The organism is Tsuneonella rigui (assembly GCF_003958625.1).
GTDB classification, from domain to species: domain Bacteria; phylum Pseudomonadota; class Alphaproteobacteria; order Sphingomonadales; family Sphingomonadaceae; genus Tsuneonella; species Tsuneonella rigui.
In genome coordinates this window covers 115,344-169,276 of sequence record NZ_RSEL01000020.1, presented here as the reverse complement: position 1 = coordinate 169,276, position 53,933 = coordinate 115,344, and the positions used below count along the sequence as shown (strand labels likewise).

Annotated in this window: 61 protein-coding genes and 1 tRNA gene (2 of these 62 cut by a window edge); 34 read left to right on the top strand and 28 right to left on the bottom strand. The window is 67.7% G+C overall.

Going from position 1 to position 53,933, the window contains the following annotated elements; genetic code table 11:
* The 3 genes from ELY12_RS09195 to ELY12_RS09185 form a co-directional block, all read left to right on the top strand.
* Positions 1 to 545, top strand: partial view of a CoA pyrophosphatase gene (locus tag ELY12_RS09195; RefSeq protein ID WP_126176394.1) — the 3' portion only. The gene continues 55 nt to the left of window position 1, outside the view; 545 of the gene's 600 nt are visible here — the last part of the coding sequence; its start codon lies beyond the left edge, outside the window; it ends in the stop codon at positions 543 to 545.
* A complete protein-coding gene (locus ELY12_RS09190) occupies positions 538 to 1,716 on the top strand; it encodes a CCA tRNA nucleotidyltransferase (RefSeq protein ID WP_126176393.1) in 1,179 nt (392 codons plus the stop codon). The genes ELY12_RS09195 and ELY12_RS09190 overlap by 8 nt, the downstream gene beginning before the upstream one ends.
* A gap of 96 nt (positions 1,717 to 1,812) precedes the next feature.
* The gene (locus ELY12_RS09185) at positions 1,813 to 2,328 is read left to right on the top strand and encodes a hypothetical protein (protein WP_126176392.1); all 516 of its coding nucleotides are present in this window, start codon (positions 1,813 to 1,815) and stop codon (positions 2,326 to 2,328) included.
* Between the two features lie 81 nt (positions 2,329 to 2,409).
* Here ELY12_RS09185 and parC read toward each other — a convergent pair whose 3' ends face one another.
* Entirely contained in the window at positions 2,410 to 4,710 is a 2,301-nt protein-coding gene (parC, locus tag ELY12_RS09180) for a DNA topoisomerase IV subunit A (RefSeq protein WP_126176391.1), read from the bottom strand.
* Between the two features lie 152 nt (positions 4,711 to 4,862).
* On the opposite strand from parC, the gene ELY12_RS09175 reads away from it, so the two are divergent.
* Positions 4,863 to 5,732 carry a DUF4349 domain-containing protein gene (locus tag ELY12_RS09175; protein ID WP_164549466.1) on the top strand — a complete coding sequence of 290 codons (870 nt, stop codon included), beginning with the start codon at positions 4,863 to 4,865 and terminating at the stop codon, positions 5,730 to 5,732.
* A gap of 22 nt (positions 5,733 to 5,754) precedes the next feature.
* Here ELY12_RS09175 and ELY12_RS09170 read toward each other — a convergent pair whose 3' ends face one another.
* The 3 genes from ELY12_RS09170 to ELY12_RS09160 are packed head-to-tail and all read right to left on the bottom strand — an operon-like array spanning position 5,755 to position 8,248.
* Entirely contained in the window at positions 5,755 to 6,087 is a 333-nt protein-coding gene (locus tag ELY12_RS09170) for a 2Fe-2S iron-sulfur cluster-binding protein (protein ID WP_126176389.1), read from the bottom strand.
* Positions 6,084 to 7,154 (bottom strand): cysteine desulfurase family protein, encoded by a 1,071-nt coding sequence (locus ELY12_RS09165; RefSeq protein WP_126176388.1) that lies wholly within the window; start codon positions 7,152 to 7,154, stop codon positions 6,084 to 6,086. Before ELY12_RS09165 ends, ELY12_RS09170 begins: the two co-directional genes overlap by 4 nt.
* Entirely contained in the window at positions 7,151 to 8,248 is a 1,098-nt protein-coding gene (locus ELY12_RS09160; protein WP_126176387.1) for a cysteine desulfurase family protein, read from the bottom strand. The genes ELY12_RS09165 and ELY12_RS09160 overlap by 4 nt, the downstream gene beginning before the upstream one ends.
* A gap of 90 nt (positions 8,249 to 8,338) precedes the next feature.
* Between ELY12_RS09160 and ELY12_RS09155 the strand changes: the two genes are divergently transcribed.
* Positions 8,339 to 8,995, top strand: a complete 657-nt coding sequence (locus ELY12_RS09155) for an alpha/beta hydrolase (RefSeq protein ID WP_126176386.1) — start codon at positions 8,339 to 8,341, stop codon at positions 8,993 to 8,995.
* Positions 8,996 to 9,110: 115 nt separating this feature from the next.
* Positions 9,111 to 9,785 carry a TonB family protein gene (locus ELY12_RS09150; protein WP_126176385.1) on the top strand — a complete coding sequence of 225 codons (675 nt, stop codon included), beginning with the start codon at positions 9,111 to 9,113 and terminating at the stop codon, positions 9,783 to 9,785.
* A 3-nt stretch (positions 9,786 to 9,788) separates the two neighbouring features.
* Here the strand turns inward: ELY12_RS09150 and ELY12_RS09145 are convergent, their stop codons facing one another.
* A complete protein-coding gene (locus ELY12_RS09145) occupies positions 9,789 to 10,052 on the bottom strand; it encodes a hypothetical protein (protein WP_241229799.1) in 264 nt (87 codons plus the stop codon).
* On the opposite strand from ELY12_RS09145, the gene ELY12_RS09140 reads away from it, so the two are divergent.
* The 3 genes from ELY12_RS09140 (at position 10,051) to ELY12_RS09130 (ending at position 14,126) form a co-directional block, all read left to right on the top strand.
* Positions 10,051 to 10,521 carry a DUF3597 domain-containing protein gene (locus tag ELY12_RS09140; protein ID WP_241229798.1) on the top strand — a complete coding sequence of 157 codons (471 nt, stop codon included), beginning with the start codon at positions 10,051 to 10,053 and terminating at the stop codon, positions 10,519 to 10,521. The two genes, ELY12_RS09145 and ELY12_RS09140, sit on opposite strands and share 2 nt — an antisense overlap.
* Positions 10,522 to 10,567: 46 nt before the next feature.
* The gene (locus ELY12_RS09135; RefSeq protein WP_126176384.1) at positions 10,568 to 12,397 is read left to right on the top strand and encodes a DUF885 domain-containing protein; all 1,830 of its coding nucleotides are present in this window, start codon (positions 10,568 to 10,570) and stop codon (positions 12,395 to 12,397) included.
* A gap of 61 nt (positions 12,398 to 12,458) precedes the next feature.
* Positions 12,459 to 14,126, top strand: a complete 1,668-nt coding sequence (locus ELY12_RS09130) for an FAD-dependent oxidoreductase (RefSeq protein ID WP_126176383.1) — start codon at positions 12,459 to 12,461, stop codon at positions 14,124 to 14,126.
* Here ELY12_RS09130 and ELY12_RS09125 read toward each other — a convergent pair.
* From ELY12_RS09125 to ELY12_RS09115, 3 genes are all read right to left on the bottom strand, one after another.
* Positions 14,123 to 14,617: a DUF937 domain-containing protein gene (locus ELY12_RS09125; RefSeq protein ID WP_126176382.1), complete on the bottom strand. Its 495-nt coding sequence runs from the start codon at positions 14,615 to 14,617 to the stop codon at positions 14,123 to 14,125. The two genes, ELY12_RS09130 and ELY12_RS09125, sit on opposite strands and share 4 nt — an antisense overlap.
* A gap of 4 nt (positions 14,618 to 14,621) precedes the next feature.
* Positions 14,622 to 14,912, bottom strand: coding sequence for a hypothetical protein (locus tag ELY12_RS09120; RefSeq protein WP_126176381.1), 291 nt, complete (start codon positions 14,910 to 14,912; stop codon positions 14,622 to 14,624).
* A gap of 99 nt (positions 14,913 to 15,011) precedes the next feature.
* On the bottom strand, positions 15,012 to 16,619 hold the full coding sequence (locus ELY12_RS09115; RefSeq protein ID WP_126176380.1) for a phosphoenolpyruvate carboxykinase: 1,608 nt from the start codon (positions 16,617 to 16,619) through the stop codon (positions 15,012 to 15,014).
* 220 nt (positions 16,620 to 16,839) lie between these two features.
* On the opposite strand from ELY12_RS09115, the gene ELY12_RS09110 reads away from it, so the two are divergent.
* From ELY12_RS09110 to ELY12_RS09080, 7 genes are all read left to right on the top strand, one after another.
* Positions 16,840 to 17,592 carry a response regulator transcription factor gene (locus tag ELY12_RS09110; protein ID WP_126176379.1) on the top strand — a complete coding sequence of 251 codons (753 nt, stop codon included), beginning with the start codon at positions 16,840 to 16,842 and terminating at the stop codon, positions 17,590 to 17,592.
* On the top strand, positions 17,585 to 19,147 hold the full coding sequence (locus ELY12_RS09105; RefSeq protein WP_126176378.1) for a sensor histidine kinase: 1,563 nt from the start codon (positions 17,585 to 17,587) through the stop codon (positions 19,145 to 19,147). The genes ELY12_RS09110 and ELY12_RS09105 overlap by 8 nt, the downstream gene beginning before the upstream one ends.
* A gap of 20 nt (positions 19,148 to 19,167) precedes the next feature.
* Positions 19,168 to 19,587 (top strand): HPr kinase/phosphorylase, encoded by a 420-nt coding sequence (locus ELY12_RS09100; RefSeq protein WP_338142060.1) that lies wholly within the window; start codon positions 19,168 to 19,170, stop codon positions 19,585 to 19,587.
* An 11-nt stretch (positions 19,588 to 19,598) separates the two neighbouring features.
* Positions 19,599 to 20,519 (top strand): RNase adapter RapZ, encoded by a 921-nt coding sequence (gene rapZ, locus ELY12_RS09095; RefSeq protein ID WP_126176376.1) that lies wholly within the window; start codon positions 19,599 to 19,601, stop codon positions 20,517 to 20,519.
* A gap of 79 nt (positions 20,520 to 20,598) precedes the next feature.
* Complete coding sequence (locus ELY12_RS09090; RefSeq protein ID WP_126176375.1) at positions 20,599 to 21,027, top strand: PTS sugar transporter subunit IIA; 429 nt, start codon at positions 20,599 to 20,601, stop codon at positions 21,025 to 21,027.
* A complete protein-coding gene (locus ELY12_RS09085; protein WP_126176505.1) occupies positions 21,024 to 21,302 on the top strand; it encodes an HPr family phosphocarrier protein in 279 nt (92 codons plus the stop codon). Before ELY12_RS09090 ends, ELY12_RS09085 begins: the two co-directional genes overlap by 4 nt.
* 1 nt (position 21,303) lies before the next feature.
* On the top strand, positions 21,304 to 22,113 hold the full coding sequence (locus tag ELY12_RS09080; protein WP_126176374.1) for a TrmH family RNA methyltransferase: 810 nt from the start codon (positions 21,304 to 21,306) through the stop codon (positions 22,111 to 22,113).
* Here ELY12_RS09080 and ELY12_RS09075 read toward each other — a convergent pair.
* Positions 22,110 to 22,829: a hypothetical protein gene (locus ELY12_RS09075; RefSeq protein ID WP_126176373.1), complete on the bottom strand. Its 720-nt coding sequence runs from the start codon at positions 22,827 to 22,829 to the stop codon at positions 22,110 to 22,112. The genes ELY12_RS09080 and ELY12_RS09075 overlap by 4 nt on opposite strands.
* 37 nt (positions 22,830 to 22,866) lie before the next feature.
* Complete coding sequence (locus ELY12_RS09070) at positions 22,867 to 24,246, bottom strand: DNA recombination protein RmuC (RefSeq protein ID WP_126176372.1); 1,380 nt, start codon at positions 24,244 to 24,246, stop codon at positions 22,867 to 22,869.
* Between the two features lie 92 nt (positions 24,247 to 24,338).
* On the opposite strand from ELY12_RS09070, the gene ELY12_RS09065 reads away from it, so the two are divergent.
* Together ELY12_RS09065 and ELY12_RS09060 are read left to right on the top strand one after the other, a co-directional pair.
* Positions 24,339 to 24,779, top strand: coding sequence for a four-helix bundle copper-binding protein (locus ELY12_RS09065; protein ID WP_126176371.1), 441 nt, complete (start codon positions 24,339 to 24,341; stop codon positions 24,777 to 24,779).
* Positions 24,776 to 25,018, top strand: a complete 243-nt coding sequence (locus ELY12_RS09060) for a DUF6582 domain-containing protein (RefSeq protein ID WP_126176370.1) — start codon at positions 24,776 to 24,778, stop codon at positions 25,016 to 25,018. Before ELY12_RS09065 ends, ELY12_RS09060 begins: the two co-directional genes overlap by 4 nt.
* 7 nt (positions 25,019 to 25,025) lie before the next feature.
* Here ELY12_RS09060 and ELY12_RS09055 read toward each other — a convergent pair whose 3' ends face one another.
* Both ELY12_RS09055 and def read right to left on the bottom strand, forming a co-directional pair.
* Complete coding sequence (locus ELY12_RS09055; RefSeq protein ID WP_126176369.1) at positions 25,026 to 25,655, bottom strand: SOS response-associated peptidase; 630 nt, start codon at positions 25,653 to 25,655, stop codon at positions 25,026 to 25,028.
* 20 nt (positions 25,656 to 25,675) lie between these two features.
* The gene (def, locus tag ELY12_RS09050) at positions 25,676 to 26,242 is read right to left on the bottom strand and encodes a peptide deformylase (RefSeq protein ID WP_126176368.1); all 567 of its coding nucleotides are present in this window, start codon (positions 26,240 to 26,242) and stop codon (positions 25,676 to 25,678) included.
* A gap of 106 nt (positions 26,243 to 26,348) precedes the next feature.
* Between def and ELY12_RS09045 the strand changes: the two genes are divergently transcribed.
* Positions 26,349 to 26,732 (top strand): nuclear transport factor 2 family protein, encoded by a 384-nt coding sequence (locus tag ELY12_RS09045; protein WP_164549465.1) that lies wholly within the window; start codon positions 26,349 to 26,351, stop codon positions 26,730 to 26,732.
* Here ELY12_RS09045 and recR read toward each other — a convergent pair.
* Positions 26,729 to 27,325: a recombination mediator RecR gene (recR, locus tag ELY12_RS09040; RefSeq protein WP_126176366.1), complete on the bottom strand. Its 597-nt coding sequence runs from the start codon at positions 27,323 to 27,325 to the stop codon at positions 26,729 to 26,731. The two genes, ELY12_RS09045 and recR, sit on opposite strands and share 4 nt — an antisense overlap.
* A gap of 53 nt (positions 27,326 to 27,378) precedes the next feature.
* Between recR and fmt the strand changes: the two genes are divergently transcribed.
* From fmt to ELY12_RS09025, 3 genes are read left to right on the top strand one after another with little or no spacing between them, the layout of a single operon-like run.
* Positions 27,379 to 28,284 carry a methionyl-tRNA formyltransferase gene (gene fmt / locus ELY12_RS09035; protein ID WP_126176365.1) on the top strand — a complete coding sequence of 302 codons (906 nt, stop codon included), beginning with the start codon at positions 27,379 to 27,381 and terminating at the stop codon, positions 28,282 to 28,284.
* Entirely contained in the window at positions 28,281 to 29,030 is a 750-nt protein-coding gene (gene truA / locus ELY12_RS09030; protein ID WP_126176364.1) for a tRNA pseudouridine(38-40) synthase TruA, read from the top strand. Before fmt ends, truA begins: the two co-directional genes overlap by 4 nt.
* A 56-nt stretch (positions 29,031 to 29,086) precedes the next feature.
* Positions 29,087 to 30,199, top strand: coding sequence for a zinc-binding dehydrogenase (locus ELY12_RS09025; RefSeq protein ID WP_126176363.1), 1,113 nt, complete (start codon positions 29,087 to 29,089; stop codon positions 30,197 to 30,199).
* A gap of 4 nt (positions 30,200 to 30,203) precedes the next feature.
* On the opposite strand, the gene ELY12_RS09020 is transcribed toward ELY12_RS09025, so the two are convergent.
* Positions 30,204 to 31,178 carry an asparaginase gene (locus ELY12_RS09020; RefSeq protein WP_126176362.1) on the bottom strand — a complete coding sequence of 325 codons (975 nt, stop codon included), beginning with the start codon at positions 31,176 to 31,178 and terminating at the stop codon, positions 30,204 to 30,206.
* Positions 31,179 to 31,237: 59 nt separating this feature from the next.
* Between ELY12_RS09020 and ELY12_RS09015 the strand changes: the two genes are divergently transcribed.
* Both ELY12_RS09015 and ELY12_RS09010 read left to right on the top strand, forming a co-directional pair.
* A tRNA-Val gene (locus tag ELY12_RS09015) sits at positions 31,238 to 31,310 on the top strand.
* Positions 31,311 to 31,335: 25 nt separating this feature from the next.
* Positions 31,336 to 32,631: an FAD-dependent oxidoreductase gene (locus tag ELY12_RS09010; protein WP_126176361.1), complete on the top strand. Its 1,296-nt coding sequence runs from the start codon at positions 31,336 to 31,338 to the stop codon at positions 32,629 to 32,631.
* Here ELY12_RS09010 and ELY12_RS09005 read toward each other — a convergent pair.
* Entirely contained in the window at positions 32,538 to 33,122 is a 585-nt protein-coding gene (locus ELY12_RS09005) for a TlpA family protein disulfide reductase (RefSeq protein WP_241229797.1), read from the bottom strand. The two genes, ELY12_RS09010 and ELY12_RS09005, sit on opposite strands and share 94 nt — an antisense overlap.
* Between ELY12_RS09005 and argH the strand changes: the two genes are divergently transcribed.
* The 4 genes from argH (at position 33,121) to ELY12_RS08985 (ending at position 36,848) form a co-directional block, all read left to right on the top strand.
* Complete coding sequence (gene argH, locus ELY12_RS09000; RefSeq protein ID WP_126176359.1) at positions 33,121 to 34,497, top strand: argininosuccinate lyase; 1,377 nt, start codon at positions 33,121 to 33,123, stop codon at positions 34,495 to 34,497. The genes ELY12_RS09005 and argH overlap by 2 nt on opposite strands.
* Positions 34,497 to 34,733, top strand: a complete 237-nt coding sequence (locus ELY12_RS08995) for a YdgH/BhsA/McbA family protein (protein ID WP_126176358.1) — start codon at positions 34,497 to 34,499, stop codon at positions 34,731 to 34,733. The genes argH and ELY12_RS08995 overlap by 1 nt, the downstream gene beginning before the upstream one ends.
* An 85-nt stretch (positions 34,734 to 34,818) precedes the next feature.
* A complete protein-coding gene (gene lysA / locus ELY12_RS08990) occupies positions 34,819 to 36,078 on the top strand; it encodes a diaminopimelate decarboxylase (RefSeq protein ID WP_126176357.1) in 1,260 nt (419 codons plus the stop codon).
* A complete protein-coding gene (locus ELY12_RS08985; protein WP_338142059.1) occupies positions 36,069 to 36,848 on the top strand; it encodes an NAD(P)-dependent oxidoreductase in 780 nt (259 codons plus the stop codon). Before lysA ends, ELY12_RS08985 begins: the two co-directional genes overlap by 10 nt.
* A 10-nt stretch (positions 36,849 to 36,858) precedes the next feature.
* Here ELY12_RS08985 and ELY12_RS08980 read toward each other — a convergent pair whose 3' ends face one another.
* The 8 genes from ELY12_RS08980 to ELY12_RS08945 form a co-directional block, all read right to left on the bottom strand.
* On the bottom strand, positions 36,859 to 37,275 hold the full coding sequence (locus ELY12_RS08980; RefSeq protein ID WP_126176503.1) for a response regulator: 417 nt from the start codon (positions 37,273 to 37,275) through the stop codon (positions 36,859 to 36,861).
* Positions 37,276 to 37,337: 62 nt separating this feature from the next.
* On the bottom strand, positions 37,338 to 37,679 hold the full coding sequence (locus tag ELY12_RS14515) for a hypothetical protein (protein ID WP_241229796.1): 342 nt from the start codon (positions 37,677 to 37,679) through the stop codon (positions 37,338 to 37,340).
* Between the two features lie 88 nt (positions 37,680 to 37,767).
* A complete protein-coding gene (locus tag ELY12_RS08970) occupies positions 37,768 to 38,724 on the bottom strand; it encodes a winged helix DNA-binding protein (RefSeq protein ID WP_126176356.1) in 957 nt (318 codons plus the stop codon).
* Positions 38,725 to 38,788: 64 nt separating this feature from the next.
* Positions 38,789 to 39,226, bottom strand: a complete 438-nt coding sequence (locus tag ELY12_RS08965; protein ID WP_338142058.1) for a L,D-transpeptidase family protein — start codon at positions 39,224 to 39,226, stop codon at positions 38,789 to 38,791.
* A gap of 70 nt (positions 39,227 to 39,296) precedes the next feature.
* On the bottom strand, positions 39,297 to 40,586 hold the full coding sequence (locus ELY12_RS08960; RefSeq protein ID WP_126176354.1) for an adenylosuccinate synthase: 1,290 nt from the start codon (positions 40,584 to 40,586) through the stop codon (positions 39,297 to 39,299).
* A gap of 253 nt (positions 40,587 to 40,839) precedes the next feature.
* Positions 40,840 to 41,949, bottom strand: coding sequence for an ATP phosphoribosyltransferase regulatory subunit (locus ELY12_RS08955; RefSeq protein ID WP_126176353.1), 1,110 nt, complete (start codon positions 41,947 to 41,949; stop codon positions 40,840 to 40,842).
* 176 nt (positions 41,950 to 42,125) lie between these two features.
* Positions 42,126 to 43,709: a phosphoglycerate dehydrogenase gene (serA, locus tag ELY12_RS08950; protein WP_126176352.1), complete on the bottom strand. Its 1,584-nt coding sequence runs from the start codon at positions 43,707 to 43,709 to the stop codon at positions 42,126 to 42,128.
* 97 nt (positions 43,710 to 43,806) lie between these two features.
* Positions 43,807 to 44,970, bottom strand: a complete 1,164-nt coding sequence (locus tag ELY12_RS08945) for a phosphoserine transaminase (protein ID WP_126176351.1) — start codon at positions 44,968 to 44,970, stop codon at positions 43,807 to 43,809.
* A 175-nt stretch (positions 44,971 to 45,145) separates the two neighbouring features.
* Here ELY12_RS08945 and ELY12_RS08940 point away from each other — a divergent pair, with 175 nt between their 5' ends.
* Positions 45,146 to 46,303 carry a glycosyltransferase family 4 protein gene (locus tag ELY12_RS08940; protein ID WP_126176350.1) on the top strand — a complete coding sequence of 386 codons (1,158 nt, stop codon included), beginning with the start codon at positions 45,146 to 45,148 and terminating at the stop codon, positions 46,301 to 46,303.
* Here ELY12_RS08940 and ELY12_RS08935 read toward each other — a convergent pair.
* From ELY12_RS08935 to ELY12_RS08925, 3 genes are read right to left on the bottom strand one after another with little or no spacing between them, the layout of a single operon-like run.
* The gene (locus ELY12_RS08935; protein WP_126176349.1) at positions 46,300 to 46,743 is read right to left on the bottom strand and encodes a hypothetical protein; all 444 of its coding nucleotides are present in this window, start codon (positions 46,741 to 46,743) and stop codon (positions 46,300 to 46,302) included. The genes ELY12_RS08940 and ELY12_RS08935 overlap by 4 nt on opposite strands.
* 46 nt (positions 46,744 to 46,789) lie before the next feature.
* A complete protein-coding gene (locus ELY12_RS08930; RefSeq protein ID WP_126176348.1) occupies positions 46,790 to 47,107 on the bottom strand; it encodes a DUF2218 domain-containing protein in 318 nt (105 codons plus the stop codon).
* Positions 47,104 to 47,784: a PadR family transcriptional regulator gene (locus ELY12_RS08925; protein ID WP_277600243.1), complete on the bottom strand. Its 681-nt coding sequence runs from the start codon at positions 47,782 to 47,784 to the stop codon at positions 47,104 to 47,106. Before ELY12_RS08925 ends, ELY12_RS08930 begins: the two co-directional genes overlap by 4 nt.
* A gap of 101 nt (positions 47,785 to 47,885) precedes the next feature.
* Here ELY12_RS08925 and ELY12_RS08920 point away from each other — a divergent pair, with 101 nt between their 5' ends.
* Both ELY12_RS08920 and ELY12_RS08915 read left to right on the top strand, forming a co-directional pair.
* Positions 47,886 to 49,211 carry a replication-associated recombination protein A gene (locus ELY12_RS08920; protein ID WP_126176347.1) on the top strand — a complete coding sequence of 442 codons (1,326 nt, stop codon included), beginning with the start codon at positions 47,886 to 47,888 and terminating at the stop codon, positions 49,209 to 49,211.
* Positions 49,208 to 50,083, top strand: a complete 876-nt coding sequence (locus ELY12_RS08915) for a hypothetical protein (protein WP_126176346.1) — start codon at positions 49,208 to 49,210, stop codon at positions 50,081 to 50,083. The genes ELY12_RS08920 and ELY12_RS08915 overlap by 4 nt, the downstream gene beginning before the upstream one ends.
* Here ELY12_RS08915 and ubiA read toward each other — a convergent pair.
* Complete coding sequence (ubiA, locus tag ELY12_RS08910; protein WP_126176345.1) at positions 50,080 to 50,982, bottom strand: 4-hydroxybenzoate octaprenyltransferase; 903 nt, start codon at positions 50,980 to 50,982, stop codon at positions 50,080 to 50,082. The two genes, ELY12_RS08915 and ubiA, sit on opposite strands and share 4 nt — an antisense overlap.
* A gap of 39 nt (positions 50,983 to 51,021) precedes the next feature.
* Here ubiA and ELY12_RS08905 point away from each other — a divergent pair, with 39 nt between their 5' ends.
* The 3 genes from ELY12_RS08905 to ELY12_RS08895 are packed head-to-tail and all read left to right on the top strand — an operon-like array spanning position 51,022 to position 53,499.
* Positions 51,022 to 51,768, top strand: coding sequence for a 16S rRNA (uracil(1498)-N(3))-methyltransferase (locus ELY12_RS08905; RefSeq protein WP_126176344.1), 747 nt, complete (start codon positions 51,022 to 51,024; stop codon positions 51,766 to 51,768).
* Positions 51,769 to 51,813: 45 nt separating this feature from the next.
* The gene (locus ELY12_RS08900) at positions 51,814 to 53,184 is read left to right on the top strand and encodes a glutamate--cysteine ligase (RefSeq protein ID WP_126176343.1); all 1,371 of its coding nucleotides are present in this window, start codon (positions 51,814 to 51,816) and stop codon (positions 53,182 to 53,184) included.
* A 15-nt stretch (positions 53,185 to 53,199) separates the two neighbouring features.
* The gene (locus tag ELY12_RS08895) at positions 53,200 to 53,499 is read left to right on the top strand and encodes a putative quinol monooxygenase (protein WP_126176342.1); all 300 of its coding nucleotides are present in this window, start codon (positions 53,200 to 53,202) and stop codon (positions 53,497 to 53,499) included.
* A 4-nt stretch (positions 53,500 to 53,503) separates the two neighbouring features.
* Here ELY12_RS08895 and ELY12_RS08890 read toward each other — a convergent pair whose 3' ends face one another.
* On the bottom strand, positions 53,504 to 53,933 hold the end of the coding sequence (locus ELY12_RS08890; RefSeq protein WP_126176341.1) for a methyltransferase family protein. The gene runs 950 nt beyond the window's last position; 430 of the gene's 1,380 nt are visible here — the last part of the coding sequence; the start codon falls outside the window, past its right edge; its stop codon occupies positions 53,504 to 53,506.

Sequence of the window (53,933 nt, the reverse complement as noted above, 5' to 3'; positions counted from 1 at the left end):
TGGAACTGCTCGCCGACGCCATGGCGCCTCCTCCTGGAGAGCTGCGCCCCGCGGCGGTGCTGATCGCAGTGACCGATCGGCCAGAACCGGGTGTTATCCTCACCCATCGCCCCGAAACCATGCGCGCGCACGCCGGTCAGGCCGCGTTCCCCGGCGGCAAGCTCGACCCCGGCGAGGATGCGGTCGCTGCCGCCTTGCGCGAGGCGCACGAGGAGCTGGGCATCCACCCGCGCGATGTGCAGGTCATCGGCGCGTCCGATCCGTTCCACACCCGCACCGGCTACGACATCACGCCCGTGCTCGCGGTCGTACCGCCCGATCTTCCCCTCACCCCCAACCCGGCGGAAGTCGCCGAGTGGTTCGAACCGCCGCTCGCATTCGTGCTCGATCCCGCCAACCGCGTGCCGCGCACGGTCGAGTGGGAGGGCGCCCCACGGACCTATTTCGAAATCATGTGGCAAGGGCATCGCATCTGGGGTGTGACCGCGGCGATCATCGGCAACCTGTCGCGGCGAATGGCACTCGCCGAGGTGTTCGATGCCTGAGCTCCCGCAAGCCGAGTGGACCCGCCGCCCCGAGCTGGCGCGGCTGGTCGCGGCGCTGGGCGCCGACAAGGTTCGCTGGGTCGGCGGAGCAGTGCGTGACACGCTGCTGGGCGCGGAAGTGCGCGACATCGACGCCGCCACCCCGATCGAGCCGCGCGCGGTCGTTACCCTGCTCGAGGAGGCGGGCATCCGCACCATCCCGACCGGGATCGACCACGGCACCGTCACCGCGATCCTCGACGGCGGCAACGTCGAGATCACCACCTTGCGCAAGGATGTCGAGACCGACGGCCGCCGCGCGACGGTGGCGTTCGCGACCGAGTGGCGGGACGATGCCGCCCGGCGCGACTTCACCATCAACGCGCTCTACGCCGATCCGGCCACGCTCGAGGTGTTTGATTACTTCGGCGGGGTCGCCGACCTGGAGGCACACCACGTCCGCTTCATCGGCGACGCCCGCCAGCGCATCCGCGAGGATTACTTGCGCATCCTGCGCTATTACCGCTTCCAGGCGCGGTTCGGTTCGGAGCTCGACGCCGAGGCCGAAGATGCCTGCGCGGAGCTCGCCAGCGGCCTCAAGGGCCTGAGCCGCGAGCGGGTCGGCTGGGAACTGCAGAACCTCCTCGCCCTCCCCGATCCCGCTGCCACCGTCGCCCGGATGCGGGAGCGCGGGGTGCTCCCGGTGGTACTGCCGGAAGCTGGAAAGCACGAAGTCGAAGCACTTGAACAGGTAATCGACGCCGAACGCACGGCGGGCCTGCAGCCCGACCCCATCCGCCGCCTCGCCGCGCTGATCCCCGCCGTGCCCAGCCTGGCCGAAACAGTCGCCGCGCGCCTGCGCCTCTCTCGCAGCCAGCGCGATCGGCTCGCCTGCGCCGCCGCGCGCTCGCCCGACGATGCGCAGGAACCGCGCGCGCTCGCGTACCGCAGCGGCGTCGCCTGTGCAGTCGACCGGCTTTTGCTGTCCGGTGTCGACCCTGCGCCGCTCATCGGCTGGGAACCGCCCGACCTGCCGCTCAAGGGCGGCGAGATCGTCGGCCGCGGCGTGTCCGCCGGACCGGAGGTTGCGCGCATCCTCCAGGCCGTCGAGCGACAGTGGGTTGCGGAGGGCTTCCCGCCCCGCGCGCGTGTGACCGAATTGCTCGATGCCGAACTCGCCGCGCGCGGCTGAGCCGCTTCATCGCGGCTTCAGGAATCGGGCCTAAACCATCTTGCCTACCTTTCGATAGGTGTCCTAAAGACGCCGACGAAAAGCCAAGGAGCAAAGATGAAGTTCGCCCGCCTTGCCGCATTCTCCACGTTCCTCGCCGCCGCCGCGATTCCCGCGGCCGCGTTCGCCCAAGTCGCCGCCGGGGCCACGGTCTACGGCCCTGACGGCACCGCGGTCGGCACCGTCGCCAGCGTCGATGCTGGCACGGTGATGGTCGACACCGGCACCTACAAGGCGCCGCTGCCCGAAAACGCCTTCGGCAAGGGCGACAAGGGCCCGACCATCACCGTCACCAAGGCCCAGCTCGACGAGATGATGGCGCAGCAGGTCGCCGCCGCGAACACCGCACGCGATGCCAAGCTGGTCGCGGGTGCGGCGGTGGTCTCGCCCAAGGGCGCGCCGCTCGGCACGATCAATTCGGTCGACGGCGATGCGGTGGTGCTCGAAAGCCCGTCCGGCGCGGTCGCCCTAAAGCGCGAGCACTTCGCGCTCGATGCAAACGGCGCATTGATTGCACTGTTCACCGCAGAACAGGTGGCCGCGGCCGCCGGGGCGGGCAACAGCTCCCAATAACCGAAGGCTCACCCCCCTCAGAGCCCTTCGGGTCGTTGAGCGGGTCGTCGGCAGAGATGCCGGCGGCCCGCTCTTAATTTGTCAGAACCGGTTGTCCTTGGGGAACCCGCGCGGGGGCATGCGGCCGGCGGCGCCGCGGGCGACCTTCCACTGCCAAACCTCTTCCTCGGTGCGGGTGCGGCCGGTTTCGCCGCCCATCGCCCAGCTTAGACCGTCGGCGAGGGTGAAGGTGATCGCGTCCGACAGTCCGCCGTCGCGGTAGCGCTGCAGGGTGACCCCCTGCCCGCGCGCCATGACTGGCATCTCTTCGAGGTTGAACACCACCAGCTTGCGGTTGTCGCCGACCACCGCGACGTGATCGTGCGCCGGGGCGATCTCGCGCACCACGGCGAGCTTCTGCCCGGGCTTGAGATTCACCACCTGGCGGCCCTTGCGGGTCTCGGCGAGCAGCTCGTCGGTTTCCGCGGCGAAGCCCTTGCCGCTGGTCGCCGCCAGCAGCAGCTGCCCCTTCGGCCGGTGGACCATCGCGGCGACCACGGTCGCCTCTGGATCGATGTCGATCATTGTCCGCAGCGGCTCGCCGAACCCACGCGCGCCGGGCAGCTTGTCGGCGCCGAGCGTGTAGAACCGACCGTCATCGGCGGCGAGCAGCAGCTTGTCAGTGGTCTGCGCGTGGAGCGCGAAGGCCGGCCCGTCGCCTTCCTTGAACTTCCAGTCCTGCTCCAGCGGCAGGTGCCCGCGCGCCGCGCGGATCCAGCCGCGCTGCGAGAGGATCACCGTCACCGGCTCCTTCTCGATCATCGCCGAGGGATCGTATTCGACCGTCGGCGCAGCCTCCGCGATCGTCGTCCGCCGTCGGCCGAGCGGAGTATCCTCGGCGTATTCCTTGCGCACACCCGCAAGATCGCGCTTCAGCCGCGTGCGCTGGCGCGCCGGGCTTTCGAGTAGCTTGGTGAGGTCGTCCTGTTCCTTGAGCAGCTCGTCGCGCTCGCGACGCAGCTCCATTTCCTCGAGCTTGCGCAAGCTGCGCAGCCGCATGTTGAGGATCGCCTCGGCCTGCCGGTCGGTGAGCTGGAACTCGGCCATCATCACCGGCTTGGGCTCGTCCTCGGTGCGGATGATCTCGATGATCCGGTCGAGGTTGAGGAAGGCGACGATGTAGCCTTCGACCAGCTCCAGCCGCTTGGCGATCTGGTCCAGCCGGTGGCGGCTGCGGCGCTGGAGGATGTCGATCTGGCTGGCGATCCAGTGGAGCAGGACCTCCTTCAGCCCCATCACCATCGGCGTGCGCCCGGTGCCGGGCTGCGCGTCGAGGACGTTGAGATTGAGCCCGAAGCGCGTTTCCAGGTCGGTCAGCTTGTAGAGCGACTCTTTCAGCAGCTCAGGGTCGACGTTGCGGCTCTTGGGCACGAAGACGATGCGGATCGCCTCGTCGCTCTCGTCGCGCACGTCCTCCAGGATCGGCAGCTTGCGGTCGGCGATGAGCTGCGCGACCTGCTCGATCAGCTTGCCCTTGGGCACCTGGTAGGGGATTTCGCTGACGACGAGCTGCCACTGCCCGCCCCCAAGCCGTTCGATCCCCGCCTCGCGGTCGGCTTGGTCCTTGGCCTCGGCGGCATGGAACCGCGCGCGCATGCGGAACGACCCGCGCCCGGTCTCGTAGGCGGCCGACACGACTTCGGCGCTGTCCACCACCAGCCCGCCGGTGGCGAAGTCCGGCCCGTGGAACAGCTCCATCAGCCGCGCGTGCTCGGCGTGGGGGTTGTCGATCAGCTCGAGCGCGGCGTCGAGCACCTCGGCCACGTTGTGGCTGGGGATGTTGGTCGCCATGCCGACCGCGATGCCGCTGGCGCCGTTGGCGAGAAGATTGGGAAACAGGCCGGGGAAGATTTCGGGCTCTTCCTCCTCGCCGTTATAGGTCGGGACGAAGTCGACCGTGCCTTCGTCGAGCCCCTGCATCAGCAGCAGCGCGGTGCGAGTCAGGCGGGCCTCGGTATAGCGGTAGGCGGCGGCGTTATCGCCGTCGATGTTGCCGAAGTTGCCCTGCCCCTCGACCAGCGGATAGCGGAGCGAAAAGTCCTGCGCGAGGCGCACCATCGCGTCGTAGACCGAGGCGTCGCCGTGCGGGTGGTACTTGCCGATCACGTCGCCGACCACGCGGGCAGACTTCTTGAACGCCTGGGTGGGATCGAGCCGCAACTGCCGCATCGCCCACAGCAGGCGCCGGTGCACCGGCTTCAACCCGTCGCGCAAGTCGGGCAGCGAGCGCGCGGTGATCGTGGAGAGCGCATAGACGAGGTACCGCTCCGACAGCGCGCTGTCGAACGGGGCGTCGACGATCGCGTCGAACGGGTCTTTCTCGGCGTCGATAATGTCGGCCATGCGCGCCGCCCTAGCAGCGCCATGGGCCGCCGCTCAACGCCGGAACGCGAGGCTATCCCCACGCTCCTCGGTCGCGGAAAACGATGCCGCTTGAATTATGGCCAAAACAAGGCATCATTGTGGCGGGAATGGGGCATGAGAGGATTAGAGCTATGAAGAAATCGCTGTTTCTCGCCACAATTGGGGCGCTGACCTTGTCGGCTTGCAGCGCCGACGATCACCATGAGCAGGCCGCCGACGCGCAATCGTCCGCGATGTCGGCAGGAGAAGCCGTCGAAGCGGCCGCGGTGGACGCATCCACGGCTGATGGCAGCGTAATCCCCGCCTCGATGCCGCAGCTTGCCTACGATTTCGGCCTGTCGTTCCGATTGCCGTCGGACGAGATCGGCAAGCTTATGCGCCGCCACGCCTCGGTGTGCGAGCAGCAGGGCCCGCAATCGTGCCGGATCGTCGGCATGGACCTGTCGGGCGATGCCGAGCGGGAAGACGTGCACGGCACGCTGAGCCTCGCGGTCGCCTCCAGTCACGCCCGGGCGGTCAGCGCGCTGATGGACGAAGAGGCGAGCGACGCCGGCGCCAAACAGGTTTCGGCGACGATCGGCAGCCAGGAAGTGTCCAAGCAGGTGGTCGACACCGAAGCGCACATCCGCTCGCGCGAGCAACTGCGCGACCGGCTGACCGAAGTCCTGCGCACCCGCAAGGGCAGCGTGAAGGAACTGGTCGAGGCCGAACGCCAGGTCGCGGCGGTCAACGAGGAGATCGACCAGGCGCGCTCGTGGCTCGCCGAGACGAAGGGCCGCGTCGCGTTCAGCCGGATGGATATCGACTACGCCCCGGCCGCCGCCCCCGCGAGCGATTTCCTCGCGCCGATCAGCAGCGCGCTCGGGTCGATCGGCGGTCTGCTCGGCACGATCATTGGCGCTCTGATCGTCATGCTAGCGATCGCGCTCCCGCTGCTGGGAGCAGCGCTGGGCGGGCGGTGGATCGTGCGGCGGCTGAAGGCGCCCGTACTGGAAGGCTGACGGGTGCGCGCGGCCTGAGGCGTCAGAACCGCCGCATGTCGCGCGCTTCCGCCGGCACGCGCACGGCAAGGCCGTCGAGGTCCGGGGTCAGCTCTATCTGGCACGACAGGCGGCTGGTACGCACCGCCCCGGCGGCGAGGTCGAGCATGTCCTCTTCCTCCTCGCTCGCGGGCGGGAGGCGGTCGAACCATTCGGCGGCGACGATCACGTGGCAGGTCGAGCACGCCATCTGTCCCTCGCAGGTGCCCTCCAGCGGCAAGCCCGCCGCTTGGCCCACGCGCAGGAGGTTGTCGCCTTGCTCGGCGTTCACCTCGATCCGCTCGCCGCCGGGCGCGGTGAATGTGACCGCGATCATTGCGCGTCCGCCGCGGCGTTGATGAGGGCGGCGGCCTGCTCGATCTCGGCCAGCGTGGTGTAGCGGCCGAAGCCCAGGCGGATCGAGCTTTTCGCCTGCGCGTCGCTGAGGCCGATCGCCTTCAGCACATGGCTCGGCCGGCCCGACCCACTCGCGCAGGCAGATCCGGCGGAGAACATCACCTCCCGGCAGTCGCTCATCAGCCGTGCGACATCGAGGCCCTCGCGCCGGATATTGAGGTTGCCGTGCCAGCGCGCCTCGGCGCTGCCATTGAGCTCCCAGTGTTCGAACAGTGTTCGGGCGCGGTTCCACAGTGTTCGGATGTGTTCGGCGTCCCGCTCAAGCGCTTCATTCGCAAGCGCAGCGGCCGCGCCCATCCCCGCGATCAGCGCGGGGCTGAGCGTGCCTGAGCGCACCCCGAACTCCTGCCCGCCGCCGGTTTGCACCTCGGCAAGCTCGACTCCATCCCGAACCCATAGCGCGCCGATCCCTTTGGGCCCATGAAACTTGTGCGCGCTAATGGCGATGAAATCGGCCTCCGCGACCGTGATCTTGCCGAACGCCTGCACCGCGTCGCACAAGTACAGCGCATTGTTTTGTTTCGCCTTTTGCGACCACTCCGCGACTGGCTGGATGGTGCCGATCTCGTTGTTGACCTGCATGACGCAGACCAGGCGGGTGTCGTCGGCCAAGGCCTGATCGGCGCGGCATATCCCCTCGGAGTCAACCGCCAACTCGTGCGCCCGCCCCATGCTCTTGGCGGTGTCGAGCACCGCCGCATGCTCAATCCCCGACACCGCGACGGTCCCGCCTAAGCCACTGCCACGAATGGCTAAATTGATCGCTTCGGTCGCGCCCGAGGTAAAGATCACCCGCCCGCCCGGCGGCAGCAGCGCCGCAACCTGCTCGCGCGCCAACTCGATCGCGGCGCGCGCCATCCGCCCCATCCGGTGCGGCGAGTGCGGATTGCCGAATCCGTCGCTCTCCGGCCCGCCGAGCCAGCGCAGCATCGCCTCGCGCGCCTCGGGCGCAAGCGGGGTTGTCGCCTGGTAGTCGAGATAGATCACGCTGCTTGCCGTGCCATGGCGAGCCAGGTTTCGCAAAACCGCTCGACGTCCGCGCGAGTGGTGGTCCAGCCGAAGCTGACCCGGATCGTGCGGTCGGCGATCTCGTCCGGCACGCCCATCGCGGTGAGCACATGGCTGCGTTTCATCGTGCCAGATGAGCAGGCCGAACCCTGGCTGATCGCGATGCCCTGCGCATCGAACCGCATCAGCTGCGCTTGCGCGGACAGGCCGGGCATGGCGATGGCGCGGATGTAGGGCGTGGGGTCGGACAGCCGATCGGACAGCCACTCGCCGCCGAGCGCGCGGACTTCGCTCGCAAACGCATCGAGCGGTTCGAGCACCTCGGGCGCGATGTACGGTTCGGCGCATGCCTCCAACGCCGCGATCATGCCGAGCACGCCCGGCAGGTTTTCGGTACCCCGTCGGTAGCCGCGCTCCTGTCCTCCGCTCGCCTTGAGCATGGCGAAGTTCTTCACCAGCAGCGCGCCCACCCCCACCGGTCCGCCGAATTTGTGCGCGGAGACGATGGCGATATCGGCGATCTGCGGAAGGGGAAACTTGCCGGCGCTCTGCGCGCAATCGACGAGCAGCGCGGCCCCGTGATCGTGGGTCAATTCCCCAGCGAAGCCGATATTCTGGCGATTGCCCGTTTCCGAGTTGACGTGCTGCACCGCGACCACCCGATAGGTGTTGGATCCTTCGGCGAGCCCCTGAAGCGACTCGTTTTCGCCCAGCGCGACGAGGTTGATGGCGCCGTCCGGCAGCACAGGAATGCGGTGGTCTGACCACACCTGGCTGAGGACCGCATCGTGCTCCACCGCGCTTGCGATCTCGGACATGTAGGTGTCCGCCGCGAAACCTATCTCTGCCGCTTCGCTCGCGCCGGAGGTGAAGATCACCTCCCCTTCCCACCCGAGCGCCGCCTTCATTCGCTCGCGCGCGTCTTCCAGCGCTGCTCTCGCTCGCCTTCCCTCGGCGTGCGGGCTGCTGGGGTTGGCCCACATGGCGAACCCCTCCTCCATCGCAGCGCGTGCTTCGGGGCGCAGCGGAGTGGTGGCGGCGTGGTCGAGGTAGATGCGGGAGGATTTCGTCACGATTGCGATTTTCGCCTTCGCGCCTATATAGCCGCCCACCCGCGAGGCGCCACCCGCGCTCTAACGCGTTCCAGTTCAAGCAGGTTCACGATGCCCCAAGTGATTTTCCCCGGTCCCGAAGGCCGCCTTGAAGGCCGCTACAGCCCCGGGCCGCGCGCCCGCGCGCCGGTGGCGATGATCCTCCACCCGCACCCGCACGGCGGCGGGACGATGAACGACCGGATGGTCCAGCGTCTCTACAAGACCTTCGTCGACCGCGGGTTCGCGACGCTGCGCTTCAACTTCCGCGGCGTCGGCCGCAGCCAGGGCAGCTTCGACAACGGCGTGGGCGAACTCTCCGACGCCGCGAGCGCGCTCGATTGGGTGCAGTCGATCCACCCCGAGGCGCAGACGACCTGGGTCGCCGGCGTCAGCTTCGGCGCGCTGATCGGCATGCAGCTGCTCATGCGGCGGCCCGAAGTGCGCGGGTTCATCTCGGTCTCCGCGCCCGCCAACATGTACGACTTCAGCTTCCTCGCCCCGTGTCCGGCGAGCGGCATCTTCGTCCACGGTGCGGCCGACACGGTGGTACAGCCGAGCTCGGTCGGCAAGCTGGTCGAGAAGCTGCGCACGCAGAAGCACATCACGATCCACCACGACGAGATCCCGCGGGCGAACCACTTCTTCGAGAACGAGCTCGAGGACATGATGAAGTCGGTCGACAACTACCTCGACTTCCGCCTCTCCCCCGACTGCCCGATCCGCTGATACCGGCCATTCGGTAGCGCGATGCAACGCGAAAGCGCTTCGGCGACTCAAGATATGATGTAACATTGCTCGTCCGACGCCGACTCCAGATCGGCGCGAGAACAGGAGCGATGCGATGGCATACTTGCAGCAGAACACCTGGCGCGATCGCCCGGGCGCGGTCGCCGCGGTGATCGTGATCCACGGGCTGATCGGTTACGCGTTGGTCACGGGGCTTAAGGGCACAGCGATCCTGACGGAGAAGGACCCTTTCGAAGGCTACGAGGTGCAGGTCCCGATCGATCCCCCGCCGCCGCCCAAGCCCGAAACAAAGGCTGAGGTGGACCCGAAATTGTCACAGCCCAAGGTCAACGCACCTATGCCGCCGATCGATCTGGGGCCGCAACGCCCCCCGATCGACGCCACCGATGTGATCATCCCGCAATTCGACCCGATCCCGAAGCCGCTGCCGTCCGGGACGCCCGGACCGATGACGACCCCCTCCCCGAAATTCAGCCCGGTCTCCGCGCGCCCGCGCAACAATCCGGGAAGCTGGGTGACCACGGCCGACTACCGCTCGAGCTGGATCAACCGCGAGATGATCGGCACCGCGCGCTTCCGGTTGGAGATCGCGGCGGACGGCAAGGTGCAGAATTGCACGATCACCGGGTCGAGCGGGTATTCCGAGCTCGACGAGGCGACCTGCGACCTCGTCACCCGCCGCGCCCGCTTCGACGCCGCCAAGGATGAAACCGGCGCGCGCACCAGCGGCAGCTACTCCAGCTCGGTACGGTGGGAGCTGCCTGAGTAAGCGCTACCGCTCGCCGATCTGCGACACCGGCGAGCGGCCATTCCCATCAGGCACGGTCCAGATCGCAAGATTGACCAGCGCGATCGCCGCCAGCGCCAGCATCAGCAGCGCCTGGCGGCGCATCCCGGGCTTGCGCCACAAATAGATCGCCCCGCCGGTGAGAGCGAACGCGGCGAGCACCAGGATCGAGAGCACGGTAGGCAGCATCGGGCGTGCGATAACCGATGCCGCGCCGGCGGAACAGCCCGCCGCGCGGCGGGTTTTCATGGCATCATCCGCCGGACGGTCCGGCGCACAAGAGAAAGCCACCGTCATGAGCATTTTCGGCAAGATCAGGGACGCCATCTTCGGCAAGGCGCACGCCGCGCCCGCCCCCGCTCCTACGGTCGATACGACCCAATCGCCCGGCACCGCCGCGCCGAACCCGGCGACGGCTCCGGGCACCAGCGGAGAAAGCTACGGCCGCGGCGGCGGCGGCGCGGCGCCTTTGATCGACATGGAGAACCACCTCGATTCGATGCCCGGCGCCGACCACCTCAACTGGCGCACCTCGATCGTCGACCTGATGAAGCTGGTCGGCATCGATAGCGACTACGATTCGCGCAAGGCGCTCGCCGAAGAGATGGGCCGCACCGATTACACCGGCAGCGCCGCGGACAACGTCTGGCTGCACCAGCAGGTGATGGATGGTCTGCGCACCCATGGCGGCAACGTGCCGAGCGAATTCACCGACTGATGCCAGCGGTTTGACAGCCGGTGCGCGCGCTTGCACACCGGCCGCCATGTTCTCCTCCCCCCTCGAACTCTCGCGCCGCCAAGCTCTTGCCGGTCTTGGCGGCGTTTCCCTGCTCGCCCTCAGCGGGTGCAAGACGATGGCCGGCGCGCCGGCGATGACGCCGCAAGCGCTGCTCGACGACATCGCGTGGAACCTGCTGCAACATCAGCCCGAGGGCGCGACCTCGCTCGGCATCGATACCGATGAGCACGCTGGCCTGCGCAGCAAGCTGACCGATCGCTCGGCGGCGGGCCAGGCGGCTCTGGCGGCCACTTTGCGCAGCGACCTGGCGCGGGCGCGCGCCGTCGATCTCGCCAGCCTCGACCCGGCGACCCGCACCAGCTTCGAAGTGGTCGAGAGCGCCTACGCCACCGCGCTCGACGGGTTTGCCCTCCCCTACGGCGACGTCGCGGTCGGCAGCTGGCGTAACTCGCCTTACGTGGTGATCCAGAACGTCGGCGCGTACCTCGACCTGCCGCGCTTCCTCGGCTCCGAGCATCCGGTGCGCGATGCCGCCGATGCCGAGGCCTATCTCGCGCGGCTGGCGCAGGTACCCGCGGTGCTCGACGGTGAGCTCGGCCGCATTCGCGATGCGCGGGGCAAGGGGCTGGTTCCGCCCGGTTTCCTGCTCGACAAGGCGATCACCGCGATGACCGCCTCGATCGCCGATGCGCGCAGCGGCGGGGCGTATGTGGAGGGCCTGACCAGCCGGACCGCATCGATCCCGGGCGATTGGGGCAACCGCGCCAAGGCAATCGTCACCGGCCCGATCGTCGCAGCACTCGAACGCCAGCTTGCCGAGCTCAAGACCGAGCGCGGCCTCGCCGACAACGACCCCGGCATGTGGAGCCAGCCGCGCGGCGACGAATATTACGCCTGGGCGCTGCGTGCGAGCACGACCACCCGCCTGACACCTGACGAAATCCACCAGATCGGCCTCACTCAGCTCGACGAGATCCACGCGCGGATGGATACGATCCTGCAGGATTTGGGCTACAAGTCCGGCCCGGTCGGCCAGCGGATGCAGAAGCTGGCCGAGGACAAGCGCTTCCAGTTCCCCGAGGGCGATCCCGGCCGCGCGGCGATCATCAAGTTCATGAACGACCGGATCGACTGGATCAAAGCGCAGATGCCGCGTGCGTTCAACACGGTGGTCGACCCCAATCTCGAAGTTCGCCGCCTGCCGCCCGCCGAGGAGCCCGGCGCGCCCGGCGCCTATGGCGGGGCGGGATCCAAGGACGGCAAGATTCCGGGCAAGGTGTGGCTCAACTTGCGCGCCACCGACATGCACCGGACCTACACGCTGCCGACTCTGGCCCACCACGAGGCGATCCCGGGGCATATCTGGGAGGGTGAGTTCTCGCACTCGCTGCCGCTGATCCGCTCGATCCTGTCGTTCAACGCGTTCTCGGAAGGCTGGGCGCTCTATGCTGAACAGCTCGCCGACGAACTGGGCGCCTACGACGAACATCCCGAATGGCGCCTCGGCTACCTGCAGGACCAGGCCTTCCGCGCCTGCCGCCTGATCGCCGACACCGGTCTCCACGCCAAGCGCTGGACCCGCGCGCAGGCGGTCAACCTGTTCGTCGAGAAGAACGGCGACAATGCCGAGGACATCGCGAGCGAAGTCGACCGCTATTGCTCATGGCCGGGCCAGGCGTGCGGCTACAAGATCGGCCAGAACGAGATCGTCCGCCAGCGCACCCGCGCGCAAGCCGCGCTGGGCTCGCGCTACGATCTCAAGGCGTTCGACCAGGCGGTGGTCGACGGCGGCAACGTGCCGATGGACGTGTTGGTAAAGACCGTCGACCGCTACATCGCCAACGCTTCCGCCTAGCGCCTTTCGCCTGCGCGAGCGGTGCACTACCTGTCTTGCGACCTAGCAGCGGGAGTGCGCGATGGAATCGTTCGGTGCCGACCTCGAGACGATGCGGCGGCAGCCGCTGTCCGACAAGCACGTCGCCCTGCTCAAGGGGAATGGTGAGGAGCGCGCCTATGACGCAGGCGAGACCGTCTTCGCGGTCGGCGATCCGTGGGACCGCTTCGTTTACCTGATCGATGGCGAGATCGAGATCGTCGATCCATTCAGCGGCGAACGGCTGCTCAATTCCACGCTCGGGCCGACGCAATTCGCCGGTGAGATCGGCTTCCTCAACGGCGGCGCCGTGATGGTGCCGATGCGGGCGGCGGTGGCAACGCGCACCATCGAGGTCGAGCGACTCCGCATGCTGGACCTGATGGCGGAGGTGCCAGAGTTGTCCGATCACGTCCTCACCGTGTTTTCGGCGCGGCGCCAGCGGACGTTCGATGTCGGCGCGGGCGGGATCAAGCTGATCGGCGCCGACCGCGATCCGCAGGTGCAGGCATGCGAGCGGTTCCTCTCACGCAACCGGATTCCCTTCCAGAGCATCGACCTCGACGGGCACGACGCTGAGGCTGTCGCGACCTGCCAGCTCACCGGGCACACGCCCGGCGTAGTGCTGGGCAAGAACCGCACGTTGATTCATCCCACCCCACTGGAACTGGCGCGCGAGCTGCGGCTCGACCTCGATGTCTGCCGGGAGACGTTTTACGACCTCGTCATCGTCGGCGGCGGGCCGGCCGGAGTGGCGGCCTCGGTCTATGCGGGCAGCGAGGGCCTGTGCGCGCTGACGATCGAGGATACCGCGATCGGCGGGCAGGCGGGCACCAGTAGCCGGATCGAAAACTATCTCGGCTTCCCCACCGGCATCTCCGGCACCGACCTCGTTTTCCGCGGGCAGGTGCAGGCGATGAAATTCGGCACCCGCTTCGCCATGCCGCGCCGGGTCGAGCACCTTGCCCAGCGCGAAGACGGCGCGTTCTGCGTGACGCTGAACGAGGGCGATACCTTATGTGCCCGCGCGGTGCTGGTGGCGACCGGGGTGCAGTACCGGCGATTGCCGCTCGACCGTCTGCAGGAGTTCGAGGGCGCGGGCGTGTTCTACGCCGCGACCGACATGGAATCGCGCTTCTGCCGCAATACCGAAGCGGTGGTGATCGGCGGCGGCAATTCGGCTGGTCAGGCGGCGATGTATTTGAGCCGCACGGCCAAGCATGTGCACGTGGTGGTGCGCGGGACGACACTGGCGGACTCGATGTCCGATTACCTGTCGCGCCGCCTGGAGGCCGATCCGGCGATTACCATCCACTACGAGACCGAAGTTACGTGCCTCGCCGGGGACGGCCACCTCGACTCGCTCACCCTCACCTCGCCCGCCGGAGACCAGGCGATCGGGTGCCGCGCGCTGTTCGTGATGATCGGGGCGGCGCCCAACACCGGGTGGCTCTCCGGCCTTGCCGAGACCGACGCCAAGGGGTTCGTGCTGACCGGCGCGGATGCGGGCCGCGCGCAGCCCTACGAAACCTCGTGCGACGGCATCTTCGCGGTCGGCGATGTGCGCGCCGGCTCGGTCAAGCGCGTGGCGAGCGCGGTCGGCGAAGGCTCAGTCGTCGTCAGTCGGATCTGGGACCATGTCGAGACCCAGCGCCGCGCGACGCCGCTGTCACACGAAGCTGTCTCGGGCGGCGAGAGCGTCGCCGCCTAGCGGCGCAGCATTCCGGTCACGACCTGGCCGAGGATGCCGCCGAGCATACCCCCACCCGCGCCCGGCTTGCCGCGGGTCATGTAGCCGATCACCGCCATCGCGAGGATCGGCAGCATCTTCTTGAGCAGGTCCTGGCTGATCCCTGTCGAACCGGATGCGGCTTCCGCAACCCCGCGGCTGACATCCTTGGTGCCGAAGATCTGGCCGAGGATGTCGTTGCCTGGCTTGGTCGGCGTGGGATCGGCGTGGAGCACCTGGTCGAGCAAGCCGCCCCCACTGCCGCCGAGCACGCCGCCCAGCACATCGGCGAGGCCGCCACCGCTGGAACCGGCGCGCGAGCCGCCGGCACCGACCTGGTTGCGCCCGAGGCCGGCGACGATCGCGGGCAGCAATGCGCCGGCGGCCTTCTGGGCGGTCGGCTCGTCTACGCCCAGTTCGCGCGCCATCGATCCGATCGCGCCGGATTGCTGCAGACCCTCGAGGATGCTCACAGGCTTACTCGAAGTTGTCGAACGGGTTGGCTCCGTCGTCGCGTTCGAGGATCGAATTGAACTGGGTCAGCGAGCCCTCGCCGCCGATCTGGGCGACCATCTGCTGAAGCGTGTCCTGCGACAGCCCCGTGCGCTGCGCCGCCAGGCTGACGGTGTCGCCGTCTTGCTGGTGCGCTTCGGCGAGCGCAGCGATCGCCTGCTCGGCCTGGTCCTGTTCGATGCCGAGCTTGTTGGCGAGGTTCTTGAGTGTCGGGTGATCGTGCGCGTGGCCGAGGATGGCGTCGAAAAGGCCCATGGGATGTCTCCGTCTTTTGAGGGTGCGTCCACCCCCACAACGCAAGGCGCCCGCGCCGGTTTCCCGGGCGGGCGCCGTTACGTTGAACTGTGAGACGCGTCAGGCGGCCTGCAGGCCCGGCGCCGAGTCCTTCACGCCCTGATCGACGTAGGCATCGAACTGGGCGAAGTTATCGACGAACAGCTGCACGAGCTTCTGCGCCGTGCGGTCGTACTCTTCGGGATCGGCCCACGCGGCGCGCGGGTCGAGCAGCTTGGTGTCGACGCCCGGCACCGCCACCGGCACTTCGAAGCCGAAGTTCGGGTCCTTGCGGAACTCGACATCGTTGAGGCTGCCGTCGAGCGCGGCGTTGAGCAGCGCGCGGGTGGCCTTGATCGGCATGCGCTTAATGCCCGGCTCGCTCGCCTTGCCGCCCGACCAGCCGGTGTTGACCAGCCAGCAAGTTGCGCCGCCTTCGGCGATGCGCTTCTTGAGCAGGTTGCCATAGACCGACGGGTGGCGCGGCATAAACGCGGCGCCGAAGCAGGTCGAGAACGTCGCGGTCGGCTCGGTCACGCCGATCTCGGTGCCGGCGACCTTGGCGGTGTAGCCAGAGAGGAAGTGGTACATCGCCTGGTCCGGCGTCAGCCGCGCAATCGGGGGCAGCACGCCGAACGCGTCGGCGGTGAGGAGGATCACGTTCGACGGTGGCGGCCCGAGGTTCTTCTCGCTCGTGTTCGGGATGTACTCGATCGGATAGGCGCCGCGGGTGTTTTCGGTCTTGCTGTCGTCGGTGAAGTCGAGCTCGCGGGTCGCCTCGTCCATGGTCACGTTCTCGAGGATCGTGCCGAACATCTTGGTCGTCGCGTAGATCTCCGGCTCGCCCTCGGCCGAGAGGTTGATCATCTTGGCGTAGCAGCCGCCTTCGAAGTTGAAGATCGCGGTGTCCGACCAGCCGTGCTCGTCGTCGCCGATCAGGGTGCGGCTGGCGTCGGCCGACAGGGTGGTCTTGCCGGTGCCCGAGAGGCCGAAGAAGATCGCACTCTTGCCGTCGGCGCCGATGTTGGCGCTGCAGTGCATCGGCATCACGCCCTGCGCGGGGAGCAGGAAGTTGAGCAAGCCGAACACGCCCTTCTTCATCTCGCCCGAGTACTCGGTGTTGCCGATCAGGATCAGCTTCTCGGTCAGGTTGACCGCAATCACCGTGTCGCTGCGGCTACCGTGACGCGCCGGGTCAGCCTTGAAGCTCGGCAGGTTGATGATCGTGTATTCGGGGGTGAACTCCGCCAGTTCCTCAGCGGTCGGCCGCACCAGCAGCGTGCGGATGAACAGGTTGTGCCAGGCCATCTGGTTGATGACGCGCACGTTCACGCGGTATTCGGGCTGGCTGCCGCCGAACAGGTCAGCGACGTAGAGCTCTTGCTGGCCCTTCAACTCGGCGAGGAAATCGGCCTTGAGGTTCGCCCAATGCTCGGGCGTCATCGGCTGGTTGATCGTGCCCCAGTTGATGGTGTCCTCGGTCACCGCGTCGCGGACGACGAACTTGTCCTTCACGCTGCGGCCGGTGAACTTGCCGGTATCGACCAGCAGCGCGCCGTCCTTGGTCAGGCGGCCTTCGCCCTTCTGCAGCGCATGCTCGACCAGCGCCGGCGTGCCGAGGTTGGCGTAGATCTTGGCGCCGGTGTCGAATCCCTGGGCGGACAGCGGCTGAGCGAGAGAGGAATTCACTTGGGTTATCTCCCTTGAAGCACCCCGCTTTCTCAGCGGAATGTCTTGAATACATGACCGTTTTGCTGCGTGCAGGCGCAAGCGCGGGGGCTCGCCCCGGCGCATAGGCCGGATAGCGATTTTCGTCAAACTTGGTTCCCGCCCGCTGGCCGCTACACATCGCGCTCTGGCACCTGCGGGCTTTGTTGTTTCGCCCGCCCCTTCAGGCTAGTCAGCGGCTATGCAGGAAGAGCAAGCGACAGTCGAAGAACGCGCCGCGGGCGACCGGCGCACGATCGCCCTGGTCGACGACGATCGCAATATCCTCACCACCGTCTCGATCGCGCTGCAGGCGGAAGGGTTCGCGACCCGCGTCTATTCGGACGGCGAGGCGGCGCTGAAGGCGATCTGCGAGAACCCGCCCGACCTCGCGGTGTTCGACATCAAGATGCCCCGGATGGACGGCATCGAACTGCTGCGCCGCGTGCGCGAGCGCTCCGCCCTCCCCGTCATCTTCCTCACCAGCAAGGACGACGAGGGTGACGAGGAATTTGGCTTCGAGGTGGGTGCGGACGACTACATCACCAAGCCCTTCAGCCTGCGCCTGCTGATCGCCCGCATCCGCGCGCTGTTGCGCCGCGTCGGCCTTGGCACGAGCGAGGACACCGCTGCCGGTTCGCCCGAGCCTGGTCCGGTGATCGAACGCGGCCGCCTGCGGATGGACCCGGCCCGGCACCAGGTGATGTGGGAGGAACGGCCGGTCTCGCTCACCGTGACCGAGTTCCTGATCCTCGAAGCGCTCGCCCAACGCCCCGGCGTGATCAAGAGCCGCAACCAGTTGATGGACGCCGCCTATCCCGACGACGTGTTCGTCGACGACCGCACGGTGGACAGCCACATCAAGCGCATCCGGCGCAAGTTCCGCAGCGTCGACCGCAACTTCGGCGCGATCGAGACGCTCTACGGCGCGGGTTACAGTTTCGCCGATGGCTGAAACGTCCGCGCGGGCGCTCGCCTTCGTGCCCGGGCGGCGGCTGTCGCTCACCTCGCGCATCCTGATCATCAACCTGCTGCCGCTGCTGCTGCTGGGCGGCGGGGTGTTTTACCTCGACAGCTACCGCAAACAATTGCTCGACGAGCGCTACAAGCTGGCGCGGGTCGAAGCGCAGATCACCGCCGAGGCGCTCGCCGGCGCCAGCCGCGAGCGGCAGGAAGCGCTGCTGATCCAGATCGGCAAGGAACAGCACATGCGGCTGCGCATGTTCGATGCGCAGGGCCGGCTGTGGGCCGACAGCTTCAAGCTCGACCAGCCGAGCTTCCAGTTCGACACCCCGGGCGACGAGCCGTGGCGCGAGGACCTTGCCCGCTGGCTGGACCGCGCGGTGGACACGGTGGTCGGCGCCGACCCGATCCCCGACTACAACGAACCGACCGCGACCGATGCCGACGCCTGGCCCGAGCTGAAGCGCGCTCGCGAAGAGAACCTGACCCAGATACAGTTGCGCGACGCGCCCGACGGCACCCCGGTGATCAACACCGCCGCCCCGGTTGGCCTGAAGGGCGCGACCCTGCTCACCACCCGCAACGCGGTCGACATCACGCTGGAGGTGCGCGAGGCCCGCGGCACGCTGATCAGCGCGGTGCTGCTGGCGCTGCTGATGAGCACGCTGCTGTCGCTATACATGGCGCGCACCATCGTGCTCCCGCTGCGGATGCTGGCCAACGCGACCAACCGGGTGCGGCAGGGGCGCGACCGGCAGGTCGAGGTGCCCCGCCTGCCCCAACGGCGCGACGAGATCGGCCAGCTCGCCCGCGCGATCTCCGATATGACCGCCGCGCTGCGCCTGCGGATCGACGCCGTGGAGCACTTCGCCGCCGACGTCGCGCATGAGATCAAGAATCCGCTCGCTTCATTGCGCAGTGCGCTCGAATCGCTGACCTCGGTCGAGGACAAGGATCTGCGACGGCAGCTCAACGACATCGCCGCACACGATGTCCGCCGGATCGACCGGCTGGTGAGCGAGATTTCCGAAGCCAGCCGGATCGACGCGGAATTGAGCCGCGCGACCTTCGAGCCGATCGACCTCGTCGCACTGGCGGAGAATATCATCGGCCGGCGCGAGGCGCGCGAGCAGAACGGACGCCACGGCATCGTCTTCACCCGCCCACGCGACAGCGTGAAGGTGATGGGCGTGCCGATCCGGCTCGAGCGGGTGATCGACAACCTGCTCGATAATGCCGTCTCGTTCTCGGCCGAGGACGCGCCGATCCAATTGACCATCGAGCGAATCGACGGGGAGGTCGCGCTGAGCGTGTGTGATCACGGACCCGGCATTCCCGAAGACGCGCGCGAGAAGGTATTCCGGCGGTTCCATTCCGACCGGCCGGCCGACGAAGGGTTCGGACAGCACAGCGGGCTCGGCCTCGCGATCGCCCGCACCATTGCCGAGGCGCACGACGGCGGCCTGTTCGCGAGCGCGCGGCCTGATGGCGACGAAGGTGCCTGCGTCACGCTGACCTTACCCGAGGCAGTCGCGAAAAAGGCATGAGGCTGCGCCAGTCCACCGCGGTGGCGATCGGCGGCCGGGCGCTGCTGATCGAAGGCCCGCCCGGCAGCGGCAAGTCGAGCCTGGCGCTCGCCTTGATCGACCGGGGCGCGACCCTGGTCGGAGATGACGGCATCGCGCTGGAAGAACGCGAGGGGGCGCTTTGGGCCCTTCCAGCCCCCGCAACTGCCGGCTTGATCGAATTGCGCAACGTCGGATTGCTCACGCTCCCGACCACCGCAGCGCCTATCGCGCTCGCGCTCGAATTGCGCGAGGATGCGCCGCGCTTCGTCGAGCAGGCTGGTAGGATCGACATCGCCGGCCATGCGGTCCCTATCCTCGCATTCGACCATCGCGGAGCGGCCAATGCCATCGGCGCGGAGTACGCGCTGGCGCTGCACGGCCTGAACGTGCAAGGTCGGGCCGGGCGCGACGAACTCTGACGATCGGGATCATGACTGCCCAGCCGCCTGCCCCCCGACAACGCGTCGTCCTCGTCACCGGCCTCTCCGGTGCGGGCAAGACCACCGCGTTGAGGGTGCTCGAGGACCTCGGCTGGGAGGCGATCGACAACTTTCCAATCCGCCTGCTCGAACGGCTGGTGGCGGCCGAGACTGCCGGGAGTGAACCACGCCCGCCGCTCGCGATCGGCTTCGATTCGCGCACCCGCGGCTTTGCGCCCAACCAGATCATCGCTCGCTGGAAGAAGCTCGCCGTCCGCCCCGATCTCGAGCTGACCACGCTGTTCCTCGATTGCAGCGGCGCCGAGCTGGAACGGCGCTACAACGAGACACGCCGCCGCCACCCGATGGCGCAGGGGCGGCCGGTGCTCGAAGGGATTCAGGCGGAGCGCGAACTGCTCGAACCGCTGCGCCGCTGGGCAGAGGCGGTGATCGACACCACCGCCCTCACCTCCAGCGACCTTCAGCAGGCGATCCGCGACCGCTTCTCCGATCCCGCCGGCGAAGGCATGACCGTCACCATCTCCAGCTTCGGCTTCGCGCGCGGCATGCCGCCGCTTGCTGATCTGGTGTTCGACATGCGCTTCCTCGACAACCCGCACTGGGATCCGGAACTGCGGCCCCTGACCGGGCTCGACGCCCCCGTCTCCGCGCATATCGTCGCCGATCCGGCGTGGGACGACGCCTTCACCCGCATCCGCGATCTCGTGCTGATGCTGCTCCCGCGCTACGCCGCGCAGGGCAAGACCTACGTCAATCTCGCGTTCGGCTGCACCGGCGGGCGGCACCGCTCGGTCCATACCGCCGAGGCGATGGCCGAGGCCTTGCGCGGCGAGGGATTTTCGCCCACTGTCATTCACCGAAACCTGGGATCGCGGGGCTCGGACCAGCTGGAAGGCTCTCCGCAGACATGACGGTCCTTTCACGAACGGGCGGATTGGGCATGGTGGAGCCTGCCGCTAAGATGACGCGGAACGCGAGCAGCCAACTCACATGATCGGATTGATCCTGGTCACCCACGGCCGACTGGCCGAGGAATTCGTCAGCGCGATGGAACACGTCGTCGGTCCCCAGACCGCGATCGCGACCGTCTGCATCGGCCCCAGCGACGACATGGAACGGCGCCGCAAGGAGATCGCGGCCGCGATCAAGAAGGTCGATTCGGGCGCGGGCGCGATCATTCTGACCGACTTGTTCGGCGGCACCCCGTCGAACCTTGCGATCTCGCTGCTCGATGCCGGACGGGTCGAGGTGATTGCCGGTATCAACCTGCCGATGCTCATCCGCCTCGCCGGCGCGCGCAAGGCGATGAGCGTGACCGATGCGGTCCGCGCCGCGCGCGACGCGGGCAAGAGCTACATCACCGTGGCTTCGGAATTCCTCGGCGCCGCCGGGTGCGAGAAGAAGAAGGCCGCCTCTTGAGCGAGGCGCGGCGCACCTGCACGATCGTCAACCAGCGCGGCCTCCACGCCCGCGCCAGCGCCAAGTTCGTCGGCGCAGTGGCGGCTCTCTCCCCGGGATGCGAGGTCAAGGTGGCGAAGGACGGCAACGAGGCGGGCGGCGGCTCGATCCTCGGCCTGATGATGCTCGGCGCGGCCAAGGGCGATACAGTAGAGGTGATCGTGACCGGAGAAGATGCCGAAACGGTGCTCGCCGAGATGTGCGCCCTGATCGACGACGGCTTCGGCGAGGACTGAAGTGACGCACCCCGGCCGGCGGCAGATCACCGGCTTCTCCAACCCCACCGTCAAGGCGCTGCGGGCCTTACGCGACAAGAAGCACCGCAAGGCCTCGGGCAAGTTCCTCGCCGAGGGCCTGCGCCTGCTGACCGATGCGCGCGAAAGCGGCTACCTCCCCGAAACGCTGGTGATGGCGGAGGGCCGCGACGACCACCCGCTGCTCGCCACGATCGAAGCAGAGGTCTTGGCAAATGGCGGGGAGGTGATCGAGACCAGCGCCGACATCCTGTCCAAGATCACCGGCAAGGAGAACACCCAAGCTGTGGCGGGCGTTTTCGCCGAACACCCCACTGTTCTGGGCCAAATCGAGCGCTTCATTGCACCGATTTGGCTGGTTGCGCAGGCGGTGCGCGACCCCGGCAACCTCGGCACCATGCTGCGCACCTGCGACGCCGTGGGCGCCGGCGGTCTGATCCTGATCGACGACTGCGCCGATCCCTTCTCGGCCGAAGCCGTCCGCGCGAGCATGGGCGCGGTGTTCACCGTGCCGATCGCGCAGGCTCGATGGGAGGAGTTCCTGCCCTGGCTGCGCGAAGGACCGGGGCAGCTGGTGGCGGCCAGCTTGCGCGAGGCGGTGCCCTATCGCGGTGCGCCCTACCAGGCGCCGTGCTTCATCCTCGTCGGCAACGAATCGCGCGGGCTGCCTGAGGAATACGAGGCCGCCTGCGACCTCAGGGTAACAATGCCGATGAAGGGTCGCGCCGACAGCCTCAACGCCGCGGTCGCCGCAGCGGTGCTGGCGTACGAGGTGCTCGCCGAGCTTGGCTAGTCGCCGGCGACCAGGCTGGTGAAGCTCCACTTGCCGTCGCGGCTGGAGGCGATGAGGCGGTAGTCGAGCAGGCTGCGCAGCTTGTCGGTGGCAATGAAGCCGATCGTGCCGTCGCTCGTCTTGACCTGCTGGAACTTGGCGTTGGGCTCGAGCCCGCCGACCAGCGTGACGAGGTCCCACGAGACCTCCTCGGCTTCCGACGCGTTGCCTTGCGCGTCCTTGCGCAGCGGCACGCGCTCACCGGTCACCAGCATGGCGGTGCCGGGATCGGCATCGCCGATGTCCTGCGCGGCGTACCACGGGATGGTGATGCCGCCCTGCTCGTTGACGCCGCAGCCGAGCGCCATCAGCTCGGTCAGCTCGTCCCACAGGTTCTGATTGCCTGCGAGCCGCTTGCGCAGCTCGGCCGCGCCCGAGCCGCCGCCGAAATCAAGCTTCACGTCGGGCGCCGCCAGCGCGGCCAGCTTGGCCGCATCCTTTGCCTTCACCGCAGCGGCGAGCTGGGTGCGGAAATCCTCCGCGCCGGGCTTGTTCTTGCAGTCGTCCTGCGGCGCGTACTTGCCCTGCGCCAGCTTGACCGCCTGCGAGCCGTCGACTTGCTTGACCACCGTATCGGCCGCATTCTTAATAGCGTCCGACGGTGCGTTGTCCTGGCTGCACGCGCCCAGCGCGAGCGCGGCGACGAAGGCGAGCGAAGTTCCGGCAGCAATCCTCATGGCCCTTTGGTAGCGGCCAAGCGTCTGCGCTTTCAACCTAATCTTTGGCAGTCGTTTCGGGCTCGGGCGCGGCAACATACCGCGGCGCGGCTTCGACCAGCGGCACATCCTCGATCTCGCGCTTGCCGATCTCGATGCCCTTGTCGCGCAGGCGCCGGCCTGACGTCAGCACGTTGCGTTCGAAGCTTCCGACGAAATCGTTGTACTTGCGCACCGCCCGGTCAAGCCCAGCACCGACGCCCTTCATGTGCTCGGCCGCAGTTGCCAGCCGGTCGTAGAGTTCGGTCCCCGCCTTGCCGATCTCGACCGCCTCGCGCGCGATCGTGTCCTGCCGCCAGACTTGCGCGACCGTCCGCGCGATCGCGACCAGGTTGGTAGGAGTGGCCAGCAACACTTTGTTGCGGAAAGCAAAGTCCCACAGCTCCGGATCATGCTCCAATGCCGCGGCGACGAAATGCTCGCCGGGCACGAACATCACCACGTAGTCGGGCGCCTCGTCGAACTGGCTCTGGTAGCTTTTTGCGCCGAGCGTCTGCACGTGCCCGCGCATCGACTTGGCGTGCAGGTCGAGATGCCGCCGGCGTTCGTCCTCATCGTCCGCCTCGAACGCCGCCTGGTAGGCGTTGAGCGACACCTTCGCATCGATCACCAGCTTCTTCTGCCCCGGCACGCGGACGATCGCGTCGGGCCGCAGGCGGCCCTCGTCGGTATCCATCGAATGCTCCAGCTCGAAGTCGGTATGCTCGGAGAGGCCGCACTGCTCGAGCACGTTCTGCAGCGCCCGCTCGCCCCACCGCCCGCGCGCCTTGGGCGCATTAGTGAGCGAATTGCCGAGGCGCTGCGCTTCGCGCCGGACCTGCTCCTGGCCCAGCTTCATCGATTCGATCAGGCCCGTGAGCTGGCCAAATGAATCGACCCGCTTGGCTTCCAATGCGGCGACTTGCTCCTCGTAGGATTTGAGCCGCGACCCCACCGGCTCCAGCAAAGCCTTGATCTTCTCTTCGTTCGCCTTCTCCGAATGCCCCAGGCGTTCCGTCGCTGCTGCGAGGAACTTTTCCTGAGCCGCGCCAAGCACTTTCGCCCCGGTGTTCTCAAATTCCTTGAGGAGATTGACCCGCGATTCCTCGAGCAGGCGCTCCTTTTCGGCGAAGCCAGCCTCACGCGCCTTTAGCGCAATATTCTCCTCGCGGGCGGCATCGAGCGCCGCCGCCAGCGCATCGGCGCGGGTCGCCCGTTCGCTCATCGTGGCGAGTTCGGGGACCATCCGCGACAGCTTCTCGTTGAGCGCCTTGCACTCGGTCTCGCTCTCGCCGTGGCGGGTGCGCCAGTCGGCTGCCGGGCGCGAGCCGAAGAACCATCCCGCCACCGCGCCGAGCGCCAGAGCCGCCAAAATCAATAAGATCGCAGTCGTGTCCATCACGGGAACATAGGCGGAACGCGAAATGTAGGAAAGGCAATTTCGGAACAATCCCCGGCGCTCGCGCGCTCCCCCCAGCGAAGGAGAGCGCCATGTCGATCAAGGAAATGATCCGCGAGCACCCGGATGTCGGGAGCGACCATAACGACACCCTCGGCGAAGCGGTCAAGCATGCGATGTACTGCGCGGCGATCTGCAACTCGTGCGCCGACGCCTGCAGTGCCGAAGAAATGGACATGCGCCGCTGCATCCGGCTGTGCATGGACTGCGCCGACGTGTGCACCACCGCCTATCGCGTCGCTACCCGCCGCACCGACGAGAACCGCCAGCTCATCCGCAGCATACTCGCCGTGTGCATCGAAGCGTGCCAGACCTGCGAGGAAGAGTGCCGCCGCCACGATCACGCGCATTGCCGGCGCTGCGCGACGATGTGCCGTGAATGCGCCGACGACTGCCGCCGCGCCCTCGCCGCGCTCAACAACGAAGTGCACTCGGATGGCGAACGCAGCACGTTCGAGCATGGTGCCGCATGAGCAAGCTCTCCGACGACAAGCGAGACGATCTCGACGACGGCAAGTTCGCCTTTCCGAAGGAACGCAAGGAGCCGCTGGAGGACGCCAGCCACGTCCGCAACGCGATCGCGCGGTTCAACCAGGTCAAGGGCGTGAACGACGACGAGCGCGACGCCGCGTGGAAACGGATCAAGGCCGCGGCGAAGAAGTACGATGTCGAGGTGAGCGAAAAGAGCTGGCGCGAGATCGGGAAGGACTGACGCTCCGCTAGAGCAGCGTCTTCTGCGCGCTCTTTGCAGTCCCGGCCCAGCGCTCGTCGGTCCGCTCGACATGCAGCTCCAGGTCACAGGTCCTTGCAAGCGCCAGCGCCTCGTCGGGGGAGCCGTGCTGCCACAAATCCCACTGGTCCGCCGTGAGGATCACCGGCATCCGGTCGTGCACATCGGCCATCTGGCTGCAGGCGTCCGACATCACCATCGTGTAGGCATGGCCCCACTCGGCGGTCGGGCGCCACAGGCCGGCAACCGCGAACAGCTCGTGCCCCGCTAGCTGGTACCAGGTGCGGGTCTTGCTGCCCGGCTCACCCTCGGCTTCGGCCCATTGCGAGACGGGGATCAGGCACCGCCGCTTGACGAAGCTGTCGCGCCAGAAGCCGGTCAGCAGCTTGTCGTCACGCGCGTTGTTGACCGGCTTGGGCTTCAGCGGCTGGCCCTGCTTGCCCTTGAGCACCACCGGAAAGCCCCACGCCATCTGGCGCACGCGGCCTTCCGCCACGACGATGCCCGGATAACCCGGATAGACCTCGTCGCCGAAATTGGCGCCGGCCGCTTCGTTGACCACTTCGAACCAGCCCGCAACCTCGCTGACCGTCTTGGTCATGCGGTAGAGGTTGCACATCGCGGCGCGCGCCTAATGGATCACGCAGCCTTGCGGAGCTTATCGAGCTTCTTGAGCGCCATCTGCCGCTTCAGCCGACTGAGGTGGTCGATGAACAGGATGCCTTCGAGGTGGTCCATCTCGTGCTGGATGCAGGTGGCCATCAGCCCCTCCATCTCTTCCTCCTGGAACTGGCCATCGAGGTCCTGCCAGCGCACCCGGCAGCGCGCCGGGCGGTCTACGTCGGCATAGATCTCGGGGACCGAGAGACAGCCTTCGGAATAGGTCGCAAGCTCTTCCGCGGGCTCCAGAATCTCCGGGTTCACGAACACCCGCGGTTCCTTCTTGGTCGGCTGGTGGTGATGGTGGTGACCGTCGTGATCGCAGGGCTCAGGCTCGGCGTCGGGATCGTCGGGCTGGAGGTCGATCACAAGCAGCCGCTTGGGCACGCCGACCTGGATCGCGGCGAGGCCGATGCCGGGCGCATCATACATCGTTTCGAACATGTCATCGACGAGCGCGCGCAGTTCGTCATCGAACTGCGTCACGGGCTCGGACACGACTTTAAGCCGGGGGTCCGGCACTTCCAGGATCTGACGAATGGCCATGCGCGCCAGATATGCATTTTGCGCCGTAACGGCAAGTGAACGGCGCCCTGCCCTGCGCGGAACTTCACTTAGGTTGGTCCATTGCGAAGAGGCAAGGAGAGACCGGATGACCGACAGCAGCGACACGATCGTCAAGCTCGAAACCGCTTTCTGGCAGTCGATGGTCGACAAGGACGCGGGCAAGGCGATGAAAATGATCGCCGAGGAATGCCTGATCGCCGGTCCGATGGGATCGATGAAGATCGACCCCGAGAAGTATGGCGAGATGACCAAGGCCGGTCAGTGGGCGCTCGACAGCTTCGAGTTTTCCGAGGTGAGCGTGATCTTCCCCAACGAGGATACCGGCGTGATCGCCTACAAGGTCCGCCAGCGCGGCGAGATGAAAGGCGCGCCGATGGACATGACCTGCTCCGACGCGAGCACCTGGGTGCGCGAGGGCCGCGAGTGGAAGTGCGCGCTCCACACCGAGACCATCTTGGAACGGGCTTAGCTTACAGGTCGCCGCGCGCGGAGCGCCTGCGCCAAGGTGCCTTCGTCGAGGTAATCGAGCTCGCCGCCGACCGGGAGGCCGTGGGCGAGCTGGGTGATGCGAACCGGAAGCCCCTCCAGGCGTTCGGCGATGTAGTGCGCTGTGGTCTGGCCCTCGAGCGTGGCGTTCATCGCCAGCACCACCTCGTCGATCCCGCCTTGGCGAACCCGTTCGATCAACGGGCCGATGGTGAGGTCCTCCGGCCGCACACCGTCGAGTGCTGACAGCCGTCCACCGAGAACGTGATAGCGGCCCGTGAACAGCTTCGCCCGGTCGAGCGCCCACAGGTCCGCGACATCCTCGACCACGCACAACGAGCGCTGGTCACGGCGCGGATCGGCGCAGATACCGCACGGGTTCTGGGTGTCGACGTTGCCGCAGACCTGGCACTCGATCAGGCGTTCTTGCACCTCGGTGAGCGCGGCGAGAAGCTGGCGCAGGCCGGTCTCGCGCCGCTTCACCAGCCACAGCACCGCACGCCGCGCGCTCCTCGGACCAAGGCCCGGGAGGCGCGCCAGTGCTGAGCTCAGGGTCTCGATCTCTTGCGATGCCATGGGGCGGGAGATAGGGGCTGGCGCCCTATCGCGAAAGGTTAGCCGGCCCTCTTATGCGCATCGTCTTCATGGGAACGCCGGCCTTCGCGGTGCCGACGCTCGTCGCGCTGATCGAGGCGGGGCACGAGGTGGTCACCGCCTACACCCAGCCGCCGCGGCCGGCGGGGCGCGGGAAGCAGTTGCAGCCGAGCGCGGTGCAGCGGGAAGCCGAGGCTCGGGGCATTCCGGTGCGGTCGCCGGTGTCGCTGCGTAAGCCGGAGGCGCAAGCGGAGTTAGCGGCGCTGGAGGCCGACGTGGCGGTGGTCGCGGCCTATGGTCTGATCCTACCGCGGGCGATCCTCGACGCGCCGAAGCTCGGCTGCCTCAACGTCCACGCCAGCCTGCTGCCCAAGTGGCGCGGGGCGGCGCCGATCCAGCGCGCGATCATGGCGGGCGATGCGGCGACCGGGGTGACGATCATGCAGATGGAAGCGGGCCTCGACACCGGCCCGATGCTCAGCGTTGCGCGCACGCCGATCGAGGACAAGACCGCCGGCGAGCTAACCGAGGAACTGGCCGAAATTGGCGCGCGGCTGATGGTCGAGACACTGCACGACCTCCCCAACCTGCAGGCGGAGCCGCAGGACGATCGCGAAGCGACTCACGCGCCGAAGATCGACAAGGCCGAGGCGCGGATCGACTGGTCGGGCGACGCCGAGGCGATCGAGCGCCAGGTGCGCGGCCTCGCGCCGTTTCCCGGCGCCTGGTTCGAGCTCGACGGCGAGCGGATCAAGGTGCTGCGCGCGGCGGTGGTGTCGCGCGAGGGCAAGCCCGGGCTGACGCTTGACGATGCGCTGACGGTCGCCTGCGGCTACGCTGCACTGCGCCCCTTGCGCATCCAGCGCGCGGGCAAGCCGGCGATGGACGTCGACGCCTTCCTGCGCGGCAAGCCGATCCCGGCGGGGACGCTGATCGGGTGACCCGCTTCGCGTTGACGCTCGAATTCGACGGCACGCCGTTCGCCGGGCTCCAGCGCCAGGCCACCGCGCCGACGGTGCAGGCGGCGGTCGAGGACGCGGTATTCGCGGTCACTGGCGAGCGCGTCACGCTACACGCCGCGGGCCGGACCGACGCCGGCGTCCACGCGCTGGCGATGCGCGCGCATGTCGATGTCGAGAAGAACATCGCGCCGTTCCGGCTGATGGAGGCAGTCAACGCGCACCTCCGCCCCGATCCGATCGCCGTGATCGCGTGCGAGGTGGTGCCGGAGGACTGGCACGCCCGGTTCAGCTGCATCGGCCGCGCTTACGAATACCGCATCGCCAATCGCCGCGCGCCGCTGACGCTGGAGAAGGATCGTGCGTGGCAGATCGGTCCCACCCTCGATGCAGAGGCGATGCACCGCGCCGCGCAGGCGCTGGTGGGCAAGCACGACTTCACCACCTTCCGCTCGGTCCAGTGCCAGGCGGCGAGCCCGGTCAAGACACTCGACCGGCTCGACGTGAGACGCGAGGGCGATCGGGTGATCGTCGAGGCTGCCGCGCGCAGCTTTCTGCATCACCAGGTGCGCAGCATGGTCGGCTGCCTCGCGCTGGTCGGGATGGGCCGCTGGAAGCCGGAGCGGATGGCCGAGGTGCTTGCAGCGCGCGACCGCCAGCAACTCGGTCTCAACGCTCCGCCGCACGGGCTTTACTTCGTGCGCGCCCTCTATCCCGGCGAGGGCTAGCCAATCGCTCCGGGCGCGCCTAGCAAAGTTGCAAACCGAAACTGGGAGACTCAGAAATGGCGACCACCGGCAAGCAGCTTTTCACCACCCTCGCCCCCGACGGCAAGCTGACGGTCGAGGTCGCCGAGAGCCAATTCCCCGATCCGACCGGCAATCAGGTGCTGGTCAAGATGGAAGCCGCGCCGATCAACCCGTCGGACCTCGCGCTCCTGCTCGGTCAGGCCGATCTCGACACCGGCGAATACAGCCCGGGCAAGCTCGTCGCAACGATGCCCGAGCCCTTCCACTCGGCGATGAAGGGCCGCCACGGCCAGCGCTTGCCCGTCGGCAACGAGGGCGCCGGCACGGTCGTGGCGACCGGCGACAGCGACATGGCGAAGGGCCTGATGGGCCAGCGCGTCGCCTGCGTCCCGGGCCACGCCTACTCGCAATACGCCATCGCCGACGCCAGCATGTGCCTTCCCCTCGGCGAGATCAGTTCGGAAGAAGGCGCCAGCGCGTTCGTCAATCCGATGACCGCGCTGGGCTTCGTCGAGAACGCCAAGATGGACGGCCAGAAGGCGATCATCCACGCTGCCGCTGCCTCCAACCTCGGCCAGATGCTGGTCAAGATCTGCCAGGAAGACGGGATCGAGCTGGTGAACATCGTCCGCAAGCCCGAGCAGGAGCAGATACTGCGCGATCTCGGCGCCAAATGGGTGGTGAACTCCTCGGACGGCGACTTCCTCGCCAAGCTGATGGAAGCGATCGACGCGACCGACGCGTATTACGGCTTCGATCCGATCGGCGGCGGGACCACGGTCGACGCCTGCTTCAAGGCGATGGAGCGCGTCGCGGTCGGCAAGATGAAGGACTACAACCGCTACGGCTCGAACCAGCAAAAGCGGATGTTCATCTACGGCCGGCTCGACACCGGACCGACCATCTTGACGCCGAGCTACGGCTTCGGCTGGACGCTGTCGGGCTGGCTGCTCACGCCGTTCCTCGCGCAGGCGGGTGTCGAGACAATGGTCCGCATGCGCCAGCGGGTGCTCGCCGGGCTCAAGGGCACTTTCGCCAGCAGCTACAAGCAGAAGGTGACCCTGGAGCAGATGCTCGAGAAGGACGCTGCGAGCGACTATCGCCAGATGAAGACCGGCGAAAAGTACCTCGTCACGCCGTGGGGCTGAGCACCTAGCGCCGGTCGAATTCCGCCTGCATCGCCGCGGGGTCGCTGATCCCGCTGGCGAGCAGCACCTGCAGCAGGATACGCGCCTTGGCCGGCCCTAGCCCGCGTGCGGCGATGAAGCCGAGCGCATCGTCGTCGACTTCGAGGTTGCGGTCGACCGAACCCTGATCGACCCGGCTCGATCGTACCACCGGCACGCCCGAAGCCGCCAACGCCTCGATCACGGAGGCCGGTGCGTTGCCCTGCCCCAGTCCCGCGAGCACTGACCCTTGCGCTCCTGACAACATGCAAGCGACCTCGCCCTTGTCCATCCCCGCGTAAGCGTAAAGGATGGGCACCTTGGGCAGCGCTGCCGGCCAAGCGAAGCGTGCGGGCCTGCCTGTGCGCTCGGCCGGCCCGAACCAGTCGAGCGAGGTCGGCGTGACGTTCGCGATCGGCCCGCGCGGGAACCCGCGAAACGCCTCCGCGCCGCCCGTCGCCGCCTTGCGCACGTCGATCGCGGCGAACACTTGGTCGCTCATCACCACCAGCACGCCCCGCCCCGCCGCCGCAGGATCGCCCGCGACCCGCACCGCATTGGCGAGATTGCGCATGCCGTCGCTGCCGACCGCATCGGCCGGCCGCATCGCGCCCACCAGCACTACCGGCTTGCCCGCCGACAAGGTCAGGTCGAGCAGGAACGCGGTTTCCTCCGCGGTATCAGTGCCATGCGTGACGATGACGCCATCGACGCCCTCGTCCGTCAGCGCGGCCTCGATCTCGCGGTGCAGCGCGTCCCACTCGCGCCAGCCGATGTCTTGCGACCCGATGGCTGCGATCTCACGCCCCTCGAACGTGGCGGAGAGGCCAAGACCCTTAGCCGCCGCTAGCAAATCGGCCGCGCCGATCTGACCCGGACGATAGCCGCGCTCCAGCGCGGAGCCCGCACTCCCGGCGATAGTGCCGCCGGTGGCGAGAATGCGGAGACGGGGTGGTTGCATGGCCGCGCCCTAGCCGCGATTGACGCCCTGTGAAACCCGACTAGAAGCCGCCCGGCGTGGGGCGATTAGCTCAGTTGGTAGAGCGCCTCCTTTACACGGAGGATGTCGGCGGTTCGAGCCCGTCATCGCCCACGCGCGAACTCCGCCAGCGCACGACATGAAGCCCTACCGGATCGCCATCGCCGGGTGCGGGCCCGCTGGTCTGGCCGCGGCGCTGCTGCTCCACCGGCAGGGACACGACGTTACCCTGTTCGATCGCTTCGAGAACCCGCAGCCGCTGGGGTCGGGCCTGATGCTCCAGCCGACCGGTCTGGCCGTGCTCGACCGGCTGGGGCTGACCGAAGCGGCCGTGCGAAGGGGCGCGCCGATCCGCGCGCTTCGCGGGCTCAATAAGCACGGCAGGACCGTGCTCGACGCGCGCTATGCAGACCTTGGCCGGCCCGGCATCTTCGGGCTCGGCATCCATCGCGCCAGCCTGTTCGACGTCTTGCATCAAGAGGTCACGCGTGCGGGCATCGCCTTCGTCGGCGGCGCGGTCATCGCCGCAACCGCAAGCGCGAGCGGCAAGCGGGCGATCGTGTTTGTTGACGGCTCGATGAGCGACCCGTTCGATCTGGTCGTCGACGCTCTCGGTGCGCGCTCCCCGCTGTCCAAACGAGCTTTCTCGCCACTGCCGTTCGGCGCGCTGTGGGCGACCGTGCAATGGCCGCACAACTGCGGGTTCGATGAGCAGTTGCTCGAGCAGCGCTACTTCAAAGCGGAGCAGATGGTCGGCGTCCTGCCGACCGGGCGGCGCGACCCGGAAGACAATCGCGAGGCGTCCTTCTTCTGGTCGTTGCGCGGCGATGCATACCAAGACTGGCGCGACGGTGGGCTAGAGGCTTGGAAGGAACAGGTACGAGCCCTGTGGCCGGCGTGCGAGCCGATCCTGGCGCAAATATCCACTCCGGAGCAGCTCGTGTTCGCCCGGTATTCGCACCGGACAGCGCGGCAACCGCGGGAGCCCGCGCTTATTCGCATCGGCGACGCGTGGCATTCGGCGAGCCCGCAGCTTGGTCAGGGTGCCAACATGGCGCTGCTCGACGCCTGGGCGTTGGCCGTGGGCATCGAAGCGGCCCCGTCGCTGGCGGAAGGCCTCCGCCTCGCGTTCGGCTGGCGCAGCGGCCACGTCGCGCTCTACCAGGCGCTGACCGCGGCATTCACGCCATTGTATCAGTCATCGGCAAGTTTCCCGGCGGCAATCCGCGACCGGGTGCTGGCGCCGGTTTCGCGCCTGTGGCCAGTGAGCAAGATCCAGGCACTGCTGGTGACCGGTCTGTTCGGTGCCCCGCTGGCTGAGCTTGGCCTGGCGGTGCCGGACTACGAGGCGCTCGCGCCAACCGCCTCGTCGACCAGCGCCTTGGCCTCCGGGCTTTCCCAGTCGAATCCGCCGACCACCCGCGCCACTTCCTGACCGCCCGCGTCGTACAGCACCGTCGTCGGCAGCACGCCGTCGCCGCCGAGCGCGGTACTGAGGGCGTTCTCGCGGTCGAGCCAGGGTTCGAGGTGCGCGAACTTCTTGTCCGCGAAGAACGGTACCACCTTGCTCGCGCCTTCGAGGTCCTGGCTCGCGGTCAGCACGCGCAGTTTGCCGTCGTATTCACCCGCCAGCGCGTCGAGCGTCGGCATTTCCTTGACGCACGGCGCGCACCAGGTGGCCCAGAGGTTGAGCAGCACCGGCTTGCCCGACAGCGCGCCGGTGTTCAGCGTCTTGCCCGTCGGATCGCTCAGCGCGGCCGCCGGCAGCAGGTCGCCCGCGTGGCTGCGGTCGATCTTGCCCGTCAGCGTCTGGCCGCCGGCCTGTTCTTGCGGCGGGGCGGGCTCTTCCTTACTGCACGCGGCCAACAGTGCAGCCGAAAGAACAAGTGTGAGCGACAAGCGGACAGACACCGGGGCGAACTCCATGTGGGGCGGGCGGTTCGCCGCGGGGCCTAGCGCGATCATGCGCGAAATCAACGCCTCGATCCCGTTCGACAAGGCGTTGTGGCGGCAGGACATCGCCGCGTCGAAGGCGCACGTCGCGATGCTCGGCGCGCAAGGAATCGTCTCGGCCGAGGACGCGCGCACGATCGCCGAAGGGCTCGATCGGATCGCCGCCGAGTACGAGGCGAATGGCGTGTCCGAGAACCTCGATCTTGAAGACATCCACATGGTCACCGAGAGCCGGCTCGCCGAGCTGATCGGCCCCGCGGCCGGCCGCCTTCACACCGCGCGCAGCCGCAACGACCAGGTCGCGACCGACTTCCGCCTGTGGGTCCGCGACGCGTGCGAACAGGTCGAGGCGGGCCTGGTCGAATTGCAGCGCGCGCTCGTAACCCGCGCAGGCGAGCATGCCGACAGCGTCATGCCGGGCTTTACCCACCTGCAGGCGGCGCAGCCGGTGACGCTGGGGCATCACCTGCTCGCTTACTACGAGATGATCCGGCGCGACCGCAGCCGCTTCGCCGATGCGCGCGCGCGGATGGACGAGTGTCCGCTTGGGAGCGCGGCGCTGGCCGGCACCGGCTTCCCGCTCGACCGGGATGCGACGGCGAATGCGCTCGGCTTCGCGCGGCCGACGGCCAACAGCCTCGATGCGGTGTCCGACCGCGACTTCGCGCTCGATTATCTGCAGGCGGCCGCGCAGTGCGCACTGCACCTCTCGCGGTTGGCGGAGGAGTTGATCCTGTGGGCGAGCCAGCCGTTCGGCTTCGTCCGCCTGCCCGATGCCCTCAGCACCGGCAGTTCGATCATGCCGCAGAAGAAGAACCCCGACGCGGCCGAACTCGTGCGCGGGCATGCGGGGCGCATCATCGGCTGCCTGACCAGCCTGATGGTGACGATGAAGGGGCTTCCCCTCGCCTATTCGAAGGACATGCAGGACGATAAGCCGCCGGTGTTCGAGGCGCACGGCCTGCTCGGGCTGTCGATTGCGGCGATGACCGGCATGATCGCGGACGCGACCTTCCGCACCGACCGGATGCGCGCGGCGGCGGAGCTCGGCTACGCCACTGCGACCGATCTCGCCGACTGGCTGGTGCGGGAAGCCGACGTGCCGTTCCGCGAGGCGCACCACATTACCGGTTCTGCGGTGAAGCTTGCCGAAAGCAAGGGCGTGGCGCTCGACGCGCTGTCGCTCGACCAACTGCGCGAGATCGACCCGCGGATCGACCAGCGCGTATTCGGCGCGCTGTCGGTCGACAGCTCGGTCGCGGTGCGCGCCAGCTATGGCGGAACCGCGCCGGTGCGGGTACGGGAGCAGGTGGCCGCGGCGCGCCAGGCGCTGGACATGGAGTCGTGATGCGCCGGATCGTTCCCCTCACCGCTGTGCTCTTGCTCGCAGCATGCGGGCAGAAGGCCGAGCTGGAACCGCTCGCGGGGCACACGCTCCCGCCGCCGCCATTGGGTGCCAAGGCGCAGCCCGACACCGAGAAGCTGCTCGAACTCGATCCGCTCGCCGCCCCGCCCCGCTCGGTCGAGCTGCGCAAGCGGTCCGAGGAGCGCGAGGACGACGCGTTCGACCTCCCGCCAGAGTGAACCGCGCGCGGATAACCGTAAGCCATAGCCGGACAAGCATCGCTTGCTCGACTTGCCCGCCGGCGAACGGCTAAGCGCGCCGCCGATGGATCATTTTCAGTTCAAGAACGGCGTGCTTCACGTCGAGGACGTGCCGCTGGCCGCGATCGCCGAGGCGGTCGGCACCCCGGTGTACGTCTATTCGCGCGCCACGCTGATCCGCCATGCGCGGGTTTTTCGCGACGGCCTGTCGGCGCTCGACAACCCGCACATCGCGTTCGCGGTGAAGGCTAACCCCAACCTGGCGGTGCTGAAGGTGCTGGGTGACGAGGGCTTCGGCGCCGATGTGGTTTCGGGCGGTGAGCTGACCCGCGCGCTCGCCGCAGGGATGCGGGCGGCGGAGGTGGTGTTCTCGGGCGTCGGCAAGACGCATGCCGAGCTGATCCAAGGTATCGAGGCGGGGATCGGCCAGTTCAACCTCGAGTCTGAAGAAGAGGGCTATGAGCTCTCCGTGATCGCCCACGGGCTCGGCCGCCGCGTGCCCTCCGCGCTGCGGGTGAACCCTGACGTCGACGCCAGAACGCACGAGAAGATCTCGACCGGCAAGCGCGAGAACAAGTTCGGCGTGCCGCTCGACCGTGCGGCGGAAATCTACGCGGCGCTGGCGGTGCTGCCGGGGCTCGAGATGCGCGGCGTCGCCGTGCACATCGGCAGCCAGTTGACCGAATTGGAGCCGCTCGAAACGGCTTTCGGCAAGGTCGGTGCGCTGATCGAGGAGTTGCGCGCGCGCGGCTGCACGGTCACTCACGCCGATCTCGGCGGCGGACTTGGTGTGCCCTATCGGAAGAACGAGGAGACGCCCACCCCCGCCGAGTACGGCGCGATGGTGGCGCGCGCGACGCAAGGTTGGAACGTCCAACTGATGTTCGAACCCGGCCGGGTGATTGCGGGCAACGCAGGCGTCCTGCTGACCCGCGTGGTGCGCACCAAGCGCAGCGGCAACGGGCCGCCGTTCGTCGTAGTCGATGCGGCGATGAACGACCTCATGCGCCCGGCGATGTATGGCGCGTGGCACGATTTCGACGCGGTCGCGCCGAGCGGTGAACGGATGACGGCGCACATCGTGGGACCGATCTGCGAGACCGGCGATACCTTCGCGATGGACCGCGAAATCGACGCGCTTGCGACCGGCGACCTCGCCGTGTTCCGTACCGCGGGTGCCTACGGCGCGACGATGGCGTCGAGTTACAACAGCCGCGGATTCGTGCCCGAAGTGCTGGTCGACGGCGATCGGTTCGCGGTCGTTGCGGACCGGATCGATCCGCAGGCGATCATGGACGCCGAGCGAGTGCCTGAGTGGCTCTGAACATCCTCCCGCTGTTCCACCGCGTGGCTGGACAGCGCGTGGTGGTAGTGGGCGACGGCCATGCGGCGGATGCCAAGCGCCGCCTGGTCGAGCGCGCCGGGGGAATGTGCTGCGGCGAAACCGAGGCACATCATGCGCGACTGGCTTTCGTCGCGCTCGACGATCCGCCTGCGGCCGAAGCGGCGGCGCTGCGGTTGCGGGGCAAGGGCCTGCTGGTCAACGTGACCGATCGGCCCGAACTGTGCGATTTCACTGTTCCGAGCGTGCTGGAGCGCGGCCCGGTGCTGGTGGCCGTCGGCACCGGCGGCGCATCAGCTGGGCTCGCCAAGCAATTGCGGTTGCGGCTTGAAGCGATCTTACCGCACACCCTCGGCGCGCTCGCGGATGCCCTGCACGCGGCACGCGGACGGATGCGCGAACGCTGGCCCGATCCCACTGCACGGCGCGCAGCGCTCGACGCCGCGTTGACAAACGGGGGCGTGCTCGATCCATTCGATCAGGACGCTAGCGGCAAGGTCGAGAACTGGCTGAACGGGAGCGATGAAACCTCGGGCGGTCAGACTGTCGAGGTTCAACTGAGATCAGAGGACCCAGACGATCTTACGCTGCGCGAGGCGCGCCTGCTCGGCACGGCGGACGCTGTTATGCACGATCCCGAAGTGCCCGGAAGTATTCTCATTCGCGCGCGCGCCGATGCGGTGCGGCTGGCGGCCGGTGCGGGTCAGCCAGAGGGCGCCAGACTGATCGTCGTCCTGCGCGCGCCGCAGTAATGTCAGACGGTCAGGCCGCGCCCACCGCCTGCAGCCGGCTCATCAGCGCGGCCTCGTCGAACGGCTTGATGACGTATTCGTCGGCGCCGGCCTCGATGCCCTTGTGGATGTCGCGTGCGCCCGAGTTGGTGGTGCAGAACACCACCTTGGGCGGCGTGCTGGTCGGAATGGCGCGCAGCGCGGTGACGAATTCGATCCCACTCATCACCGGCATGTTCCAGTCGGTGATCACGAGGTCGGGCATCGCGCCGCGGCAGCGGGCGAGGCCCTCTTCGCCGTTTTCGGCCTCGACCACCGAATAGCCAGCGCCTTCCACGATGCGGCGGGCGACTTTGCGGATCATCCGCGAATCGTCGACCAGCAGGCAGACCCGCTGCGCGCGCGGGGCCGCGGCCGGAGCAGCCTGCGCTGGCGCCGCTGCCTGCACGGGAGCGGGAGCCACCGGCTGCGGAATGTCCGCCCGCGGCGGCGCGCCGTTCAGGCGCTTGATCAGACTGTGAATGGCTCGAACTCCTCTTCACCGTACACCGGGCGCTCGCGCTCGGGCAGCGGGTGGGCCGAAAGGACGTCGCGCCCGTGCATCGTGTCGCCCAGCGGGGCCTGCGCCGGAGCGGTGGCCGGCTTCTCGCTCGGCGTCATGCAGACGTGGAGGTAGGGCACCCAGACGTCGCCGTAATCGGCCTTCTGGTACCACAGGTCGAGCACGTCGTAGCTCGCCCAGCAGCCATCCGGCTCGCGCAACCGCACGCCCTCACCGATCCGCGGCACCGCCGCAAAGCGGATCCGGTGCTGCGTCTGGTGCGTCTCGTTCTGGATTTCGATTTCGATCAAAGCACCCGCGCCTCTTGCGACCAACGGGCACCCTAAAGCGAATTGGTTGCCGAAATTTCAACGACGCGCGGCAAGCGGCCGGCGCCTGTCAAATCAGCGACTTGGCTTCCTTGCCGAGCTCCGCGAAGTAGCGCGCCATCGCGTCGGCTGCCTTGTCCGACAGCTGGATGAAGGCCCGCCGGCGGTCGGTTTCGTCCTCGACCCGCTCGAGCAGGCCGACCTCGACCATCTGACCGATCCAGCGCAGCGCGGTGGTCGGCGGCACGCCGCTGGCGATGCACAGCGAGGTGACCGAGACGCGCTGGTGCTCGACCCGCGCGGCGGTGAGATCGAGCAACATGTCCCACGCCGGATCGGCGAACAGCTCGCTGTCGAAGAACTGTCCGCGGAGCTGCCGCTGGCGAATGATGAGGCGGACGAGACGCGGATCGGGCAGCGGCGGCCGCGGGGTGCGGATGAGCTGGCGGTCGCCGTCCCGCTCCCCATGAAACTCGCTTTCGGGTGACTCAAGTCGAAACGCCAACGAATCGTCGCGAGTAAACCGATCGAGCTGCTGCACGATCTGATTTACTTGCTCCGAGAGACGACGAATCGCCTGCTTGTCGTTATCGTCGAGTTCGCGCACCCGCATTGACTCTACCTTGGCCAACGCGATCGATAGTGCAACTACGCGTTCTTGCTTAGTTGGCTCAATCAAAAAGGTGGAGTTCGATTGCTCCAAGCAACCGAACACGGTATCCAGCGCCGATATTGTAGTAGAGATAACAATCTTAATATTTTTTTGCGCCGCTCGAAGATCGAGCCGTGCGAGCGCCGCGAGTGTGGCCCCTTCCTGGATCGGGCAATCGATAAGCAGGACATCGGCCGGCAGCGGCGGGGGCTGATCGTCGAGCTCGGCGAGCAGGTCATAATCGACCAAGAGATAGCCCGCGGCATCGGCAATCTCGCGCATCTCGACGAGCGTCGCAGCGCGCGTGGCATAAGCGCCCGCTGAGTAGGCCAGCGCATGCTCCGGCTCATCATAAGCGAAGTTGACCTGCGGCATGATGTGGCGGACTCCCTGCGACTTGGGGCGAACAAGAGAAGAACAAAGGCCGGGTGTCAAGGAATCACGGACGGATTTCGATTGGCGTGCCGTTCGGGATCGCCTGCCACAGCATCTCGATCTCCGCGTTCGACACGGCGATGCAGCCGTCGGTCCAATCGCCCGGCATGCGGACGCCCGAATCGGCCAGCGGCAGCGCGTTAGGCTGGCCGTGGATCATGATGTCGCCGCCCGGCGAGCGGCCTTGCGCTTCGGCAAAGGCGCGGTCGGCGTCGTTCGGGTAGGAGATGTGCAGGCTCAGGTGATAGCTGCTGTTCGGATTACGCCAATCGAGCGTGTAGCGTCCCTCGGGCGTGCGCTCGTCGCCCTCGAACTGCTTATGGCCCAGCGGCGCATCGCCGTACTGCAGGCCGGCAACGGTCCACGTCGGCTTGCCATCGGTGTAGAGCGTCAGCGTGCGGTGCGACTTGTCGACCAGCACGAAGTCCGCCGGCGGCAGCACTTCCTGTGCCCGCGAGGTGCACGAACTCAGGGCAATGGCGGCGAGAGGAAGGAGCCACCGCACCACCGGCTCAATCCACGAACGGATCGCGCACCAGGATCGTGTCGTCGCGCTCGGGGCTGGTCGAGATCAGCGCGACCGGCGTCTCGATCAGTTCCTGCACCCGCTGGACGTACTTGATCGCCTGCGCCGGCAGGTCGCCAAAGCTGCGCGCGCCGGCGGTGGTCTCGCGCCAGCCGTCCATCTCCTCGTAGATCGGCTCGACCGCGGCCTGGTCGGCGGCGTGACTGGGGAAGTAATCGAGGATCTTGCCGTGGAGGCGATAGCCGGTGCAGATCTTCACCGTCTCGAACCCGTCGAGCACGTCGAGCTTGGTGAGCGCGATGCCGGTCACGCCCGAAATCGCGCACGACTGGCGCACCAGCACCGCGTCGAACCAGCCGCAGCGCCGCTTGCGCCCGGTAACGGTTCCGAACTCGTGGCCCCGTTCGCCCAGTTTTTGGCCGGTGTCATCGTCGAGCTCGGTCGGGAACGGCCCGCTACCGACGCGGGTGGTGTAGGCCTTGACGATGCCGAGCACGAACCCGGTTGCGCTCGGCCCCAGCCCGCTGCCCGACGCGGCGGTGCCGCTGACGGTGTTGGAGCTGGTGACGAACGGATAGGTCCCGTGATCGACATCGAGCAGCACGCCCTGCGCGCCCTCGAACAGGATCTTGGCGCCGGCCTTGCGGACCTTCTTCAGGCGCTTCCACACCGGCTGCGCGTATTGCAGCACGAAGGGGGCGATCTCACGCAAGTCATTGAGGAGACGCTCGCGGTCGACCGGGGGCTCGTCGAAGCCGGCGCGCAAGGCGTCGTGATGCGCGCAGAGGCGGTCGAGCTGCGGTTCGAGGTGGTCGAGGTGCGCGAGGTCGCACACGCGGATTGCGCGGCGGCCGACCTTGTCCTCGTAGGCCGGGCCGATCCCGCGGCCGGTGGTGCCGATCTTGCCCGCGCCCGCGGCGCTTTCGCGCAAGCCGTCGAGGTCGCGGTGGATGGGCAGGATGAGCGGGCAGTTGTCGGCGATCGCGAAGTTGTCGGGGTTGATCGTGACCCCCTGGCCCTCAAGCTTGGCGATCTCGTCGCGCAGGTGCCACGGGTCGAGCACCACGCCGTTGCCGATGATCGACAGCGTGCCGGTGACGATCCCGCTCGGCAGCAGGCTGAGCTTATAGGTCGTGTTGCCGACCACCAGCGTGTGCCCGGCGTTGTGCCCGCCCTGGAAGCGCACCACGGCGTCTGCCCGGCTGGCGAGCCAATCGACGATCTTGCCTTTGCCCTCGTCGCCCCACTGGGCGCCGATCACGGTCACGTTGGCCACGCTATCTCCTTCATCGTGCGCGCGGGGCGCCTAGGGTATGCGGTGGAAGCCAGCAAGGAAGGGATGCTTGTCACACTGACCCACCCCTTTTTTCAAAACTCCGCTGGGCTCGTTAAGTTCTTTCAGTTCAGTCGTTTAAGTGACGATATCGCCGTCACCATTGTCACCTTTGCGAATCCCGCTGCGTGGGCTCGTTCTGTCGTATCGGGGCCGGAAGAATAGCGGCGGCGCCCGACGTAGGAAAACTTCGGGCTCAAAGTGGGGCAGGCGCGTTTCCATCGAGCGTGTGCGTACAGCCGAGGGCCGCCGGGTTCTCATTGTCGCCGAGCGCGGCGCGGGTGCGCCAGCCGATCGCGCGCAGGCGGGCGGCGGCAGCCGGGTCGTGCTCGGGCGGGAGATAGAGAAGGTCACCGGCGGGCGCTTTCCCCAAGGTGTCGATCAGCGGGTCGATGTAGAGCGTGAAGCCGGTGGCGGGCTCGTCGCTTCCGCCGATGCGGTAGGTGCCGCCGCGGCCCAGCGTGCCGCGCACGCCCTCGGCATAGAGGGTGAAGCCGAACCACGACTGGTATTCGAAGCCGTGCCGTTCGGTCGGGTCGAGTGTCAACCGTGCGGCGCCACCAACGCGGGCGGCGATCTGGCGCAGGCCCTCGATGCGGCTGGCGAGCGCGCCGCCGGCGTCGATCTCCGCCAGCTTGGCCACCGCGTCCTCGAACGGACCCGCGGCATAGAGCAGCGGCAGATAAGTCTCACCGCCCGCGTCCTTGAGCGCGCCCGCGTCCTTGGCGTCGAGTTCGCGCCGCACCGCTTCGACCCGGTCGGCGTCGAGCGGGAGTGCCTTCGCCGCCAGCGTATCGACGAGATCAGGCAGCGTGAAATCGACCGAGACGCCGGTCGCTCCGGCAGCGATGAGCGCTTCCACCGCCAAGGCGACAACCTCGCCTGCCGCTGCCGCGCTGTCGCTGCCGATGAGCTCGGCGCCCAGTTGCAGCCGCTGGCGCGCCGGATCGAGCTGGTCGCTGGCGATCGTCGCCACTTCGCCGGCGTAGCACAGCCGCAGCGGGCGCGGAGCGCTCGCGAGGCTGGTCGCAGCAATGCGCCCGACCTGCACGGTCATGTCGCTGCGCAGGGCCAGCGTGCGCAGGCTGGCCGGATCGACGAAGCGGAACATCCGCCGCGTCGCGACCCCGCTCATGCGGGTGGCGAGCGACTTCTCGAACTCGACCAGCGGGGGGATCACCCGGTCGTAGCCGTGCGCATCCATCGCATCGAGCGCCGCCCGCCGCGCCCGCGTCAATGCGCGGGCGGCGGCGGGCAGGCGGTCCTCGAGGCCAATCGGCAGGAGGTCGGCGGTGGGGTCGGTCATGAACGCGTCCTAATACGAAGTTCAGCCCAATCGAAGCCCTCTCCCCTTGAGGGAGAGGGAGGAGCCGCGAAGCGGCGGAGGGAGAGGGGTCCGCCGCAACAGCGGCGGCTGCGCCGCCGACCCCTCTCCCAACCCTCTCCCTCAAGGGGAGAGGGCTTTCCCGCTCGCTTAGTCCCTCAGAACTCCAGCGCCATGACGGTCTTCACGCCCTGGAGCTGGCAGGCCTTGTCGATCACCTCCTTGGTAATCGGCTGGTCGACCGAAAGCAGCAGCACCGCCTCCCCGCCCGCGTCGCGGCGGCCGAGGTTGAAGGTGCCGATGTTGATCCCGCTCTCGCCCAGCAGCGTACCGATGCGGCCGATGAAGCCCGGCGCGTCCTCGTTGACGATGTAGAGCATGTGGCCGGCCAGCTCCGCCTCGACGCCGATGCCGAAGATTTCGACCAGCCGCGCGTTGTCGTTGCCGAACAGCGTGCCAGCGACCGAGCGGTCGCCCTGGCTGGTCGCCACGGTCACGCGGATGAGCGTGTTGTACGCGCCCTCGCGCTCGTGCCGCACGCTGCGCACGTCGAGACCGCGTTCCTTGGCGAGGAACGGCGCGTTGACCATGTTCACGGTGTCCGAATAGCGGCGCATCAGCCCAGCCAAGACCGCGCCCTCGATTGGCTTGCCCGACAGGCTCGCCGCCGCGCCTTCGCGCTCGATCGAGATCTGCGTGAGGTTGCCGTGGGCGAGCTGGCCCACGAGGCTGCCGAGGTTCTCGGCAAGCTTCATGTAGGGGCGCAACTTGGGTGCTTCCTCGGCGCTGAGGCTCGGCATGTTGAGCGCGTTGGTGACGCCGCCGTTGACCAGGAAATCGGCCATCTGCTCGGCCACCTGCAGCGCCACGTTGACCTGCGCCTCGGTCGTGCTCGCCCCGAGGTGCGGGGTGCAGATGAAGTTCGGTGCGCCGAACAGCGGCGATTCCTTAGCGGGCTCTACCGCGAACACGTCGAGCGCGGCGCCGGCGATGTGGCCGCTCTCGAGCCCGTCCTTCAGTGCGGCTTCGTCGATCAGCCCGCCGCGCGCGCAGTTGACGATGCGCACGCCGGGCTTGGTCTTCTCGAGGCGCTCGCGCGACAGGATGTTGCGGGTCTGGTCGGTCAGCGGGGTATGCAGCGTGATGAAGTCCGCCCGGGTGAGCAGGGTCTCGAGATCGACCTTCTCGATCCCCAGTTCGACCGCGCGTTCCTCCGTCAGGAAGGGGTCGTAGGCGACCACTCTCATGCGCAGCCCGATCGCGCGCGCGGCGAGGATCGAGCCGATGTTGCCCGCGCCGATCAGGCCGAGCGTCTTGCCGGTGACCTCGACCCCCATGAACCCGTTCTTGGGCCACTCGCCCGCCTGGGTGCGCGCGTTGGCTTCGGGGATCTGCCGCGCGAGCGCGAAGATCAGCGCGATCGCATGCTCGGCGGTGGTGATCGAGTTGCCGAACGGGGTGTTCATCACCACGATGCCCTTCGACGAGGCGTAGGGCACGTCGACGTTGTCGACCCCGATGCCGGCACGGCCGATGACCTTGAGTTTGGTCGCGGCGTCGAGCACTTCCTTGGTCACCTTGGTCGAGCTGCGGATGGCGAGGCCGTCGTATTCGCCGATGCGGGCGATGAGCTCGGCGGGCGTTTCGCCGGTGATCACGTCGACCTCGCACCCGCGCTCCTCGAAAATGCGCGCGGCGTTGGGGTCCATCTTGTCCGAAATGAGGACTTTGGGCTTGGTCATGGGATTTCTCCGTCATCCCAGCGCAGGCTGGGATCTTGTGCGGGAATGTTTTGCGTGGCGGCACGAGGTCCCAGCTTTCGCTGGGACGACGCTGGCCTTACAGCTCGCCGTTCTTGAGGGCTTCGTAAGCCCACTCGATCCAGGGCAGCAGGCGCGCGATGTCTTCGTGCTCGACCGAGCCGCCGCACCAAATCCGCAAGCTCGGCGGGGCATCACGGTAGCCGTTGAAGTCGTAGCCGACCTCCAGCTTCTCGAGCTCAGCCGCGATCTTCTTGGGCACGTTCGCCTGCTCCTCGGCCGAGAGGCTTTCGTACCAGTCGCCCTGGAAGACCATGCACACCCCGGTATTGGTGCGCTGCGCGGGATCGGCGACCATGTTGCGCAGCCACGGGGTTGCTTCGATCCAGTCGAGCACCGTCTTCGCGTTGCGGTCGGCCCGCTCGAACATCGCCTGCCGGCCGCCGATGCCTCGCGCCCATTCGAGCGCCATGATGTAGTCTTCGGTCGCCAGCATCGACGGCGTGTTGATCGTCGAGCCTTCGAAGATCGCGCGGTCGAGCTTGCCCTTCTTCTTGATCCGGAACAGCTTGGGCAGCGGCCAGTCGGGATCGTAGCTCTCGATCCGTTCGACCGCCTTGGGGCTGAGGATGAGCATCCCGTGCTGGGCTTCCGAGCCCATCACCTTCTGCCACGAATAGGTCGTCGCATCGAGCTTCGCCCAGTCCATCTCCATCGCGAAGATGGCGCTGGTGGCATCGTTGATCGTCACGCCCGCGCGGTTCGGGGCGAGCCAGTCGGTGTTCGGAATCTTCGCGCCGCTGGTCGTGCCGTTCCAGGTGAACACGACATCGTTGTCCTGCGGGATCGAGGCGAGATCGGGCACCTCGCCGTAATCGGCATCGAGCGTGGTCAGGTTGGGCAGCTTCAATTGCTTGGCCGCATCCTGGATCCACACGTTGCCGAAGCTTTCCCACGCCGCCACGGTGACCGGGCGGCCGCCGCCGAGCATCGTCCACATCGCGCACTCGAGCGCGCCGGTGTCGGAGCCCGGCATGATGCCGACGAGGTAGTCCTCGGGCACGCCGAGCAGCTCTTTCGAGAGGTCGATGGCGTATTTCAGCCGGCTCTTGGGATAGGATGCCCGGTGCGAACGGCCCAGCGAGCGGGTGTCGAGCTTGTCCAAGGACCAGCCGGGCGGCTTGGCGGTGGGACCAGACGAAAAGAAAGGGCGCTCCGGACGGAGCGTCGGCTGTGCAGTCATGTAGTCTCTCCTTGCAGAGAGCACGCGCGGCGTTGGGACCGCGTGGCCCGTCGGCCGCACTAATGTTGCGGTGCAGCGAGTCAAGTGCGCAATGGAATTAGCCGGTGAAGCGAGGCGGCTTTGCGACCGTTCTCTAGTCTGGCCAGACCGGCCATCGCTGCGTATGGCCCGCCGCATGAAGCTTGCGGGCCTTCGGATTGCGCTGTTCAGCGGCAACTACAACATGGTCCGCGACGGGGCGAACCAGGCGTTGAACCGGCTCGTCGGCTATGTGCTGAGCAAGGGCGCGCAAGTGCGGGTGTATTCGCCGACCATCGACGAGCCCGCCTTCCCGCCGACCGGCGACCTCGTCTCGATCCCGTCGGTGCCGATCCCGGGGCGGAGCGAATTTCGCTTCCCGCTTTCACTGACCTCATCGATCCGCGAGGACCTCGCGCGGTTCAAGCCCAACGTGCTGCATGTATCCTCGCCCGACGTCGTGTCGCACCGCGCGGTGACCTGGGCGCGCGAGCATGGCATCCCGGTGCTCGCATCAGTCCACACCCGGTTCGAGACCTATCCGCGCTACTACGGACTCGGGTTCACCGAGCCGCTGGTGGAGGCGATCCTGCGCCGGTTCTACCGCCGCTGCGATGCGCTGGTCGCCCCCTCGCCGAGCATGGTCGAGGTGCTCAAGCAGCAGCGCATGAGCTTCGACGTGTCGATCTGGTCGCGCGGGGTCGACCGCTCGATCTTCGGGCCCGACAAGCGCGACCCGGCGTGGCGGCGCGAGCTCGGGTTCGCGGAGGACGATGTCGTGATCGCCTTCCTCGGCCGGCTGGTGATGGAAAAGGGCCTCGACAAGTTCACCGAGACCATGCGCCTGCTCCGCGAACGCGGCGCGCCGCACAAGGTGTTGGTGATCGGCGAAGGCCCCGCGCGCAAGTGGTTCGAGGACAACCTCGGCGAGGAAGCCTGCTTCATCGGCTTCCGCTCCGGCGCGGCGCTCGGCCAGGCGCTGGCGAGCGCGGACCTCTTGTTCAACCCCTCGATCACCGAGACCTTCGGCAACGTCACGCTGGAAGCGATGGCAAGCGGGTTGCCGGTGGTCGCAGCCGGGGCGACCGGGACCACCAGCCTCGTCCAGGACGGCGTCTCGGGCACGCTGATCGTGCCCGAAGGAGATGTCTCGCCTGCCTACGCCGACGCGATCGCGCGCTACATCGCCGACCCGGGCTTGCGCGCGCAACACGGCGCCGCGGGCGAGCAGCGCAGCCGCGATTTCTCGTGGGATGCGATCAACCAGGCCGTGGCGGACGTGTACCTCCGCCTGGTCGAAGCCAAGGGCGGTTAGCGCAGAACCCCGGCCGCACGCATGCGGCGGGCGTACCACCACTGCAGCACGATCGCGCCGACGATGACAATCGGTTGGACAGGAGTGAGCACCCCGGCTTGCGCTTGCGCGACATAGCTGACGATCGCGCCCGCCAGCGATGCGGCAAACGCCCATTCCGCGTGGCGCGAACGGATCAATAGAAGCAGGGAGCCAGCGAGTGAGCCCCAAATTCCTATCGCCCAGCCCGTGTGGGCCCAGATCGGCATCGACGCGGCGTAGGCCTTCATCTCGGGCGGCATTTTGGCGGTAACCGATGCAGCGCCCAGATTGGCCATCGTATAAAGGTAAGCGCCAAAGGCGTTCCACAGCAGCGAGACGATGCTCGCGAGCCAGAAGTGCCACGGCGTGCGCGAGCCTTCGGGCATCCCGGTGCCCGGATCTGCGGTCAGTTCGGTCATGCTATCCTCCCCCGAGAAGCAACCCCGCGGGGAGGATACCACGCCCTCACGCGTCCCGCCAGTCGAACGCCAGCGGCGCCTCGCGAAAGGCAAAGCGGTCGAGGTGGCGGGCCAGCGCGCCCTTGAGCGCTTCGAGCTGACCGAGCTCGCTTGCGTCGATCCGGCACTCGAGGCGGTCGGCGTGCGCGGTCAGCGTGACCCTCCCGTCGCCTGCCCACTCGGCGCCGCGCGCGTCGCGCGGGAAGACGATGGTCCCGCGCGACGCGTCAAACTGGACGGCCAGGTTGTGCTGCCAGTGCTTGCACAGTTGCTGGAGGTACTTCGAGCCGCTCGCCGTCGGCACCTCAGCGGTGCTGGCAATCACAGGCGCTCGATCCGCTTGGCCATCTCGTCGATCATGTCGACGATCTCGTTCATCGCCTGTTCGTCGAGCGAGCCCGAGCGGGCCTTGTGCTTGAGCACCTGGGCGAGGTTGCCCATCGCGCGGAACAGGTGCGGCGAACGCCCGCGCTGTTCGCGATCGGCGTGCTCGGACAGGCGGGTGAACAGCGCCTCGACCTCTTCGGCCTTGGCTTCGAGTTCCTGCCGGCCCTGCTCAGTTGCCTGAAACGGCTTGCGCGGCGATGTGTCGTCGGCCTTCTCCTCGATCAGACCCTCGTCCGCGAGCAGTTGTAGCGTCGGGTACACTGCGCCCGGGCTCGGCGCATAGTCGCCGCCGGTCAGCTCCTCGATTGCCTTGATCAGTTCGTAGCCATGGCGCGGCTGGTCGGCGATCAGCTTGAGCAGCGCGAGGCGCAGCTCGCCCTGGCCGAACATCCGCCCGCGCCGGCCGCGACCACCGCGCGGGCCGTCACCGCCCCAGGGGCCGTTGGGGCCGAACGGGCCGCCGGGGCCCCACGGGCCATTGGCACCGAACGGTCCGTGCGGGCCGAACGGACCGTTGTCGTCGCCCCATCCGCGGCCGGCCATCTTGCCGGCCATCTTCGCGGCCATCGCCGCCTTGAATGCGCGCTTGATATCGCGCTCGTATCCATGTCGCATGTGATGCGTCTCCTTCTTAAGATAGTTCACGATATATCTTAGACCGATCGAATTACAAGAGCCCTCCCGGATCAAAGCGCGATTTCCTATGTTGGATGGAGATGGCCGATCTCTTCCCCGACACGGTTGCGTCCCCCCCTGCCCGCAATGACGAGCCGCGCCCCGACGCGCCGCTGGCCGACCGGCTGCGCCCGCGCGCGCTCGACGAAGTGGTGGGGCAGGAGCACCTGACCGGGCCGGAAGGCGCGATCGGCCGGATGGTAGCGGCAGGCCGCCTCTCCAGCATGATCCTGTGGGGCCCGCCCGGCACCGGCAAAACCAGCATCGCCCGCCTGCTCGCCGACGCGGTGGGCATGCGCTTCGTCGCGATCAGCGCGGTGTTCTCGGGCGTGGCCGACCTCAAGAAGGCCTTCGCGGAGGCCGACAAGGCAGCCGAGGGCGGCCAGCGCACGTTGCTGTTCGTGGACGAGATCCACCGCTTCAACCGCGCGCAGCAGGACGGCTTCCTGCCCTTCGTCGAGCGCGGCACGGTGACGCTGGTCGGCGCGACGACCGAGAACCCGAGTTTCGAGCTCAACGCCGCGCTCCTCAGCCGCGCGCAGGTGCTGATCCTGCACCGGCTGGACGCCAAGGCACTGTGCAAGCTGCTCGACAAGGCGGAGGAGCTCGAGGGCCCCCTTCCCCTCACCGCCGAAGCGAAGGACGCGCTGGTCGCCAGCGCCGACGGCGACGGGCGCTTTCTGCTCAATCAGGCCGAGACGCTCTACGCGGCGAAGATCGACCACCCGCTCGATCCCGGGGAACTGGGCAAGTTCCTCCAGCGCCGCGTCGCGGTGTACGACAAGGACCGCGAGGGGCACTACAACCTCATCTCGGCGTGGCACAAATCGCTGCGCGGTTCCGATCCCGATGCAACCCTTTATTACCTCGCTCGCATGCTGGTTGCAGGGGAGGAGCCGCTGTTCGTCCTCCGCCGTCTGATCCGCGCCGCGATCGAGGACATCGGCCTCGCCGACCCGCAGGCGGTGGTGCAGTGCCTCGCCGCCAAGGACACCTACGAGTTCTTGGGATCTCCCGAGGGCGAGCTCGCGATCGTGCAGGCATGCCTTTACTGCGCGACCGCGCCCAAATCGAACGCCGCCTACATGGCGCAGAAGGCCGCTTGGCGCAGCGCCAAGGAGACCGGCAGCCTGATGCCGCCGCAGAACATCCTCAACGCGCCGACCAGGCTGATGAAGGATATCGGCTACGGCAAGGGCTACGCCTACGACCACGATGCCGAGGACGGCTTCTCGGGCGCCAACTACTGGCCCGAGGAGATGGAGCGGCAGACTTACTACGATCCGGCCGAGCGCGGGTTTGAACGCGAGATCCGCAAGCGCATCGAATACTGGAACAAGCTGCGCGCCGAGCGCCACGGCGAGTGAGGCCGGGTCGCTTTCAACACTTCGCCGCGATCGACTGGTCGGGCGCGGCGGGCGAGCGCCACGCCGGGATCGCGGTGGCGATCTGCGATGCAGGCGACAGCGCGCCGCGGATCGTGCGGCCGGGCCACAAATGGTCGCGGGCAGAGGTCGCGGACTGGATCCTCAAGAAGATGCCATCGGAGACGCTGGTCGGGCTCGACATCTCGGGATCGCTCGCCTCGGCCGACCAAGGCGCCTACTTCCCCGGCTGGGCCGACAGCCCGCCCGATGCCCGCGCGCTGTGGGCGATGGTCGAGGCGATGTGCGCCGATGACTTGCACCTCGGTGCAAGCACCTTCGTCGATCACCCCGAGATTGCTCGGCACTACCGCCGCCACGGCGGGCGCGAGGGCGATCTGTTCGGCGGCGGCATCGGCCGGCTGCGGGTGACCGAGCGGCTCGGCCAAATCGCCCTGGGGTGCCGGCCGACCAGCAACTTCAACCTCGTCGGCGCAAGCCAGGTCGGCAAGGCGAGCCTCACCGGCATGCGCGTGCTGCAACGGCTCGACGGCAAGATCGCGCTGTGGCCGTTCGACCCCCTGCCCGAGCACGGATCGGTCGCGGTCGAAATCTACACCACCATTGCCGCCATCGCTGCGGGGCGCACCGCGTCGCGTAGCAAGCTGCGAACCTATGCGGAACTCAACGAAGCGCTGGCCGCGATCGGCAGCAAGCCGGTGCGCGGGCGCGGCCCAATCGACGATCACCGCTCCGACGCGCTGCTCGCCGCCGCATGGCTGCGCTCGGTCGCACACCGCCCGGAGCACTGGCACCCGCCCGAGATGACCCCCGAGATCGCCCGCACCGAAGGCTGGACGTTCGGCGCGCTCTAGGCGTTGCCGACCACAAAGCACGCCGCCGCCACCAGCGCCCCGGCGAACCGGTTGGAGCGGAAGCGCTCCAGCGGATTGGCGGGATCGGCTGGGTCAAGCGTCGAGACCTGCCAGGCGAGGTGCAGCGCCGCCGGGACGAGCGCGAGCAAGGCAATCGGGTCTCCGCGCAGCAGCCAGAACGCGAGCAGCCACAACGCGACGGCCGCGGCGTAGAACAGCGCCACGCCGGACTTCACATGGCGGCCGAGCCTGAGCGCGCTCGAGCGAATGCCGACCAGCGCGTCGTCCTCGCGGTCCTGCAGCGCGTAGATCGTGTCGTAGCCCATGCACCAGAAGAACGCCCCGGCGTAGAGCGCGCCCGCGACCTCCAACTGGTCGCCGCGCAAGCTCACCCAACCGACCAGCGCCCCCCAGGTGAACACCAGCCCCAGCCACGCCTGCGGCCACCACGTGATCCGCTTCATGAAGGGATAGGCGGCGACCAGAACCAGGCTCGCCAGCGCAACCAGTTCGGTTTGCCAACGCAGTTGCAGCAGCACAACGAAGCCGACGAGGCACAGCGCCAGCAGCCAGCCCCACGCGAGCTTCGCCGACACCCGGCCGCTCGCCACCGGGCGGCTGGCGGTGCGCGCGACCTGCCTGTCGAGATCGGCATCAACGATGTCGTTGTAGACACACCCCGCCCCGCGCATCGCGATGCTGCCGAGCAGCAGCCAACCGACCAGCGCGAGCTGCCACCCCGCTCCCGCCAGCCACACGCCCCAGGCGCACGGCCAGAACAATAGCCACCAGCCGATCGGCCGGTCGAACCGCGCCAGCATCGCAAGATCGCGCACGCGTTGCGGCAACCGGGCGACAATACCGCGATGCTCGCTGTCGGGGACGATCGCTTCCGCCATGGCTTGTCCCCTACCGCCGCGCATGCCACCTGCAAAGCGATGACCGCGACCCCCGCCTGGCCGCCGAAGAGCACCCCGCGCCTGTTCGTCGACCGCGAGCTGGCGGTTGGCGCCGAGGTGCCGCTCGATTATCCGGAAGTGCGCTATTTCTTCTCGGTCCTGCGCCTCAAGGAAGGCGATCCGGTCCGCCTGTTCGACAACCGTACCGGTGAATATATCGCGCGGTTGGGAGCGATTGCTTCGGGCCGCTCCTCCGCGCGGATCGAGAGCCTCCTGCAACCCCGCGAGCTGACCCCCGACCTGTGGCTTTGCGCCTCCCCCATCCAGCGCGACAATTTCGCGCTGGTGGCCGAAAAGGCCTGCGAGCTGGGAGTGCGCAAATTCGTCCCGGTCGAAATGCGCCGCAGCCAGGTGCGGCAGATCAACGCGACCCGGCTGGTCAAGCGCATGATCGAAGCGGCCGAGCAGTGTGAGCGCACCGCGCTGCCCGAAGTTGAACCTCTTGTGCGGCTCGAAAAGCTGCTTTCGGAGTGGCCTTCGGACCGTATGCTGTTCTTCTGCGACGAGCGCGGCGGCGACCCCGCGCCCGCGGCGATGGCCGCGCATCCCGGCCCTGCGGCGATCCTGATCGGGCCCGAAGGCGGATTCGACGACAGCGAGAACGCCGCGATTCGCGCGCTGCCCCAGGCGGTGCCGGTCTCGCTCGGGCCGCGCATATTGCGGGCGGAAACCGCTGCGATTTCAGCGGTTACGCTGTGGATGGGCACTGTCGGCGACTGGGCATGATGAAATCGCTGGCGCGCGGCATTTGCGTTTTCTAGTGCAACCGGCATGAGCACGCGGCAGGCCTCCGACGCCGAGGATCCAATCATCGAAAGCCGCGACCAGCTCGTGGCGCCCATGGCGAACGGCGAAAAACCGCGCGAGAACTGGCGCATCGGCACCGAGCACGAGAAGCTCGTCTATCGCCGTAGCGACCACGCCGCGCCTTCGTACGACGAGCCCGGCGGCATCCGCGATCTGCTGGTCGAACTGCAGGAGTTCGGCTGGCGCCCAGTCAAAGAGGGCGGCAAGATCATCGCCCTCTCCGGCCCCGACGGCGCGATCAGCCTTGAGCCCGCCGGCCAGCTCGAGCTCTCCGGCGCGGCGGTCGAGAACCTGCACCAGACTTGCGAGGAAGCCGGCCGTCACCTCGCGCAGGTGAAGGCGGTCGGCGAGCGGCTGGGGATCAGCTTCCTCGGCCTCGGCATGTGGCCCGACAAGACCCGCGCCGAGCTGCCGATCATGCCCAAGGGCCGCTACGAAATCATGCTGCGGCACATGCCGCGGGTCGGCAGCCTCGGCCTCGACATGATGCTGCGTACGTGCACCATCCAGACCAACCTCGATTATTCGAGCGAGGCCGACATGGCGCAGAAATTCCGCGTCAGCCTCGCGTTGCAGCCGCTCGCCACCGCACTGTTCGCGAACTCGCCGTTCACCGAGAGCAAGCCCAACGGCTACCTCAGCTACCGCAGCCACATCTGGTCGGACACCGACCCCCACCGCACGGGCATGATCCCGTTCGTGTTCGAGGACGGGTTCGGCTACGAACGCTACGTCGACTACATGCTCGACGTGCCGATGTACTTCGTGTTCCGCGACGGGAAGTATATCGACGCCGCGGGCCTCAGCTTCCGCGATTTCCTCGACGGCAAACTCTCGGTCCTGCCGGGCGAGAAGCCCCGCCAGGCGGACTGGTGGGATCACCTGTCGACCGCCTTTCCCGAGGTGCGCCTCAAGTCGTTCCTCGAGATGCGCGGGGCCGACGGCGGCCCGTGGAACCGCATCTGCGCGCTGCCCGCGCTGTGGGTCGGCCTGCTCTACGACCAGGGCGCACTCGACGCCGCGTGGGACCTCGTCAAGCACTGGTCGATGGAAGAGCGCGAGGCCTTGCGCAACGCGGTCCCCAAGCTCGGCCTTGACGCCCCGATCCACGGCGGCCGCACCTTGCGCGACATCGCGCCCGAAGTGCTCGCAATCGCGCGGGCGGGCCTCGCGGCGCGCGGCGCGCTCAATTCGAGCGGCGACAACGAAACCGGCTTTCTCGGCCCGCTCGACGATATCGTCGCCAGCGGCACGGTGCCGGCGCAGCGGTTGCTCGACCTCTACCACGGCGAGTGGGCGGGCGACGTGACGCGGGTGTACGAAGAAAGCTTCTAAAAGGGAGATGCGGCGATGATCCTGGTGGCTGGCACGGTGCGCGTGGCGGAAGGCGGGCTCGACAAGGTGCGCGAGGCGATGGAGACAGTTCTCGCCGCGACCCGGCAGGAGGATGGCTGCATCAAGTACGCCTACGCGCGCGATGTGCTCGATCCCGACCTGATGCACGTGTCCGAACTGTGGCGCGATGCCGATGCCCTGCGCGCGCACGGCGCCGCGCCGCACATGAAGCCGTGGGGCGCGGCGATGCGCGAGGCAGGCGTGATCGAGCGCGACCTGAAGATGTACGAAGTCGGCGAGGGAACGCCGCTCTAGGACCTTACTCGGCGGGGCTTCCCACCAGCCCCGGATCGCGCAGCCGCCAACGCAAGTGGCGCTTGAGCCGCACCAACGGCGCGGTGATCAGTCCGTGCTCGCTCATCCACGTGTGATAGGCGCGGTATTTCGGATCTTCGGCCCACAGGTGCTCTTCTTCGGTCCGCGCGCGCCAGAAGTAGATCGCGTTGACCGCGGCGAGGCAGACGGTGTTGCGGATGACGTCGGTGGCCGAACCATTGGTCACCAGGAACGGCAGCGTCGACAGCCACCAGAACGCATTCTTCGACACGTAGGCAGGGTGGCGGCAGAAGCGGTACGGCCCGTTGGTGAGCACCCCGCGATAGGTCAGGTTGGAGAAGCGCAGGCCGAAAGCAAAGGTCGCCCAGGCATAGATGCCGGTGAGCGCGACCAGCAGGCCAGCCCAACCCCAC

Bases quoted from the DNA above. Each gene is read 5' to 3' on its own strand.
- lysA (WP_126176357.1), top strand. From the start codon at position 34,819: ATGGATCATTTTCAGTTCAAGAACGGCGTGCTTCACGTCGAGGACGTG.
- ELY12_RS09075 (WP_126176373.1), bottom strand. From the start codon at position 22,829: ATGAGGATTGCTGCCGGAACTTCGCTCGCCTTCGTCGCCGCGCTCGCG.
- ELY12_RS08925 (WP_277600243.1), bottom strand. From the start codon at position 47,784: ATGCGACATGGATACGAGCGCGATATCAAGCGCGCATTCAAGGCGGCG.
- ELY12_RS09190 (WP_126176393.1), top strand. From the start codon at position 538: ATGCCTGAGCTCCCGCAAGCCGAGTGGACCCGCCGCCCCGAGCTGGCG.
- argH (WP_126176359.1), top strand. From the start codon at position 33,121: ATGTGGGGCGGGCGGTTCGCCGCGGGGCCTAGCGCGATCATGCGCGAA.
- ELY12_RS09155 (WP_126176386.1), top strand. From the start codon at position 8,339: ATGCCCCAAGTGATTTTCCCCGGTCCCGAAGGCCGCCTTGAAGGCCGC.
- ELY12_RS08920 (WP_126176347.1), top strand. From the start codon at position 47,886: ATGGCCGATCTCTTCCCCGACACGGTTGCGTCCCCCCCTGCCCGCAAT.
- ELY12_RS09130 (WP_126176383.1), top strand. From the start codon at position 12,459: ATGGAATCGTTCGGTGCCGACCTCGAGACGATGCGGCGGCAGCCGCTG.
- ELY12_RS09060 (WP_126176370.1), top strand. From the start codon at position 24,776: ATGAGCAAGCTCTCCGACGACAAGCGAGACGATCTCGACGACGGCAAG.
- ELY12_RS09170 (WP_126176389.1), bottom strand. From the start codon at position 6,087: ATGATCGCGGTCACATTCACCGCGCCCGGCGGCGAGCGGATCGAGGTG.
- ELY12_RS09065 (WP_126176371.1), top strand. From the start codon at position 24,339: ATGTCGATCAAGGAAATGATCCGCGAGCACCCGGATGTCGGGAGCGAC.
- ELY12_RS09045 (WP_164549465.1), top strand. From the start codon at position 26,349: ATGACCGACAGCAGCGACACGATCGTCAAGCTCGAAACCGCTTTCTGG.
- ELY12_RS08895 (WP_126176342.1), top strand. From the start codon at position 53,200: ATGATCCTGGTGGCTGGCACGGTGCGCGTGGCGGAAGGCGGGCTCGAC.
- ELY12_RS09140 (WP_241229798.1), top strand. From the start codon at position 10,051: ATGGCATCATCCGCCGGACGGTCCGGCGCACAAGAGAAAGCCACCGTC.
- parC (WP_126176391.1), bottom strand. From the start codon at position 4,710: ATGGCCGACATTATCGACGCCGAGAAAGACCCGTTCGACGCGATCGTC.
- ELY12_RS08905 (WP_126176344.1), top strand. From the start codon at position 51,022: ATGACCGCGACCCCCGCCTGGCCGCCGAAGAGCACCCCGCGCCTGTTC.
- ELY12_RS09145 (WP_241229799.1), bottom strand. From the start codon at position 10,052: ATGAAAACCCGCCGCGCGGCGGGCTGTTCCGCCGGCGCGGCATCGGTT.
- ubiA (WP_126176345.1), bottom strand. From the start codon at position 50,982: ATGGCGGAAGCGATCGTCCCCGACAGCGAGCATCGCGGTATTGTCGCC.
- rapZ (WP_126176376.1), top strand. From the start codon at position 19,599: ATGACTGCCCAGCCGCCTGCCCCCCGACAACGCGTCGTCCTCGTCACC.
- ELY12_RS09010 (WP_126176361.1), top strand. From the start codon at position 31,336: ATGAAGCCCTACCGGATCGCCATCGCCGGGTGCGGGCCCGCTGGTCTG.
- ELY12_RS08945 (WP_126176351.1), bottom strand. From the start codon at position 44,970: ATGACTGCACAGCCGACGCTCCGTCCGGAGCGCCCTTTCTTTTCGTCT.
- ELY12_RS09090 (WP_126176375.1), top strand. From the start codon at position 20,599: ATGATCGGATTGATCCTGGTCACCCACGGCCGACTGGCCGAGGAATTC.
- ELY12_RS09005 (WP_241229797.1), bottom strand. From the start codon at position 33,122: ATGGAGTTCGCCCCGGTGTCTGTCCGCTTGTCGCTCACACTTGTTCTT.
- ELY12_RS08955 (WP_126176353.1), bottom strand. From the start codon at position 41,949: ATGACCGACCCCACCGCCGACCTCCTGCCGATTGGCCTCGAGGACCGC.
- ELY12_RS09055 (WP_126176369.1), bottom strand. From the start codon at position 25,655: ATGTGCAACCTCTACCGCATGACCAAGACGGTCAGCGAGGTTGCGGGC.
- ELY12_RS08900 (WP_126176343.1), top strand. From the start codon at position 51,814: ATGAGCACGCGGCAGGCCTCCGACGCCGAGGATCCAATCATCGAAAGC.
- fmt (WP_126176365.1), top strand. From the start codon at position 27,379: ATGCGCATCGTCTTCATGGGAACGCCGGCCTTCGCGGTGCCGACGCTC.
- ELY12_RS09175 (WP_164549466.1), top strand. From the start codon at position 4,863: ATGAAGAAATCGCTGTTTCTCGCCACAATTGGGGCGCTGACCTTGTCG.
- ELY12_RS09070 (WP_126176372.1), bottom strand. From the start codon at position 24,246: ATGGACACGACTGCGATCTTATTGATTTTGGCGGCTCTGGCGCTCGGC.
- ELY12_RS08995 (WP_126176358.1), top strand. From the start codon at position 34,497: ATGCGCCGGATCGTTCCCCTCACCGCTGTGCTCTTGCTCGCAGCATGC.
- ELY12_RS09020 (WP_126176362.1), bottom strand. From the start codon at position 31,178: ATGCAACCACCCCGTCTCCGCATTCTCGCCACCGGCGGCACTATCGCC.
- ELY12_RS09105 (WP_126176378.1), top strand. From the start codon at position 17,585: ATGGCTGAAACGTCCGCGCGGGCGCTCGCCTTCGTGCCCGGGCGGCGG.
- ELY12_RS09025 (WP_126176363.1), top strand. From the start codon at position 29,087: ATGGCGACCACCGGCAAGCAGCTTTTCACCACCCTCGCCCCCGACGGC.
- serA (WP_126176352.1), bottom strand. From the start codon at position 43,709: ATGACCAAGCCCAAAGTCCTCATTTCGGACAAGATGGACCCCAACGCC.
- ELY12_RS08935 (WP_126176349.1), bottom strand. From the start codon at position 46,743: ATGACCGAACTGACCGCAGATCCGGGCACCGGGATGCCCGAAGGCTCG.
- ELY12_RS09120 (WP_126176381.1), bottom strand. From the start codon at position 14,912: ATGGGCCTTTTCGACGCCATCCTCGGCCACGCGCACGATCACCCGACA.
- ELY12_RS09150 (WP_126176385.1), top strand. From the start codon at position 9,111: ATGGCATACTTGCAGCAGAACACCTGGCGCGATCGCCCGGGCGCGGTC.
- recR (WP_126176366.1), bottom strand. From the start codon at position 27,325: ATGGCATCGCAAGAGATCGAGACCCTGAGCTCAGCACTGGCGCGCCTC.
- ELY12_RS09110 (WP_126176379.1), top strand. From the start codon at position 16,840: ATGCAGGAAGAGCAAGCGACAGTCGAAGAACGCGCCGCGGGCGACCGG.
- ELY12_RS08940 (WP_126176350.1), top strand. From the start codon at position 45,146: ATGAAGCTTGCGGGCCTTCGGATTGCGCTGTTCAGCGGCAACTACAAC.
- ELY12_RS09185 (WP_126176392.1), top strand. From the start codon at position 1,813: ATGAAGTTCGCCCGCCTTGCCGCATTCTCCACGTTCCTCGCCGCCGCC.
- ELY12_RS09135 (WP_126176384.1), top strand. From the start codon at position 10,568: ATGTTCTCCTCCCCCCTCGAACTCTCGCGCCGCCAAGCTCTTGCCGGT.
- def (WP_126176368.1), bottom strand. From the start codon at position 26,242: ATGGCCATTCGTCAGATCCTGGAAGTGCCGGACCCCCGGCTTAAAGTC.
- ELY12_RS08970 (WP_126176356.1), bottom strand. From the start codon at position 38,724: ATGCCGCAGGTCAACTTCGCTTATGATGAGCCGGAGCATGCGCTGGCC.